This is a genomic window from Paenibacillus sp. Pae15 (assembly GCF_024519685.1).
GTDB lineage: Bacteria > Bacillota > Bacilli > Paenibacillales > NBRC-103111 > Paenibacillus_G > Paenibacillus_G naphthalenovorans.
On the sequence record NZ_JALJRM010000023.1, the window covers coordinates 1 to 57,671 of the forward strand.

Here is a 57,671-nt window from a genome sequence, read left to right on the forward strand (position 1 = left end):
CACGCAACCACTTCTGGATATATCTACTACGTTACACAAACTTCTTGACACTACCCATATCTGCGCCCATGCTTTTTTATTTTGCCAAGATGCTTTTTTATCTTATAAGTAGAGGATTTATAGACAACAAACTCTTTTTTATTGCTTCTGATCCCGCCCTTTGGTTTAGCAATCTTTATCACCGTGCCATTACCCAAATCATATACTAGTCGCCGTGCGCCTGATCCAATCTTTTTTTTTCCTTTAATTTTCTTCCTGATTTTATACCTAATTATCACGGCTGAATGACCTCCGTTTGTTAAAAAATTGTAAATATCACCATTATTATAATGCGAAAAAATGGAATGGCTTGGACGAAATCTCCCCATTTTTAGCAAGGGTTCAATTACCGCTTGGTATGATGGATACGAATAGAAATTTACCAATGGGCATAATAGGCTCAGAGGTGAGTCGATATGAAATGTGTCTATTGTGACAACGTGAGGAAATTCAAAAGCAAAAATCGATTGTGTTACATTTGCTCTATCATCAAACCCAGGTAAATTTTGTCTTTTATTGTGAAAGACTTGATGAGAAATACGGGCTAAAACAGCGACACGTAGGACAACTTACGAAAGTTCGAATGTTGAATATGAGCAGACTTGGCCCCGAGCCCATCGGGGTTATTTTTTTGAGGTGGGAGGTTCCGAGAGGGACTTTATTTTTTTATCGTAAAGTGCTATAATAAAAAACAGTTCAGGTCCGTAGCTCAATGGCAGAGCAACCGGCTCTTAACCGGTAGGTTGTGGGTTCGACCCCCACCGGGCCTATATCTGAATTTCCTCTTGCCGACCTCTCGTTAGGTCGGTTTTTATTTGTACAGAACAAATCGATATACCGGGGAACTTGCTGATCGTCATGATAAAAAAGGCAGCCTCGCTCTTCCTGGAATCGCAGGAGAAGCGAGGCTGATAATTACATACCGATATAACGGCTGTATAAGCTTTTGGCGGCTACAGGATCGTCTGTTCCTTGAACGATCATTCGGCCGTCCGGAAATAAAACAAGCGTGATGTCATTTTCCAAGTGAAGCTTGAGCAAAAACGGATTCAACTCCAGACGGCCGAGTGGACGGAGCTTGTCGGCCCATTCGCCCAGAGAAAGCGCGGATGGCCGTACAGGTTGAATTTGTACGGAATTTCGCCCGCATAACGTTTGAATGGTTTCTTCCTGAACGCTGGCGTTTAAATAATCAAACCGGCGTTCTCCACAGCAAGGGCAATCGGCCTTCCTCGCCTTGGAAACATCGACGGCGGCGTATTGATTATACCATAAGTCCCAATGAATCATCTTGCGGTTTCTCTGACTATCGGCGCCGATCAGCACTTTAAGCGCTTCTGCTCCCTGATGTGAAGCGACCGTATGAATGATCGGTCCGATGACGCCCGCCGTATCGCAGGTCTCCGTCGTTCCTTGTTCCGGAGGTTGTCCGAACAGGCAGCGCAGACAGGGGGTTTCTCCCGGTACGATGGTTAGACTGACGCCCCGTGAACTGACCGCCCCCCCGTATATCCACGGAATACCGTGCTTGACGCTTACGTCATTGATCAGGAAGCGAACGGCAAAATTGTCTGTTCCGTCAAGAATGAGGTCGACGTCCTTCAGCAGGTCTTCTGCATTCGACCAGTTGAGATCGGTCACTACGGGTTCGATCGTCACGGAGGAGTTGGCGGCGCGCAGCCGCGCAGCTCCGGCCTCGGCTTTAGGAGCCGAACCGGCGGCATCGGCCTCATCATAAAGCATCTGTCTCTGCAGGTTGCTTCTCTCAACGAAGTCCCGGTCGATCAACCGTACAAAGCCGACCCCGGCTCGTACCATATGGTTCGACAGCACGGTACCCAGCGCACCCATGCCGACAATGGCCACGCGGGCTTTTTGAAGCTTGGCTTGGCCTTCCTTGCCGATCGGTGCGAACAGGATCTGCCGGGAATAGCGTTCCGGGTCGGGAGCTGAAGCTTGTGCAGCAGCAGCCGAGGATTGTACGTCCTGTACGGTCACTTTGAGACACCTCCTTGACCCGGTATCTCTGCCGTAGGGTTCCAAGGCCCAAGCTGATGCCCTTTCCATTCGGAGCCGTCTTCCCATATTTCCTTTTTCCAGATCGGGACAATCTGCTTCAGCCGCTCAATGGCATAGCGGCTTGATTCATATGCGGCATCCCGGTGCGGAGAGGAGACGGCGATGACAACGCTGATTTCTCCAACCGGAACAGAGCCCAGACGATGAGTAATGGCGATAAGTGTTCCCGGGTATCTGGCGGCGATTTCGTCCCCGATCTGATGCATTGTGCGAAGCGCCATAGGCTCGTAGGCTTCGTATTCCAGCAGGGTCGTCCTTTTGCCGTGTGTAAACTCTCTGGTGGTTCCAATGAACGTCAGTGCAGCGCCGTGATGAGGATGCAGTACTTTAGCCGTTACTTGATCAATGGAAATGGGGGCCCGTGTAAGCTCCATGTTTTCCGGTTCGCCTCCGGATACGGGAGGAATAACCGCTACCTCGTCCTGTTCGCTTATGAATACGTTCTCATCGGCGTAGGCTTGATTCACGGCGATGAAGGAACCGGCGAGCGGTGCGGCGATTTCGGGATATAATTCAGCCAGCTTCGTTTTGAGCTGAGACGGGGTCAGCTTATCTTCTTCAACATCCAGCTCCAGCACGGGGGAGCCTATGCTTTCGGCCAAGCCGGCAAAAAGCAGAAGTTTGAGCTTCATGGTTGTCACTCCATTCTGGCAGCGCCGCCTATCGGCAGACTCTGTTTTTACTATTCAGCATACCATATTTTTAGGAATAAATGATATAATAGATAAGAAGTTCCGAGAAAGAAATCGGAGGTATATTGAGGGTGCTCCAAGTATATGATGATGTAAGGGGTGACGTCCGCTATTTGGCTGGCGAGCTTGCGGCCCTTTGTCCCGAATCGTTTTTGGCCCGCAACCGTGTGAAGGGCGTAAACGGCAAAACGATCGATTGGAGCACCCGATATACGGCATGAATCTCTCGGCCGTGCGGCCGATCCGGCCGCACGCCGATCCGTTTGCAGGCCGCGGCAGGTGTCTTCACGTGAAAAGTGTTGTGAAATTTTGTGTCTTATTACGATGAAAAGTTGGGGATGGAGGCAACCAGCGGTTTCAATAACACAATCACGCCTGGGCAGCTGCGAAACCCGCATCCGGAACATGGAATTCATATTCTAATTATCGCACTCGAAGGAAGGTGGCCTTGTGATTCCGGAGCGGATTAGGCTTCGTATCCTTCATACGAACGATATTCACAGCCATTTTGAACAATTGCCCCGCATCGCTTCGATCATCGCAAGCCTTCGGCAGGAAGCAGGGGCGGAACATACGCTTTCGCTTGATATTGGAGACCATATCGACCGGATGCGCCCCGAAACGGAGGGAACCGGAGGGCTTGCCAATATTGCGCTGCTGAATGCGATTGGCTACGATGCCGTTACATTGGGGAACAACGAGGGGTTAACTTGCACGCCTGAAGTGCTGAACGAATTGTATGGAAAGCATGCACGGAGCAAAGTAGTGATTGCCAACCTGCGGGACGCTGAAACAGGAAGCCTGCCTTTGTGGGCGAGTCCTTATGCAATTTTTAATAAATCGGGTATTCAAATCGGAGTTATCGGCGTTACAGCCCGCTTTACTGATTTTTACCGATTGTTGGGGTGGAATGTATCTGATCCGTTCGAGGCTGTCGCATCGCTGGCGGCAGAGCTTCGTCCGAAGGTGGACGTCCTTATCGTGATGTCCCATTTGGGGCTGAGCAACGATGAGAGAATGGCGGCCGAGATTCCGGGCATCGACCTCATTCTGGGCGGACATACCCATCATTTGCTGGAGGAACCGATTCGTTCAGGCCGTACGCTGATATGCGCCGCAGGTAAATTCGGCCAGTACGTCGGGGTAGTCGATTTGGAGCTGGATGCCGTCTCCAAGCGCTTACTTCACGCCGAAGGCGGTGTGAAGGCGGCTGCCGAATCCGAAGAGGAAGAAAGCATTCGATTACAGATTCAGCAATACGCTGTAAAGGCTAAAGCTTCTCTTGACCGGGAGGTTGCTCGGATCGATTGTGATTTGGACGTGGATTGGTACGGCGAGTCCAGATTAGGGAATCTGCTTGCTGCCGGCTTGCGCGATTGGGTTGGAGCCGAGATCGGGCTGGTGAACGCCGGTCAGCTGCTCGGAGGGCTGCCCCAAGGCCCGGTGTCGGCAGGCATGCTGCTCGAATTGTGCCCATCGCCGATCAATCCTTGCCGAATGAAGCTGAGCGGGGCACAACTGCTCACAGCGTTGGAGGAATCGCTGCTTCCCGAATTTATGAACAAGCCGCTCTATGGCTTCGGCTTCCGGGGCAAAGTGCTCGGTACACTCTGTGTGGACGGGATAACCATCGAGTATGATCCCGAGGCGGCTCCCTACTCGCGCATACTTTCCGTTCGTGTAGGGACGGAAGCTCTAGAACTGGAGCGTCTGTATACCGTAGGAACCATCGACATGTTTACATTTCGGATCGGTTACCTTTCGATCGCAGAAGGCTTGGAACCCGAATTTTTTATGCCTGAATTTTTGCGGGATGTACTCCTTAAGGAGCTGCATAACGCCAGAGCCATGAAGGACAGCAGCCGCAAGCGCTGGGTTCGCATGAATGGACAAGCGGCACCCCATTAATCCGTTTCAGAGGTGGGAAGCCTGTGTACGATTGGTGGGTAGCGGTAGTAATAGGTATTGTGGAAGGGGTAACGGAATTTTTGCCTGTCTCCTCTACAGGCCATATGATATTGGCGGGTACTCTGCTTGGGGTATCTGAAGCCGACGAGCGGATGAAATCTTTTGAAATCGTCATTCAGCTCGGCGCCATAGTGGCAGTGGCTATCGTGTATTGGAAACGGATTGCAGGACTATTCAGATTCGGAAATAAGAAACAAGCAGCACGTAAAGGCTTGAATTTGCTGCATATTCTGCTTGCGATCCTCCCGGCAATGACGGTCGCATATCTGCTGAGTGATTGGATCAAAGAGCGTCTGTTCTCGCCGGAAACGGTGCTGATTGGTCTTGTGCTTGGAGGCATACTGCTGATTATCGGAGAAAAACAGCAGTCCGCTGTCACGGCCGATGATGTGGATAAGCTGAGTTACTATCAGGCCTTTATGATCGGATTATGGCAGATTGTCGCGCTCTGGCCCGGTTTTTCCCGTTCGGGATCGACGATTGCAGGCGGTATGCTGGCCGGAGCAAGCCGGAGCGCCGCTGCCGATTTTTCGTTCATTATTGCCATTCCCGTGATGGTCGCGGCTACCGGGTATGAGATGTTAAAGAGCGCCGGAAGCTTTTCTTCCGCCGATTTCGGTTTTTTCGCCATCGGCTTTGCCGTTTCATTTGTCGTGGCACTGCTGGCGGTGGTGACGTTTATCAAGTTCGTGCAGAGGTTTAGCTTGACCTTTTTCGCTTATTACCGGTTTGTCCTTGCCGCACTGTTCTGGTTTTTTCTTCTATTGTAACTTTTTTGTCGATTTATGAAAAAAAATATTGCTCTTTTTCATTGAATCCGATACGCTAGGGGTATAGGGTATCAGATTTTTTGAATTATTTTAGAAAGAAGATGTGGTTAGTCCTATGCGCTTGCTCCCGATCGGCAAAGTAGAGTCCGGTATGAGGCTCGCAAAAAGAATTTATAATTCGGAAGGACTCCCGCTGCTGATGGAACAAGTCGAATTGACCCAAACCATGATTCGACGACTTATGGATCTCGGAGTCGATTTCGTCTACATCGATGACCCGAGAACCCGAGACATCACGGTTGAGGATACGATTTCCGAAGAGACACGGATTCGGGCCATCTCGCAAATACGCCGTTCCTTCCGACAGCTGATGGGGGATCAGATGAAGCGTACATCCATTACCGGACTCCAGCTTGGCAAGGAATTTCGCAGTGTCATGGACATGATCCTTAACGATTTGAGCAATCATAAAGAATCGATGATTATGCTGACCCATATCAGCGCAATGGATGACTATTTATACCATCATTCGATGAATGTTTGCGTCTATTCGACGATGCTCGGCATGGCTCATGGCTATTCCCGGGACGAATTGATGACACTTGGCATAGGGGCGCTGCTGCACGATATCGGCAAGACCCAAATTCCGTTAGAGCTGCTGCGCAAAAAGGAACCTTTATCGGAAAAAGAATACGATTTAATCAAGCAGCATGCCGTGTACGGTTTTCAATTTCTAAAGGACGAGCCCAACATCCCGCTGATTGCGGCGCACTGCGCTCTCCAGCATCATGAACGGATGGACGGCAGCGGATATCCCCGGGGGTTGAAGGGAGACGAAATTCACGAATATGCGCGTCTCATCGGCCTGGTTGATTCTTATGATGCCATGACGACACACCGCGTGTACCGGAATGCGCTGCTGCCTCATCAGGCGCTGGAAATCCTTTTTACAGGCTCCGGAACCTTATATGAGACGGAAAAAATTGAATTGTTCCGCGATAAAATCGCCATCTATCCGATCGGCATTACCGTTACTCTGAGTACGGGTGAAAAAGGGGTTGTCGTTGATTTGAATTCGAAGGTGCCGCATCGTCCGGTCATTCGGCTTCTGCAGGATGCCGAGGGTCAGGAACTGAAGGACACGCCGGAAATCGACTTGTCCAAAGCCTTGTCGGTAACGATCACCGGCGTGAATGATATGGATGTGCCTCCTCCTCGCGGCACTCAAGTCCGTGCATAAGAATAAAGCCCGAAACCCGGTAAAAGGTTCTCGGGCTTTGGTTTTCTTTTTAAACTTATTAAGATACAATAAAGAATAGATATTTTATCAAGAGGTTTATACTATTTTATATAGAATCAGGTGTAGAAATAATGTCCGAACGTTTCAACGTAATTTCAATGCCGAAGGCGGAACTGACGCCGCTTTCTCCTGAATACGATCCCTGGGATCCGCTTCGTTCGATCCAATTGTACGGAGAACACCGTCTTACGAGCATCGAGCTTACCGTAACCAATTTATGCAATATGCGCTGCGAGCACTGCGCGGTGGGCGAGACGCTGACGATGACCGAAGGACCGCGCATTCCGCTGAGCACGATTTTGAACCGGCTCGATGAGGTGGAGGATCTGCAGACGATCAGCATTACCGGCGGCGAGCCAAGCTATCATGAAAAGACCGTCAAGGAATACATCGTGCCGATTCTCCGTTATGCCCGCGAGCGCGGAGTCCGCTCACAGATCAATTCCAACATAACTTTGGAACTTTCGAGGTATGAGCTTCTTGCTCCTTATCTTGACGTGATGCATATCTCATTTAATTATTTAAGTGCGGACGACTTCTACGAAGTCGGTTTTGCGCGGACGGATCGCCGCGTATCCAAAGAAATGGCCGCCAAAATGTATGACCGTATGATGAACAATGCGGCCGAGCTTTCCAAAGGCGGCATGTTCGTATCCGCCGAGTCGATGATTAATTACCGTACACATGAGAAGCTGCCTGAAATTCACCAATTGATACGGCAAATGGGCTGCAAGCGCCACGAGGTGCACCCTATGTATCCGAGTGCGTTCGCTTCCGGACTGCCGGTCCTTCAATTGGATCAGACCCGCGAAGCGATCCACCGGCTTCTCGATCATAGGGACAAAGAGCTGTGGATGCTGTTCGGTACGCTTCCGTTTTACGCCTGCAGCAGCAATGAAGAGGATTGGAAGATCGTAAGCCGGCTTCGTTCCGAGCCGAATGTGACCGTGCGCAATGATCCTGACGGACGAAATCGGCTGAATGTGAATTTGTTCACGGGCGATGTGTTCGTCACGGACTTTTCCGATGTTCCTGCACTGGGCAATATTCACAAGGATAAGTTGAATCAAGTGTACGAAAGATGGAAACGGCACCCTTTGCGCGAATCCGTGAACTGTTATTGTGAAGCGGCAGCATGCTGCGGACCGAATCTTCTTGTCGCCGACACCTATTACAAAGACGTGGATTTTAAGGCGCGCCGTGCGGTAATGTAAGGGACTGCAATTTATAAAGCGGAGGAGTTTGAAGATTCTTGGAAATTCAAAGTTCAGGATTCGATTTCGGACGGATTGCTCTGAATCTTCTATTGGTCGCGTTTCTGGTATTCCTCAACGGTTTTTTCGTAGCCGCGGAGTTTGCCCTGGTCAAGGTCAGGCAATCTCGCCTCCAGCAGCTTGAGAGTGAGGGCAACAGCAGGGCGGCCTCCGCGCTGGCCGTAACCGGGAAGCTGGATGCTTACCTCTCCTCCACACAGCTTGGCATCACGCTGGCATCTCTTGGTCTGGGTTGGGTCGGAGAGCCCGCGATCGCTCATCTGATCGTAGAGCCTGCGTTCCAATGGCTTGGCCTGGGAAATGCGTGGTATAAAGATGCCCTTTCCTTCGGGATTGCCTTTGCTATCATTACCTTCCTGCATATCGTGCTGGGTGAATTGGCCCCCAAATCCATTGCCATTCAGAAATCGGAAGCGGCATCTCTCTGGCTGTCGGGTCCTTTGATGATATTTTATAAATTGTTTTATCCTGCCATCTGGCTTCTGAACGGTGCCGCGAACCGGCTGCTCAGGTTGATTGGGGTACAGCCTGCCGTGGAGCAGGAGGCCCATACGGAAGAAGAAATCCGTATTTTGATGGATCAAAGCGCCAAAAGCGGTCACATCGACAAAGACGAGATGGCTTTGTTCGATAACATCTTTGAATTCTCGGAGCGGGTTGCAAGGGAAGTCATGGTACCCCGGACGGATATGGAATGTTTGTTTACGGTACTGACGTTCGGGGAAAATCTGAACATCGTTTACGAAACCAAGCATACCCGCTATCCGGTGGCGACCGATGACAAGGATGACATCATCGGGTTCGTGCATATGTCGGATCTGCTTACGGCCGATCCCGATCAAACGCATGATCTGAAAGATTTTTTGCGGCCTGTTCTGATGGTTCCCGAAGCCATGGAAATCAGTCATGTGCTCAAGCTCATGCAAATGAAACGTTCGCAGATTGCCGTGGTGGTCGATGAGTACGGCGGAACAGCGGGACTGCTTACAGTTGAAGATATTCTGGAGGAAATCGTAGGGGAAATTCACGATGAATTTGATATCCGTGAACGTTCTGAAATCGAAAAGCAGGGAGACATCTATTCGGTTGACGGACGCGTTCTGATCGAGGAGCTTAACGATTTGCTGGCTCTCGGGATTGAGGACGATGAAGTCGATTCCATCGGCGGCTGGATGTTTAAACAGCTGGAGGGTTCAATCCATGTAGGCAAAAAGCTGGAGTACGGCTCATTCTTGTTCGAAATCACGGAAGCCGAGCGGCTTAGAATATTACGCGTATCCATTCAGCAGATAGCCAAACCAATGACCGAGGAAAGCCCGGGCGTTCAATCAAACCAGCATAACGTGTGAGGGAGGAAGGCCGATCCATGTCACTAAGAACGGCAGTATTTTGCGCCTTGGGCGCTATCCTTTTGTACGGTTAGAGCGTCCCGTTCAGATGATGATGAAATATTTTCGAATCGGACGCATGACGGCCTCGGCAGCCGCCTGTACATTATTTACAGCGGTCATACTCGGTTTTTTTTATATGGTTGGCATCAAAATCATTTCAGAGCTTATACAATTGTTGAAAAGAGCCCCGGGTTATTTGAATGATGCGATCCTGTTCTTTGAGAATACGATCTCAAGCTCCGGGCTGTTGTATCAAACGCTGCTGTCCGGGGTGGCTGAGCAAGTGGTGAAATGGATGGAATCCAACGTAGGCTCGATTGCGGAAGAACGGCATTTTGCTGGCCATTTACGGTTATTCGCTCGGGGTGGCGAAAGTGATTCCAAGCTTGTTTATTTTTTGTCGTGTTCATCATCGGACTTTATCTGATTTCATTTCATCTTCTGAAGCTGTATGAATCCTTATCGAGCCGAAAATCATTGGCGATGCCATCGGAATCAACGCATTGGCCGCGCTCGTCAGTATGTATGCAGGGTTTCAACTGATCGGCGTCGTCAGACTCGTTCTGGGCCCGGTCATGGTCATTGTATATCAAGCGATGCGCCGCGTCGGATTGCTTAAAATAAACATCAAGCTGGAGGGTTAACTTACAGCATGATCATTCAATCATAGTAAAGGTGGGAATTGTATGCAAGCGGACTTACAGCAAATCAAACAGCATTCAAAGCTGTCCGCAGCGAAGATTGTGCACCGCGCATTTTTTATCTTCCTGGGGGCAGCGCTCGTATCCGTCGGACTCGAAATTTTTCTCGTACCCAACAGGATCATCGACGGAGGCATTGTAGGCATTTCGATCATTTCATCTCATTTGACTGCCCTTCCAGTCGGTATATTCCTGTTGTTACTCAATTTGCCTTTTTTGCTTATCGGCTATAAACAAATCGGCAAAACCTTTGCCCTATCCACATTGTATGCGGTCATCCTGATGTCCCTCGGAACCTGGCTGCTTCATCCGGTAGCTCCGCTTACGATTGATCCTCTGCTCGCATCGGTGTTCGGCGGGGTTATTCTCGGAATCGGGGTCGGGATCGTAATCCGTTTTGGCGGTTCGCTGGACGGTACGGAAATTTTAGCGATTCTGTTCAGCAAAAAAACGCCATTCTCCGTAGGAGAAGTAGTCATGTTTTTTAACCTCTTCATTCTCAGCAGCGCAGGATTTGTCTTCGGTTGGGACCGGGCGATGTACTCGCTTATTGCCTATTTCATTGCTTACAAAATGATTGATATTACCATCGAAGGGTTTGACGAATCCAAATCGGTCTGGGTTATCAGCGACAACAGCCGTGAAATTGGCGATGCCATCATCAGCCGTTTGGGCCGCAGCGTCACTTATTTGCAAGGTGAAGGAGGCTACATGGGCGGCGACAAACTCGTGATTTTCTGTGTAATCAACCGTCTGGAGGAAGCAAAGCTGAAATCGATCGTCGAGGAACTGGATCAGGGCGCATTTCTTGCGATCGGCAACATTCACGACGTGAAGGGCGGACGCTTCAAGAAGAAGGACATTCATTAGTAAGACAAGCTGTCAACAGGGCCTTTTTAATCTCAGGTTACCCAGTATGTGCCGGGTAGCCTTTTTTTTTTCGTTATAGAATCGGAAATAAACATAATGGACAAACAGGAGCTGTATATATAGAGGTAGTATGAACAAGGAGGCACATCCGTTATGGAACAGGAGAAAGTATGGTATCCGTATCATAGTCCGTTCGACCCGTGTCCGCCGATTACAGTGAAGACTTACAGTACCCCGCCAAATCTTTATATTCACTATCAACCGATGCATCTTCCCCAATACCCGCCGATGGAAGCGCTGATGCGCGGCACGCTCTGGCCGGCGCTCTTTAGTCCGTACATTTCGAAAAATTGCTGAAGCGTGAAGGAAGGAGAATAGGTATGCAACAACCGCTTCCGGAACATTTTTACACCATGCTGCAGGAACTGCAGGCGATTGACTTCGTGCTGGTGGAACTCACGCTCTATCTGGATACGCATCCTTTAGACGTTCAAGCCATTCAGCAGTACAATCAGCACGCGCAGCAACGAATGCATCTGGCCAGGCGTTTTGAGACGGAATTTGGTCCGCTTATGGCCTATGGCCACAGCTATTCCAGGCATCCCTGGCAATGGATCGAGACGCCCTGGCCATGGCAGGTTTAACCAATGAACGCTGGAGGGGAGCAGTGGCATGTGGATCTATGAAAAGAAGCTGCAATATCCGGTAAAGGTAAGTAAATGCGATCCCAGAATGGCAAAGCTTTTACTGGAGCAATATGGCGGTGCGGACGGCGAGTTGGCCGCGGCGCTGCGGTATTTGAATCAACGCTATACGATTCCGGATAAAGTTATCGGTTTGCTGACGGATATCGGGACAGAGGAATTCGCTCATCTTGAGATGATTGCTACGATGGTATACAAACTGACAAAAGATGCTACGGTGGAGCAGCTGAAGGAGGCCGGATTGGACGCTTATTATGCCAGTCATGACCGAGCGCTGTTTTACAGCAATGCGGAGGGCGTTCCTTGGACTGCCGCTTATATTCAAGCCAAAGGAGATCCGATCGCCGATTTGTATGAAGATATAGCGGCGGAAGAGAAGGCCAGAGCTACATATCAATGGTTGATTGATTTGACGGACGATGTGGATTTGCAGGACGGGCTCAAATTTTTGCGGGAGCGGGAGATTGTCCACTCGCTGCGGTTTCGTGAAGCTGTAGAAATATTGAAAGCGGATCAGAGCGAGAAGAAGGTTTTCTGAACGAAAAAGCATTGGTAAGATAAGCGAATTTACTTGTCCAGGCGAAGTCAACGGATTTCGCCTGTTTTGTCGTTTCAGCAAGCCTTCGGGCAAAAAGTAAAAAAAATGCGCGTTAACTGGGAGGGCCGACCGAATTGTGATAAATTGGTAATGTTGCTTGAAAGAGATTTTGAAAATTACGGTCCGCCTTATAATCAAATTATGCGGGAGGGAACAAAAAGCCATGATGGACCCAAAACAGGCAAAAGAAACCGTTCGGGATCAGTTTTCCAGAAATGCGGAAAAATATGTGACTAGCAGCATCCATGCCAAAGGAGATGATCTTCCGCTTTTGGTGGAGTGGCTGGAGCCTGGAGCGGACTGGCAAGTGCTTGACGCAGCTACCGGAGGAGGACATGTTTCCAAAGCGCTCTCCCCATTTGTAGCGCAAATAGTTGCAACGGATTTGACAAAGGAGATGCTGGCTGCAGCTCGCAAGCATCTGATAGAGGAAGGCTGCGACAATGTTGGATTTGTGGTGGCTGATGCCGAGGATTTGCCGTTTCTGGACGACTCCTTCGATGCGGTCACCTGCCGGATTGCCGCGCATCATTTTCCTGACCCTGGGCGGTTTATTACGGAAGCGGCACGCGTCTTGAAGCCTGGAGGCAAGCTTCTGCTTATTGATAATGTGGTTCCGGAGGAAGCTCGTCTGGATTTGTTCATCAATACATTAGAAAAGTTAAGGGATGAGAGCCACGTGCGATGCTGCAGCCTAGCTCAGTGGACCGGATGGATGAAGGATGCAGGTCTGGAAGTACTGAAACAGCGGGTCCGCAAGAAGACATTCGAGTTTCCGACCTGGGTCCGGCGAACGGCCAGAACGGAGGAACAGGTAAAGCAGGTCGAATCCCATATCCTGAAGGCGGATAAGGATTTGCAGGAGTACTGCGGATTGGTGCTGAAAGATGGGGCCATTCGCTCCATTACAATTGACGAGTGGATGGTTGTTGCAGGAAAGGAATAAAAGCAGTGGACAATGCCTAATTGACATTCTTTGCAAATCATGGTTGTATAGAACTTGACGTTTTTGAAGGACAGGGGAGGAAAACGAATTGGCGATTGCAATCACAAAGCCGGAGGCTATGATCTTCGACCTGGACGGGACCTTGTTTCAAACGGAGACGTTGCTGTTGCCGGCTTATCGGGCGACGTTCGACAGACTGCGCGAGGAGGGACTGTATGAAGGCGAAACGCCGCCGGAAAAGTACGTTCTCAGCGGTCTGGGCATGTTGCTCGAGCATATTTGGCAGATGGTGATGCCCGAGGTGGACCAAGCAGTTCACCGCAGAGCGGACGAGCTCCTGTTAAAGCTGCAGATTGAAGGGATGGAGCGGGGCGACGGGAAGCTGTATGACGGTGTAGCCCATACTCTTCAAGGGCTCCGCAGCAGGGGAATACGGCTGTTTATCGCAAGCAACGGACTGGAGGATTATGTGAAGGGGGTCATCCGATACCAAGGTCTGGAGACGCTGTTTGAGCCGGGCGGACTTTACAGCGCAGGGGAGTACCGAACCCGGTCAAAGGCGGATCTGGTACGGATGCTCTTGGATCGGCACGGGGTAAGCTCCGCTTGGATGGTAGGTGACCGCTCCTCCGACGTGGAGGCGGGACATGCCAACGGATTGTTTGTCGTCGGCTGCGATTATGCCGGCTTCCGCAAGGAAGGAGAGCTGGATCAGGCAGACGTGAGGATTGCGGATTTCAGCGAACTGCTGAAGCTAGTAGACGAAACGTGAAGGAAGCGACTTGCATTATAACGGAAATCCCATTAGAAAATGGAAAAAATCAGCGGGTTACGCCGCTGATTTTTTGTTTGTTCAGCCAAAGTGCGAATTCGAGAGGACGTCTGACGGCTATCCGGTACGTTTCTAATTCTCCGATCCGGTAAAAGACTTCCCGCGAAGGCTTCGGATTGACTTCAAGCAGCCAGACATGTCCTTTGGGATCAACAGCCAGGTCAATCCCCGCCTCGCAAAGTCTGCCGAATTTATCCTCAAGGTGCTTCATTACGTTTAGACCGAGTTCGTATGCGCTCTTTTTAATGTTCTTCACGACGTCATCCGAATTGAAACGCTTCTTCAGCAAGGCATCCATCGAAATGGCGGTGCCTCCGCCGTGCAGATTGGAAGTAACGGACTGTGCGGGCCCGATCCGGCCGGCGCAGCCGGTGATCTGCCATTCTCCGTTGCCGTCTTTTTGCACCAGCATGCGAAAGTCGTGAACCCGGCCGTCTTTTAAGCGAAGTGGAATTCCTTGCTGAAGGATGTATTTCTCTTCCAGTTTCCAATCACGAAGCTTCACAGGTATTTGCGCTAAGGTCACTTTATGCATGGGAAGTATTCGCCGGTTCGGGTCGCGCCCCTGCATCAGATAGACTCCGCCTCGAAGCCGCTGCAGTCGGATGATGCCGCGGCCTCCAGTTCCGCTTTTTGGCTTCATGAAGATGACCGGATGCTTTTTGAGAAATTGGCCCAGTTCTTTTGCATCTTTATACTTGACGGTTGCCGGCAGGTGAGGTTTGATACTTGAATTCTCGGATAGAAGCTGATGCATGGACCACTTGTTGGTGAGGGGGCGGCTTAAATAGCGTAAGGAACTGTACTGCTTGCGGAATCTTGTCAGCTTGCGAAAATTTTCAAGTCCATGGTAACGGCAGCGGTCATAGATGATGGGCGGAAATCTGGTCCACTTTCGGACCCACTTCCCCATTGCAGGATTATATTTCAAAGCGTGAATCCGGGACCTGGTTTTATCTACATCATCTGGTGTGAAGACCAAAATTTCCAGTCCAAGCTTTCGTCCGCTAATGCTCAGCTTACGGAAAAAGGAAATTTCTTCTAGTCTTTGTCCCGCCAAATACATAGCCAATACCCCCACTGGATACCTCACGCGTTTTTCACCTGCTTTCATCGGCAATGCTCTTTATAGCGGACATGGTTGAATTTTTTTTGAAGAACCGTTTGGGCTTTCTTTTGCACAGGTAAATGGAATAGTCGATTAAATTTTCAAGCGATTTTTTTCGGATGGGGGGTTCGTCAAACTTCATCGGCTTGGAGTTGGCTTCGAAAAACCAAATATGTCCAATTTGGTCCACTCCGAGATCCATAGACATTTCGCCGAGGGAATATCCGTACGATTTCTCAATTTGTTTGGCTATGATCAAGGCTGTCTTCCGCGCCTCTCTAATGATGCGTTTGCTGCCAGCTGTTCCGAACGAGGAGTTAAGCAGCTTGACAGGATTGTCAATCGAACCGCCCCGCGGGACGTGGGTCGTAATACTGGACTTTCCCGCAAGTCGCGCGCCAATGCCCGTTATGGTCCACCGGCCTTTGCCGTTCTTCTGCACAAGAACCCGCAGATCGAAAGGTCTTTGCTTGTAGCTTGAAAGGACGATTCCCTGTTGCATGATATATTCTTTGGAGTTAATTTGGCGTTGGATCTCCGTCCACAGTTCCGAAACGGTCGAATACCGGGAGATATGGCTTTTGGTTTTGTTCTGGATACTGAGCTCGTATGAGTTGCCTTTTGAACGTCCGCCACTAATGCGGCTGACCCTCATGATGCCTTTGCCCGCTTTTCCGCGAATCGGTTTAAGGTAAAGGAACGGATAAGCCAGAAGCATCTTATGAAGTTCTGTGCTTGAAGACAAACGCTCCGTGACGGGAATAAAGGGCCTTGTTTTCTGCGATTTGTTAATCCATTCGAAGAGGTTCCATTTGTTAAAAAAGGCCGGATTAAAAAAATGGATCTGTCCGTGGCGCAGACAGGTCTGAATGACCTGCTGCACCTCGGGATAAAGCTCGAATTTTCGGTAAGGAATCCGGTTATAGACAACATGGGGAAGAGGCATCCGCTGTTTGGTCCACGATTTGGTTGAAGGGTGATATGAATAACCGGGGACATGCTTGCCGGACAGCTTGAAATCAGATGTGGTCATGACGTATACCTGCACTCCGCGTTCCTTACCGATTCGGATCAGATCTACAAAGTTATCCTGGTTCCCGCGGAATACTCTTTTTTTGTCGGCATAAGTGAGAATGGCCAGGGTGGGCCGCTTCTGTTTCCTTTGTATGATGGCACCCACTTAAGAATCCCTCCTTGACCGGAATCGGCTCAGGAAGAGACAATAGTCGAAAACATACTGAAGTGAACGTCTTCCCTGCTCCTTGAGGGCAGGGTGTTTAAATATGGACCGCCCTGGTTTGGAGTTGGCTTCGAACATCCAGATGTGTTCGTTTTGATCGATCCCGATATCAAAACCGAGCTCGCCAAGGGTGTGGCGGTCATTGCGTTCGATCGCCTCCGCCAGCTTGATGGCCGTCTCTTTGGCGTTGGCGAGAACAGCCTCCGCCCGCGTTCCTAATACTTCCTTCAACACCTGCTCCGGCGTCATCAATTGGCCGCCGGTACGCACGTGTGTCGTGACGCTGCCTCTGCCGGCCTTCTTGGCTCCGATCGCGGCAACGACCCATTGGTTATTGATGTTCTTGGTCATATGGAAGCGGAAATCGATCGGACAGCTGTCGATTTCAATCAGCCTAATGCCCTGTTGGGCGACATAACCGTTTAAGCCGCTGCTCTGGCGGTTTAACAGGGACATCAGCGATTCAAATTTTTTGAAACGCAGCAGCACATTGCGTTCTCCCCTGCGGAAACGTGCGTAATACCCCTGCCTCGGATTATACGTCAACCGGTAAATTCCGATGCCGAGGCTGCCGGCGGTCGGTTTGAGATAAATAAACCGGTGCTTCTCCAGCATTTCCTTCATCTGTGCCGGCGTAGGATTGATACGGGACTCCGGTACGTTTTTGAAGACATCGGTGTCTTCGAGCAGATTGTACACGTCCCATTTGTCAAAGAAGCTCCAGTTGAACAACGGAATGCCCTGCCGCACGAAGCGGTTCTTGAAGGCATTCATGGAAGCGAGCTTCTCCGCTTTGCGGCTTGGCAATCGGTTATAGACCACGTCCGGCAGCGGCAGCACTTTGCGGACCCATCCGCCGCCGCCGCTCGGAACGACTGCGTTTACCGTCTGTTGCGACCAGTTCACGTCACGGGGCGAGAAGCCGAAATAGAACGCTTTGTCTTTCCCGGCCTGCATGAATTGACGGATGAATTCCGTCCGCGAGCCGAAGGGAGCGGAGTTGCCTGGAGAAACGCTGGTCAAGATGCCGATCAGCGGGCCCAGGCGAAGTTCGGTATTGTCGCTAACAATCAGAGTGGTGCCGCTTCTGGGAATGCGTAACTGGGTGTACACATATGACGGTAAATAGACTTGGTTTCCGCTCTTCTTCAGCAGCTTGAGTTGCAAATAGAGGCTTTTGCTGCCGAGCTTTAAGGTCACATTTCTTGCTTTGGCCACCTTCAGGGTTTTGGCCAATTCACTTGTCAAGTAAACGACCCGTTCTTGCCGCTTAATGACATGAATCGTGCAAGTTGTCAAGCTCATGTTGAACCTCCTAAGAGTTTTGCCGGAGGCAAAACTGGCTTCGTATAGATGTGCTTTGCGTTTTGCCGGAGGCAAAACTGGCTTCGTAAGGAATGAGGCAAGAGGATATGAAAACTTTGCGACTGGCAAAGCAGTTCTGATTCGTAGGTACTGTTGGCTTCAGGAGAAGGAACGAGCCTGAGCGCCGATGCGTTCTTTTTTGACGGATGACGTGATTTCCGGCCTAATGGTTTTTTGGCATCCTTGCTCCTTCAACGACTTTCCCGGAGAGTCTTCTTCCCGTGCCTCCGAAATTTTTTCCACGCTTCCTTTCGTCCTGCTGCCGCAAGATATACCATGCATAATGAAGGGGATTGGCCAAAGCTGCACACTTTGCCTGATCGTCTTGCAAATAAGTAAAGATGGAACGGCCGGGCTTGGAATTCACTTCAAGAATCCATAAATTACCGTCCCGGTCGACGCCGTAATCTATCCCGAGCTCGACGAGCCGTCCGTGATATGATTCCAGAGCGATCGGCAGCTCCTCCGAGAGGCGAGTCAGCTTGCGAAGAAGCTCCTCGGCGGCTTCCCGCCCGAATTCCCGGGCGAGGAAGGGAGCGGCGGGCTCTGCCGTGCCTCCTCCATGCAGGTTTGAAGTCAGGCTGCCGTCCCGACCCCGGCGAACAGCCATGCCGGTTAACTGCCAGCGGCCGGTGTCGTTTTTTTGCGCCAGCACGCGCACGTCGTACGCTTCGCCATCTTGGGTCTGCAGCGGCAGATACTGCTGCAGCAGGTAGCTGCGCCGCGCGACAAAACGGCGCAGCCATTCCAGCAGCGCGGCCTTGTCCGCGAAATCCCGCTCAAAAGCGCGGTTTCGCTTATCGCGTCCGCGCACGGTAAATGCCGGTTCAGCGGTGTTTACCGTTCCGGCCGCGGGGAGCGGCCTGCTCCGCACGAGCAGCACGCCGCGGCCTTGCGAGCCGCTTTGCGGCTTCAGGATGACTTCCCGGCATTCCCGGAGCCAGTCTGCCACCGTCCGCATGCCGCGCAGTCGTTCGGTCCGGGGAAGATAAATGCCAAACCGTTCATCCTGCTCCAACAGCTGCTGAACGGTCCATTTGTCTTTAAGGCCGCACCCTAAAAGGCGGACGGACGGGTGTTCGTCCAGACGGCGCATTACCGCCCGATATGCTGCGTACTGATGCCGTTCGGTGAAAAAACACCGGTCATACACGACGGACGGCAGCGGGAATGTCCGGCACATCCATTGCTTATGATCAGGATCATAGGCATAACCTGTCACTTGCTTTCTGCTCCAATCGATGCCAGGCGGAGTAAACACGAATACCATCAAACCGCTTCGTCTACCGGCTATACACAAGCTGCGGTAGAAGCGGCGGTTTCGAAAAGGCGGATCCTCATCGGTATGCGTCGTCATGATGCCTACCGAACGATCAGCGATCCTCATGAAGCTGGAGATCATCATGCGCGTCACCCCATAAGTGCAGGGAGCTTCCCGAACGGGAAGCCGCCCGAAATGGTAAAACTTAAAAGCTTGCGGAATGTCTGGCGTATTGTACAAGCTTTTTCACCGAAGGCCGGATTTTATTGTCCGCTGCAAGCGGCGTGTTGTCTTCTTTCGACGGCTTCGAATTGACTTCGATCAGCCAAACGCGTCCATGGATATCGATAGCCAGATCGATGCCGAGCTCTGCAAAATGGCCAGGCACTTGTGCTTCGATTCCTTTGGCGATCTGCACCGCCGCCCGGCGCAGCTTCGGAAGTCCGCCGGATGCGGCGGCAGAGCCTGAGCGGGCCAGCGCTTCTTTTACGGTGCTCAAGCTTCCGCCCCGGGCGAGGTTGGAAACAAAATGATGATTTCCCGCAATCCGGGCTACGATGGAGGTAATGGCCCACTGCCCGGTTTCGCCGCGCTGCACTAAAGCGCGGAAATCGATCGGCCTTCCGCCCGCCGTCAGCAGATCCAGTCCCTGCTGGATTTGATAGCGATGTTTTTTCACTTTTCCGGATACGGCGGCAAACACGCCGGTTAACGAGGAAAACGATTGTTTACGTGCGCCGCTCAGATTGGTAAAATGACAAATGTACGATCCGTCCGGCTGTTTGCGTATCCGAATGATTCCTTTGCCCAGACTTCCCGTAACGGGCTTGAGAAATACGGTTTTATGCTTTGCGCACATGGACTTCAGCATTTGAAAATTCCGCAGCAGGTATGATTCCGGTAAATAAAGATGCAGACCGCTCTCCTTGCGGAGCGCGTCAAAGACTTCCGTTTTGTCCAGATATTTCTCGTTAAACATGATGGTGTTATGACGGGTTTTGACTTGGTTTATAAAATGCTGAACATTCGGCCGTTTTTCCAGCTTGCGCGAGGTGAGCCGATTGTAGAGGACATTCGGGATCGGGAGGTTGAGCTTTTCCCATTTCTCACCTCCGGCATAGCGCCACCCCTGAACCGTATCGCTCTGCCCGTGGAGGTCGTCCGGGGTGCAAAAGAACACCACGGCGCCATACAGCTTGCATGCATCGGATAACTCCCTGCAGAATGCCGTGTTCGCGCCAAACAATTTGTCGGGCGACGAAGGATGGACGCGACTGACCATCACGCCGATCAGCGGTCCGATTTGAATCGTACGTGTTCCGGATTTGTACTGCAAACACAACTGGTCACCCTGCGACAGCCCCCATGCGGCAGCAAGCGTTCTGCTTATGCGAAGCGTGCCGGTTTGCGAAACAGGCATGATCTTTACTTCCTGCTTGCTTGCTCCGAAGCGCAAATGCAGAGTAGTGTGAAGCGGGATTTTCCATTTCTTTGCGATCGCATCGCTGAGCATCAGAACGGAGCCGTCCGAGGAAATGCCGGGGTTTTGTATTTGAATCCTGACCTTTGTTCTTTTCATGCGGAACTCCTTCCCAGCAAGGGCTTGCCGTACGGCATGCCTCAGCATGCTTGGAACATTACCAAACGAACTACTTCATCATATGAGGGCGTTTTCCCCTTGGTGAATGGGAAAGAGCCTCTACTTGCAAAAGGATGTGAACTTCGCAGCATGCTGAATGTCTGGTTTATTTTAATGAATATAGCTGTGGCCGGTTTTGTGGGCGGGGTAACCAACCACCTGGCGATCAAAATGCTGTTTCATCCCCGCCGGGAATGGCGCCTCTTCGGAATAAGGGTACCTTTTACGCCGGGTCTTATCCCTAAACGCAAGGACGAAATCGGCCGCTCGCTTGGCAAAGTGGTAGGAGAATATCTGGTTACCGCTCACGGGCTCTCGCAAATGCTGCAAAAGCCTGAAATGAAAGCCCGTCTGGAACAGGCGCTTGGCCGGATTGTAACGGATTGGACGGGACGGGAGATCACGGTACGCGAACTGCTCGCCAAGTGGCTGACTCCCGAAAAGGCGGATGAATGGATTTCGCGGCTTGCCGGATGGCTGCGGGAGCGTACGGGGCGGGGAATCGAATGGCTTTGGCTGGAAAAGGGCTTGGGAGATATGAAGCTGTCGGAACTGCTTCCGGATTGGTCGGAAGAGAAGCGGGAGCGCTTCGTAGAATGGGGAGTCGACTTGTTGATTGAAGAAATCAGGAAGGAACTGATGTCACCGAACGGGGAACATATGCTGCGTCAAATGACGAACCAGTTCATGGGGCAGACAGGCGGTTTTCTGGGCGCGCTGGCCGGCATGTTTATGGATGAATCGAAGACGGTTGAAAAAATCCGGGCGGCTCTTCTTCAACAGCTGGAATCCGCAAATGTGCGGATCACCCTCGGTCATTTTATCCGCAAAAAAGTAGAGCAATTTGAAGACATGAGTTTGTCTGTTGTGCTTGAAGCGGCGGCCAAAGAGGAGAGTCTGCCTTTTCTTAAAGAAAAAGCGCAGTCGCTGCTCCGTTTTGAGGATTGGCTGCATAAGCTGGGAGAAGCCCGCCTGGATGAGGCACTCGGCCGTTACAGGGAGACGCTGCTGGAGTATACTCCCGAAGTGGCAGAGCGCCTGCTTGCTCTTCTTGCGAATCATATGGAACGGATCATAGAAGCGATCGAGCTGCCTAAAATCGTCGAAGGGCAGATTGCCCGCTTTCCGATTGAGCGCGTGGAGGAAATCATACTTGGCGTGTCGGGCAAAGAATTCCGGGCCATTACCTGGCTGGGAGTTTTGCTCGGCGGAATCATCGGGTTGATTCAGTCGCTGCTGCTGCCCTTGTTTAATTCCATGTGAAAGCTTTCCGGTCTGAACCACAGCACAAACTGAAGCAGAACGGCATCTTGAAATTGTTGGGGATCGTAGCCCGTTAACGCCTTGATTTGCTCCAAACGGTAAATCATCGTGTTCCGGTGAATATTCAGCATTTTTGCAGAGCTTGCAATACTCAGGCTGCAGTCGAAAAACGCCTGCAGCGTCTCGCGCATTTTGTCGTTCCAGTAAGGCTGAATTTTAGTCAGCAGCCGGTTGCGGTGCTCTGATGGAATTTCATGAACCAAAGCTTTGGCTTCCACGGTGTCAAAGCGGACCAGGGGGCGGTCCTCGGATTCGCCCATACGGAGGGCGAGATCCGCTTCCGTAAACCCGAGACGGATCGCTTCGCGGGTCATGACGGGAGATCCTACTCCAATGGTGTGCTTCAATGCCTCCCGCTCTAACAGCTCCGTCAGCTTGACAAGCTTATGCTCAACGCCTTCCGGGGGAATCTCATAAAAGAGAAAGAGCAGTTTTTGCGGCCGGTACTGACTGATCAGCGCCTTGTCCGATTGAAACATGCGTTGGACCTTGGCAAGAAGGCCTTCATTTCCTTTATTTTCCGAAGGCAGCTTGTAAGCGGCGGCAGCCACCTGATAGGGAGGGCTGAATCGGCAGTGAAGCGTCTCTAGTCTTTGATCGATCATCGGCAAATCCGGAGCGGAGGATTGGAGAAGCTCCTCTACAATCAAATCAACGGTCATTTGCTTCCATTCATCCTGCAGCTTCAGATGTTTCTGCTTGATCATGAGCTCGGTCGTCATCTTGACCAAATGGCCGAAAGGCTTGACCTCATTCGGGGTGCCCGTAATGCCGATCGCTCCTACCACCCGTCCATTATAATGAACGGGCAAATTTATCCCGATGTGAGCTCCGTTCCATTGCGGGACATGATGCTCCTCTACGATCAACTCCCGGTTTTGCCGCATGGCTTCTGCGGCAGCTTCATGGTATTGTCCGATACGGCCGGCATCACCGCTGGCGATAATCGTACCTGTCAAGTCCATGATATTGATGTTGCGGTCAAGCCGTTCCATCGTTTCCTGAACGATTTCGGCGGCCAATTCAGGGGTTAGCATCAGCAGTCCTCCTCTACTTGCATTCTGTTGTATATTATAACTGAATTTGAGTTGAAAATAACTTCAAAATTTAGTTAAAAGCAATAAAGAAAGCGATTACGTTTTCGTGTATGATAAGGATAACAGCAGATCAGATCAGACGGGAGAGAGGATGAATGATGAAAATTGTAGTCGCACCGGATTCCTTTAAAGGAAGCCTGACGGCCGTACAGGTAGGCAATATCATGGCCCGGGCCCTGCTTCAGGAAATTCCATCAGCTGAAGTGAACGTGATTCCTATGGCGGACGGAGGAGAAGGTACAGTCGACGCCTTGGTCAAAGCGACGGACGGCAGCATCGTTCGGCTTCAAGTCACAGGGCCTAGAGGAGAGCGTGTGGACACGTATTATGGCGTCATTACGGATCAAGGAGAGCCTGCTGCGGTTATCGAAGCGGCCAATGTCATCGGACTGCCTATGGTGCCCAAGGAGCACCGGAATCCTCTGCACACGACGACCAGAGGGTTGGGTGAAGTCATTCGCAGCGCTCTGGATCAAGGCTATCGGCGATTGATCATCGGGCTTGGGGGAAGCTCGACCAACGATGGAGGATTGGGGCTTCTTATTGCGCTTGGAGCCCGTTTTACCTGCAAGGACGGACGAGCTGCGGAAGGATACGGCCGTGAGCTCGGGCAGCTGGCCGAGACGGATTTGAAAGGCTTGGACCCGCGTCTTGCGGATTGCCGAATTACGATTGCCAGCGATGTGACGAATCCGCTGCTCGGGCCGGAGGGCGCTTCCCACATCTTCGGTCCGCAAAAGGGAGCTTCTCCCGAGATCGTACTTCAATTGGACAAAGGCATGAAGTCATATGCTGACCTGCTGGAGGCCCGAATGTCCCTTAGTCTGCGGGATCAGCCGGGAGCCGGTGCCGCAGGAGGGCTTGGCTTTGCGCTGTTGGCCCTGGGAGCGAATATGGTTCCCGGCGCTCGATTGGTGGAAGAAATGTCCGGTTTGAAGCAGCGGATCGATGAGGCGGATTGGGTGATGACCGGAGAAGGTCGAAGCGACGGGCAGACTTTGTTCGGCAAGCTTCCATATCATGTGGCGCAACTGGCCAAGGAAGCAGGAAAGGAAGCTATCCTGATCTCCGGCAGTCTCGGAGACGGCAGCGAACGGCTTACGCCCCATTTTGCCGGCTGCTTTTCTGTCGTACGCGGCCCCTCGACACTTGAGGAATGCATGGAGGATGCCGAGAACCATTTGTTTCAGTGCACGCTGAACGTGGCCCGTTTGTTGTATAAAGCTTCAATCAGATCATAAGGAGGAACCATGCGTACATGAAAATCGTTGTGTTGGACGGATATACCCTGAATCCGGGGGATTTGAATTGGAAGGGTCTGGAGGAACTCGGGGAAACGGTCATTTATGACCGTACCCCTTCAGACGAAATCATTCGTCGGGCCGCGGAGGCCGAGATTGTGCTTACAAACAAGACGCCGCTCTCGGCGGACACGCTTTCGCAGCTGCCGAAGCTGCGCTATATCGGTGTTCTGGCTACCGGATATAATGTGGTAGATATCCAGGCGGCCAAGGAGAGAGGAATTCCCGTTACGAATATACCGGCATACGGAACGAACTCCGTGGCGCAATTTGTATTCGCTCTGCTCCTGGAGCTGTGCCACCGGACACAGTGGCATAGCGATGCCGTTCACGGGGGGGAATGGTCGCGAAGCATTGACTTTTGCTTCACCAAGACGTCTCAAGTAGAGCTGGCCGGCAAGACGCTGGGCCTGATCGGGCTTGGGCGCATCGGTACCCAAACGGCCAGGATTGCCCGCGCTTTCGACATGCGGGTCATCGCAGTCGGCAGCGGCAGAAGCGTACCTCCGCAGGTGGAGGGAGTCGAATGGGTGGAGCTGAATGCGCTTTTGGAGCAGTCCGATGTGGTCAGCCTTCACTGCCCGTTGATACCTTCCACGGAAAAGTTCATCAACGCGGAGCGAATCTCGCGTATGAAGCCTTCGGCTTTTCTGATCAACACCTCGAGAGGTCCTTTAATTGAAGAGAAGGATTTGGCGGCAGCGCTCAATGAAGGGCGTTTGGCCGGAGCGGCTCTGGATGTGCTCTCCGTCGAACCGCCGACGCAGGACAATCCGTTGTTCGGAGCCCAAAACTGCATCATTACTCCCCATATGGCTTGGGCTACTAGAGACGCGAGAGCAAGATTATTGGATACAGCCGTAGGCAACGTGCGGGCTTTTCTTGAAGGCCGGACGGTTCATGTGGTAAATTCGTAAAAAACAATCCTTTTTTATCCAATTTGGAGGGGGAAAAATGACCATGAAACTGGCTTTTATCGGACTTGGCAATATGGGGCTCCCAATGGCTCGGAATTTGGTGAAGGCGAATTACGAAGTGTACGGCGTCAATCGAAGCAAGGCCAAAGAAGATGCTTTCGTGAATGCCGGAGGGAAAGCGGGACGATCCGCAGCTGAATTGGCTCAGGATGTGGATGTACTGATGACCTGCCTTCCCATGCCCGCTGATGTGGAAAAAGTGTTCCTCGGTGACGACGGAGTCATTCCAAACGGCCGGAAGGGATTGATCCTGATCGACTTCAGTACGGTATCTCCCGACCTGAACCGGAAGATCGCAGCCAGTGCGGAAGAAGCCGGCATGTTCTTCCTGGATGCTCCTGTCAGCGGGGGAACCGTAGGAGCCGAGCAGGGCACGCTGTCCGTTATGGTGGGCGGGGAGAAGGCTGTATTTGATCAGGTTCTTCCCATTTTAGAGGTCGTCGGAAAGAACATTTACCATGTTGGCGCGACAGGCAGCGGTAACGTGGTGAAGCTGATCAATCAGCTGATGGTCGGAATACATACCCAGGCCGCGAGCGAAGCGATGGTGCTCGGTGAAGCTATGGGCGTTTCCAAAGAGACGCTGCATCAAATATTAAGCGCCAGCTTCGCTCAGAGCCGGATTTATGACCGGCACTACACGCAATTTGTGCAGAAGAATGCATTCGAGCCGGGCTTCGCTTTAAATTTGCTGCACAAAGACATGACCTTGCTCGAGTCGATGGCTCAGGAAAGCGGCACCCCGATTCCGCTCGGTTCTTATGCCGGGACGATGCTCGCATCCGCGAAGGCCGGAGGATTCGGCGACAAAGATATGTCGTCCATGTACTTATACAACAAAGAACGCGCAAGCGTGAAGACAGAGCGGAAGTATTTTGCCGTGTTCCTTCCCATGAAGGATGCGGAAAAAAGTCAGATCTATCGTCCTCAGCATCTGGCCTTTCTGGAGGAGCAGCGCAATGCGGGCAGGCTCTTTGCGAACGGCCGCTTCGCGGACGGAGGCGGCGGCTTGGTCGTTTACATCGCACAAAACGAAGAAGAAGTGAAATCGTGGGTGGAACAGGATCCTTATATTGTTCAGGGGGCCAGAAGCTACGAAATTCACGAGTGGGATCTGGTGAAAGGCCACTTGTTTTAAGGCTTCATTGTCCTTAAGGCCGTCCGGTTTCCATACGGTTTCATTCGATAAAAAAAGCCTGCAGCTCCTTCCGTCAGGAAGGTTTGTCTGCAAGCAGGAGGATCCGCTTCGGCGGATCCTTATCATTTTATAAAAGATGATAAAAGCTGGATGTTACCGGTTAGTTCACGATGACATATACCGTCGTTTTCTTCTTGGCATAGCTTACCGTAACCGTCGCCTTCCCTTTCCCGGTAGCTTTGATGATCCCGTCCTTCACATCGGCAACGCGAATGTTGGACGAGGTCCATAGCGCCGGAACGCTAACATCTTCCTCCGACAGGTCAGCAAAGGTAGCGGTCGCTTTTACCTTTGCAGTGGCCCCCTGCTTCAACTCTACCTTAACAACGTCCGTTTTCAAATATTTCAGCTTGTCGACCTCTGTAGGAATCGCAATGCTTTTGCCGCCAAAAGATACGGAGATCGTCGCATTGCCTGCGGATACGCCCGTTACTAAACCATTGTTTACATTGGCGATTTTATAATTGCTTGATTTCCATTGAGCGCTGGCGGTTACGTCTTTTTTGCTTCCGTCCGAAAGCGTGGCGGTCAGCGTAATTTGTTCCGTAGACCCGGATTTCGTGGAAATGAACCGCTTATCCACCTCCAACGTCTGTACGACACCGATCTCTACAGATATCGAGACCGTTTTGCCGCCGTATTTTGCCGTAATCGTAGCTTTTCCGCGTGAGACTGGAGTCACCGTGCCCTTATCCACCGTGACGATCGCGGTATTGCTCGATGTCCAATCCGCTTCCGCCGTTACATCCTTGACCGTTCCGTTTGCATCGGTGGCATTTAACGTAATCGCCTTCGTTTCGTTCAAATCGAAATGAAGAAAAGCCGGATTTGCCGTCAGCTTGTCGGCCATATCCACTTGAACCGTAAAGGTCACCGTCTTGCTTTCAAATGACGCCGTAATGGTCGCTTCCCCGGAGCCAACAGCAGTAACCACACCCGCATCAACCGATGCCGCTTTGGCATTCGAGCTTGTCCATTCGGCTTCCGTGGAAACCTTCTTTGTCGTACCGTCCGTATACGTTGCAGTCAAGTCAAGAGCTTGAGCCGCTCCTTTTTTCAAGGACAGGATGGTCTGGCTTGTTGTAGTCAAGCTTTTCAGCACGCCGACGGATACTTGGACGGTTGTCGATCTTGTTCCGTACTTGGCCGTAATCGTAACAGCCCCGGTACCTACACCGGTAATCTGGCCTTTGCTTACTTCGGCGATGGCCGAAGAGCTTGTCGACCATTCCGCTTTATCGGTAATATCCACGGTTCTTCCGTCGCTGTAAATGGCGCTTAGTGTAACCTGTTCGTAGCCGCCGACTTGAAAGCTGACGGTTTTCAAGCTTGGCTTGATCGTAATCGGGATGTCCACGGATACTTTAATCGCAACGCTTTTACCGCCGTAATTGGCCGTCACGGTTGCTTCACCGGCTTTATAAGCGGTTACCTTGCCGCTCAAAACGGAAGCGACGGCATCATTGTCAATCGACCATTTGGCCTGGTCCGTTACATCTTCCTGCGTACCATCAGCATATGTGGCCCATAATACGATGGAATCGCTTTTGCCCGTTTGCAGATCCAGCGTATCCTTTTCCGGCTCCAGCCTTTTCGGCACATCGACGTCGACGGTCACGGCCGCTGTTTTCTGACCGTATTTTGCCGTAATGATCGCTTCGCCCGATGCATTGGCAAACAATTTGCCTTTGACGACGCTAACGACAGCTTCATTGCTCGAAGACCATTCCGCCCGGCCGGTAATTTCCTCTGTGTTTCCTTCGGCGTAGCTTGCCGTCAGCTTCAACTGCCGGGTGTCGTTCTTTTTCATTAATATGTTTTCCATTCCGAGATCGAGCTTGATGGCATGATCGACATCCACTTTAATCGTGGCCGATTTCGTTCCGTAAGATCCGGTGATCGTCGCCTGTCCCGGACCGTATCCGGTAATTTTTCCCTTCAGAACGTCGGCGATATCCGGGTTGTCCGATTCCCATTCAGCCTTGTCCGAGACGTCTTCCGAGGACCCGTCCGGATAAGTGGCCAGCAGCTGTACGGTATCCGAATCGTTTAATAATAAAGATACTTTCGATTTATCCGGATCGACGCGCTTCACAATTTCGATATTGACCGGGATCGATACGGACTGGTTGTTATATTTGGCCGAAACGATAGCCGTACCTGAATTTTGCCCCGTAACCAAGCCGTTGACCACCGTAGCGACCTGACCATTATCGATATTCCAATCGGCTTTCGAAGTCACGTCTTCCGAGGCACCGTCATCATAATAGGCGGTAAGGGTGACCTGTTCCGATTTGCCTTTGCGTAAATCGATGGTTTGCTTATCCTTGATCAGCGACCGGACACGCTTGTTCACGGTCACGTTTACGATCACGGTTTTTCCCAGGTAAGTCGCCGTGATGACGGCTTTTCCTTCTTTTTTTGCGGTGACCACTCCCGCGTATACCGATGCGATATCCGATGCTCCTGAATTCCAGTCCGTTTTAACCGTCACCTCTTCTGTCGTTCCGTTAGTATGCACGGCCGTAGCTGTTAAAGCTGCGGTGCTGCCAACCTCCAGCGTCAGCTCGTTTTTATTCAGCACCAGACTGGAAATTTCCGCAGCCATCGCGCTCATTGCGCCAAAGCTGCTTGATACGATCGTCAAAACAAGTAACCCCAGCAAAAGCTTTTTTGCCCGCAAGCCCATATAGTATCATCTCCTTAGTCATTTTTCTGATAGGTCAATCTTTGTCAAAAAAAAGACCTTCTCCAGTCTCCCGGCTGCAAGCCCAATTTGGGCATTCTTCGTGACTTTGAAACCGCAATCCTCCTTTTAGATGAAAAGTCTTTCGTCTGAATAGGGGCCTCCATGAGCTCGTCTTCCTGCTTTGATCGACGACATAATTTTGGAAACCTCACCCATCGTATATCGACGGGATTCTTCAAAAATTTTAGTTTTGGAAGCTGAAAGAATGCTGAAAATGTACTCTTCGGATAAAACACTTAAGAAATAACGCCATCAGCATAAATAGGAATCTGTAAACTACCTTCAAAAACAAAAACAGGGCCGTCCCATAAGTCAACCCTGGAGTAACTGGATGACTGAGGGACAGCCCTTGTGATTTTTAGCGTAACAGTGACAATCCGCCGCCGAAGGCGGTTCTGGCCCTTTCAGCTGCTCCGGTTCGAGCGTCCGTGAAGAGAGGCATTGTGTGAGAGGATCCGTTTAATGCCTTCCGCTACACCCGATACAGAGTGCGCCGCTTTTGCCTGAACGTCAGGGTGGCTGGCAGCCATCGCAAAGCTGTGCGGCGTGACTGCGAACATGGATAAATCATTAAACGAATCGCCAAAGCAGGCGGTCTCCTCCAGCTTCATGCCCAAATGTTCAAGAAGCGAGAGCAGTCCGGTGCCCTTGGAGGTGTGCCGCGGCATGACATCCATGCAGTCCACATCAGAGATATAGGCATCAATGGCTTCGCCATACTTGCCTTTCAACACCTTCTGGAACTGCAAAAGCTCGCCGACATCGCCCATGAAGGAGATTTTGCCGCATACTAGCTGCCGGCCCAGCTTTTCCTGCAGGTCGTTCATTTCCACAAGCGGAGCCATCAGACGGCTGCTCAGCTCTTCCGCCCGTTCGCTCCAGCGTTCTACGACATAGCTGTCGGGGGCGGCGATCAGGGTCAGGAAGGGTGTACCGGAAGCCGCCTGCGCAAGATCCGCGATCAGCTCGCGTTCAAATGCGCTTTGATGAATCAGCTTTCCTTCCGCGGTGTGCACGTAAGCGCCGTTTTGGGAGATCGCGTGACCGGTAATCCCCAACTCCTCCATGACGCTGACGATTTCAGGCCGCATTCTTCCGGAAGCGAATGCAACGGCAATCCCTTGTGCCTTTGCTTCTTGGAGCGCCTGTCTGTCTTCCGGACGAACGGCCTTATGGTTGTGCAGCAGAGTGCCGTCCAAATCGCTGACAATCAATCGGATCATGGTTCGTTCTCTCCTTTGGCAATCATGATATTGATATCGTGGCGCAGCAGCGCTTCTTTCATCCCGTCCTCCGGCTCGCGGTCGGTGATCAGAATGTCGATGCTTTCCAGCCCGTTTACCCGGTAAAATTGGCGAAGCCCGAATTTCGTATGGTCCGCCAGCACAATGACCTGATCGCTTCTGCGCATCATTTCTTTCATCACATACCCTTCTTCTTCAAAAGGGTTTGTCAGTCCGTCGGGGGTAATCCCGCTGGTGCCGATGATCAGCTTGTCGGCCTGATAATCACGCAGCATTTCGAGAGTCCGTGCACCAAAGATAAACCGGTGACGCGGATGCACGACGCCTCCGAGCAGATGGACGGTAATGCCCGGTCTTTGCGAGAGAAGTCCGGCGATGTCGATGGAATTGGTCACGATCACGTGCCCGTCCGTGCGCAGCTCTTCCGCCGCATTCATGACGGTGGTCGAGGCGTCCATGAACAAGTAGTCTCCTGTCTGCACCAGGGAGGCGGCCAGACGTCCGATGGCCCGTTTTACGGCGGGCTCCTCCTGAAGCCGGTCTCCGTAGCCCGAGACATCTTTATTGAGCCCGCGCCATATCGCGCCCCCGCGGGTACGCAGAATCTGGCCCTGCTCCTCAAGCTTGACGATATCCCGGCGAGCCGTATCCCTCGAAACCTGAAACAACTCGCAGATGTCTTCGACGGAGATTCGCTGATGCTGCCGAATATGCTCCAAAATGGCGATCAATCGCTCCTCTTGGTACATGGTCCGCTCCTTTCACCCCTTCGTTTTTATCAATTATAAGCATTATTACTTAAATTATGCAAGTATTTATAAGTGATTGTAAGTATTTTCTCGCGGATATGGCAAATCAGAGATTCGTTCCATGCTCCCGAATATGTTACAATGTCATGAGAAGTTGCAAAGTGATTATTTTCAAAGGAAGGAATAACCTGATCGTGGCTACTGCAAAACCGAAATCAAAACCGAAGCTGTTAGAGCTGGACGTCGTCCGGGCCATCGCCATACTGGCGGTGCTGATTATTCATTCGACGTCGGATGCTACCGTGGAGCTTCCGATTGGAAGTGGCTCACAGGCCATGTATTTGGCGCTGAACAAGCTGAGCAATTTTGCCGTTCCGGTCTTTATTATCGTGAGTGGAATCGTACTTTTTTACAAATATCAGGGCGAAAGCTTTGGCGGCAAGCAGGTGCTTCAATTTTACGTCAAGCGTGTGAAGCATGTGCTCTTTCCCTATGTGCTCTGGTCGTTGTTCTATTACTTGTACAACCAGTGGATTTTCGACAGGGAAAACTTGCATATGGATTGGTCCAGGTTCGCCGATTTGCTGCCATGGGCCGAGGCATCTTATCATTTGTACTTTATGGTGATTATCGTCCAGTTTTATTTGCTGTTTCCGCTGATGATGTGGCTCTGCCGGTTTGCCTGGTTCAGGAGAAGCCTGATATGGATCGGTCTTGTCATTCAGGCGGTCTTTTACTCCTACAACCATTGGGTGGAGCCGATCAACCACATGCCGTCGCTTTGCGTCAATTATTTCAGCATGTTCACGCTGGGCGGCTGGATCGGTCTTCATTATGAGACGTTTGCCGCCTGGCTGAGAAGACATGCCGCATGGGTGCTGCCGGCTGCCGTCGTCATAGGCTGCAGCTTCCTGGGACTGTTCATGCTGGAGGGTCGGACAAGCATTGTTCTTGACGGAGCCTGGTATCATGTGCTCTTCTTCGTTTATGCGGCGTTAGCAGGGCTGAGCTTGATCCGGCTGGGACAATTGCTGATTCGCTTCGCCATGCCTGCGGCCCGGGCGCTAATGGCGCTGGGGGCCGTTTCCTTCGGGATTTATTTGATTCATCCGGCGGTGCTGACTTACTACCGCACTCATTTTCCGAATGAAAGCGGAGCGATCGGGCAGTACCATCTGTATACCTTTACGGCGTTCGCTCTGAGTCTGATCATTCCATGGATTCTGACTTACGCATACGGATTGGCTGTCCGGCTGCTGCGCCGTCCCAAGCCGAAGTCGTCTGCACAAGGAGCCTGAACGGTGATATTCGGACCTCATCCTTCATACAATGGATTGTACAAGTCTTTTGAGAGGGAGGAGGGCATGCAATCATGAAAGGAATCAAAAATATCGTATTTATAGGGCTGACGCTGGGCATGCTGATTTACGCTGTACCGAAGCTTAAAACGACGGGGCTTGACTGGTCGCTTGAATCGGTATTCGGCATCGGCTGGATCGCTTTTGCTCTGCTTGTAGTGGCGGCCCATTTGCATCAGCTGCTGGGCGTGGAGGAAGAAACGAAACGGGAGCTTTTGAAGGTGAAGCGCATGAAGCGGTGGAAGATGGAGCAGGCGCTGCAGGGCAGACGCAAGCTGCTGCAGGTAAAAAAATAATGGATACGCAAAAAAGGCCTTTTTTTCCTGTGCAGGGTGAAAATGGCCTCTTTTTTGCGTACCGTTGTCCTTGTTCGGTTCTGCCGGATTAAATGAGCAGGGTGATGGCAAGCAGATCGAATAATACAAGAGGTAAAATGACATTGCTGTAGTACGAATAGTACGGAAAGTAAGGATAAGGACCAGGCAGTAAAGCCCGGCTGTGTCCCGGCAGCGTTTGCAGGTATAAGTGGTGGTTGTCGACATGCACGATGATGCCGTCGAAGGTCTGGCCGTGAACGGTTTGTACGCGCACGGGCTTGTGTATGTGTTGGGAGCACACGTGAAGAAGTTTTTCTTTGCACTTGCCTATGACTTCCAAGGCATTGGCTTCCAACTCGTAAATGGGCTGCTGCTGCCCTGCATGGGGAGCCTTCTCCATGATGATCGGACACCTCCTAAGGATGTAAGCTACTTCCATCCTATGCAGGCAAATCACGAAATATTAAGTATAAAATGTTGTAAAACGGTCATATGAAAAGCAATAACCGCCGGAAGCCCCGGACGGTTCGTATGGCTTTTAGCGCTTGAAGTGGAAGTAATTGCGAAGACCTGCGTAGAAATTAAACAATCCCAGAAGAAGGCACACCGTACCGAAAATTCGCCTGATAACCGAATCCTCAAAGAAGAACAACTGGGTGATGGAGATGATAATCAGCATGATCCCCATCGCAATATTCATCTTGGATGAGAGCAAGCCTCCGCGTTTCGGGTCCGTCTCTCTGCGGAAGCGATAGCTGTAAAAAACGGAAAAGCCAAGTGCGATGAAAATGAGTGTGCTGAGAGCGATCTGAATATTGGCAATCATGTTGGAAAGGCACATCCTTGTCGACAGGTTACATTCTTTAGTAATCACTTTACCGATTTCCGCCATGAAAATCAACCGGTTACCACCTGATGAATCGGGGGCGATTACGCCATCGGAATTCGTTTCCATTCCTTGACCGTGACCCAAACCTTGAGCTCCGTTTGCGTCAAGACGATCCATCTGACCGATTGGACGATGTAGTCCTTGTCCAGAACCCCCGTATAAGGTTTTTCTTTTAGAATCTGCTCGTACACATCCGGCATGGCTGCAAAATCCGAAATTTTGCGGCCGACGATAATTTTTTTGAGCTCACCGTGGATTCGGCGCTTCAGCTCGCTTTCCGTTATTTTATCCAATGGAGAATCGTCGGCCGATTCCACATAAATATTCAGCAGGTTGATCGTATTTTGTTGATTTTTGTTTTTTTTCAAGTCCTCCACTTCCCCCTCCAATCTGACATTTTCAGACACGAGTTCCCTGTTCTGAACAATCATCATATTAAGGCGCTGGTTATAGATACTTAGAAAAAGTGCGGCGCCGATGATCATGCCGGCAATCAGCAATCCTACCGCACGCAAAACATTTCCTGCCGATTCGTGAGGGGGAATTTTCAACCGCTGCTCCCTCCCTTGCAGATCCATTGAATAAGCGTCGTGCCCATATGGGCCCCGATAAATGCGCACACGATGTACATGATTTGTTGAATGGCAGGAGAAATGTGGCCGTCATGAAAATGAGTTTCGATCGCCCGGATCGGATCAATCGTTCCGCCGATGGCGGCTACCATAGCCCATATTTTGATCTGCTCCGACACATTCATCATTTTGTATACGGGAGGCTCCAATGTAATGACGGCGCTGATTCCCGCCAGCATGGTTCCCCCAAAAACAACCCCGAACGCCACGAAAAAATCCAGCAAGCATTTGGATAAAAATACCGCCATCATTTCCACCCTTTCCCGTTCTTTGACTGTTCGCTATAGGGCGGACCCATGCTGAAAGAGGTTGTCCCCCGCAAGCAGCCTGCCGGCCCCGACCCTCGAATGCTTCTTCATCTAAATATATGGCACACTTGTTCGCCTTATGCTAAAATAGGTACAAGATTTTTTTGAGGGATTCAGTAAGTATAGGAGGCGGCCCGGATGGGCGATATCGATTTTGTCCATTTGCATGTGCACAGCGAATACAGCTTGCTTGACGGCGCCGCACGCATTCAGGATCTGGTTCAGCAAGCGGCCGAGCTCGGCATGGAGGCTTTGGCGCTTACGGACCATGGCGTGATGTACGGTGTTATTCCTTTTTACCGCGCGTGCAAGGAACGGGGCATCAAGCCGATCATCGGCTGTGAAATGTACTTTACTGCGGGTTCATTACGTACAAAGGGCACCAGACAGGAGCAGCCCATCTATCATTTGATTCTGCTCGCCAAAAATCAGACCGGCTATCAAAACCTGATGAAGCTTTGTTCCATTGCGCATATGGAAGGCTATCATTACAAGCCGAGGATCGATCTCGAACATCTGGAGCGCTATTCGGAAGGACTGGTGTGCACGAGCTCCTGTCTGGGGAGCGAGGTATCCCAGCATTTGCTGCACGGACGCTATGAGGAAGCGAAGGAAGCGGCGCTCAGGTACCGGGCGATATTCGGAGACGATTTTTTTCTGGAGCTGCAGGATCACGGGCTTCCGGAGCAAAAAAAAGTGATGTACGAGATGATCAGGCTTGGCCGTGAGACAGGGATTCCGCTGATCGCCACCAATGACGTGCATTACGTACGGGAGCAGGATCATGCGGTGCAGGATATATTGCTGTGCATCGGCACGGGCAAAACCGTGGAGGACGAAGAGCGGCTCCGCTTTCATTCTTCACAGCTGTATCTCAAGAGTAAAGACGAGATGGCACGGATGTTCGCCCATGTACCGGAAGCGATAGCGAACACGGCGGCTGTTGCCGAACGCTGCAATCTGGAGCTTGAATTTGGGCGGTTCATCCTCCCGCAGTTCGATCCGATTCCGGAAGGGTTAACGGCCGGCGCGTATCTTGCGGAGCTTTGCGGGCAAGGGCTTAAAAGACGCTACTCCGCTCTCAAGGAATGGCAGGACGCGGCGTGGAGGGAAGCGGTGGAGCAGAGGCTTCAGTATGAGCTCGACGTCATCGAAAGGATGGGTTACTCCGATTATTTTCTGATCGTGTGGGATTTCATCCGTTTTGCGCATGAACGGGGCATCGCTACGGGACCGGGACGCGGCTCGTCCGCGGGCAGTCTGGTTGCCTACACGCTGAATATCACGAATGTGGATCCGATTCGCTACAACCTGCTGTTTGAGAGGTTTCTTAATCCCGAGCGGGTGTCGATGCCCGATATCGATATCGATTTCAGCGATCTTAGACGCGATGAAGTCATTGACTATGTGGTTCAAAAATACGGCAGGGATCGGGTCGCCCAGATCATCACCTTCGGTACGATGGCTGCTAAAGCGGCGGTAAGGGATGTGGGACGGGCGCTGAATGTGCCGTATAACGAAGTGGACCGCGCGGCGAAGCTGATTCCCAATCAGCTCGGCATGACGCTGGAGGAAGCGCTGCGCGTCAGTCCCGAGCTGAAAGCGCTGGCCGACAGGCAGCCCAAGACGGCGGAACTGCTGTCGCTTGCCATGAAGGTCGAGGGCATGCCGAGGCATGCGTCTACACACGCGGCGGGCGTCATCATTTCGCGTGAGCCGCTGACCCAGTACGTGCCTCTGCAGGAAGGAAACGAGCAGACAGCGCTGACGCAGTATCCGATGGAGCATTTGGAAGCGATAGGGCTGCTCAAAATGGATTTTCTCGGACTGCGTACGCTTTCCATCATTGAGCGTACAGTGGAGTGGATCCGCGAGCAGACCGGTACGCCTCCGGACTGGACACAGGTGCCGATGGACGATCCGGCGACCTACGAACTGTTGGGCCGCGGAGACACGACTGGCATATTTCAGCTCGAATCGCAAGGGGTTCGGCGCGTGCTCAAGGAGCTGAGGCCGTCGGATTTTGAAGATATTGTCTCGGTTCTCGCCCTGTACCGGCCGGGCCCGATGGAGTTTATTCCGAAGTATATCGGGGGCAAGCACGGACAACTGCAGGTGGAATATCCGCATGAAGCGCTGGAACCGATTCTTCGGGATACTTACGGCATTATTGTTTACCAGGAACAAATCATGCAAATCGCTTCGCTGATGGCCGGTTTCAGTCTGGGGGAAGCGGATTTGCTGCGCAGAGCGGTCAGCAAGAAGAAACGCGAGGTACTGGATCAGGAACGGTCCCACTTCGTTCAAGGCAGCTTGGGACAGGGCTACAGCGAAGCCGAAGCGAACCGGGTGTACGACATGATCGTCCGCTTCGCGGACTACGGATTTCCGCGGGCTCATGCGACGGCTTACGGCGTTTTGGCGTTCCAGACGGCTTATTTAAAGGCTCATTATCCTGTGCAGTTCATGGCTTCGATGCTTACCGCAGTCATGGGCAGCCACCATAAAGTGGCGGAATACGTGGATGAATGCAGGCGGATGGGCATAGCGGTTCTGCCGCCGGATGTGAACGAGAGCGGCTTTTTGTTTACCCCGGTCCAAACCCGGGAGGGCGGCGCCATTCGTTTCGGGCTGGCAGCCATCAAAAATGTCGGCACAACCGCGATCGAATCGATCCTGAAACAGAGGGAATCCGGTCCCTACCAAAGCTTGATCGACTTCTGCCGGCGCATCGATCTGCGGGTATGCAACAAGCGCGTGATGGAATCATTGATTCAAGGGGGCGCCTTCGATTCGCTGCCGGGACACCGCGCTCAGCTGCTGGCGATGCTGGAGGAGGCCATCGATGCGGCCGTCAAGTGGCGAAAGGACCGTGAGGATCTGCAACTCGTTCTGGAAGGATTTGGGTTTACGGAAGAGGTGAATTGGGAGGTAGAATATCCGGATATCCCTCCATTTACGTTGACGCAGCAGCTTGAGCTGGAAAGAGAACTGACCGGTCTTTATATCTCCGGCAGTCCGCTTGACGAGTTCGAGTCCAAACTGCATAAGCTTGAGCTTGATCCTTTGTCATCGCTGCAAGAATATCCTGACGGAAGCGATGTGATGGTAGCCGGGCTGGTCACGGCAAGCAAGACGATCGTGACCAAGAAAGGCCAGCCGATGGCGTTCATGGAACTGGAAGACCGTGTCGGCAAAACGGAGGTTGTCCTCTTCCCGGAGGTGTGGAAAAAATACGCTCCGCTCGTGCAGAAGGGAAAGCCGGTGCTCATCATGGCCAAGCTGCAGCTCGGAGACGAGGACTATAAGCTGTTTGCCAACCAGCTGCTGGCGCTGGACGACCCGCACCTGGAGCAGAAGGCGGTCAAACCCGCTGCTTCCGCGGCGGGAGGCAAGTTTTCCAGAAGCGAACGAGGGCCGTCCCCGCCAGCCCGCAGGCAGCCGGCTGCGCCGAAGGCCGCCGGGGCCTCGGCTGCTCCGGTATCCCAGCGGGTGTATATCCGAATCCCCGCGCAGCATGAGCAGCCCGGCGTTCTCTCCGAGCTGAAGCGGCTGATTGCGCAGCATACGGGGGCGCTGCCGGTTGTACTCTACTATGAGAAAAGCCAAAAAACGCTGGGCTTAAGCGATAAATACAAGGTAAGGCCCTCCCCGGAGCTTTTCCGGCGCATAGAAGAGCTGCTCGGTAAAGAATGTGTAAAAGTGAAATAATTCCGTCTTCCTCCGCATACATTTAATAACCCGTACGGCATCGGCGTGCTGCCGACCGATCTGTTGGAACTGGAGGAGGCGTTGTTTTTATGCCGCATCAATCAATTGTCGAATATCTGGAGAAGCGGGGCGTGAGTGTCGAAAGTATTGCCGATATCGTGTACAAGCTGCAGCATCCCTATAATCCGGCGCTTTCCAAGCAAGCTTGCGTGAACAGTGTAATGACCGTTTTAAAAAAAAGGGAAGTACAATATGTGTTGTACACCGGAATTGCGTTGGATGAGTTGGCGGAGAAAAAGCTGCTTCCCGAACCGCTGCAGGGATTGATGGAAACAGACGCCCCCCTGTACGGTGTGGACGAAACGCTCGCGCTTGGGATCGTTCATGTGTACGGAATGATCGGACTGACCAGCTTTGGATTCCTGGACAAGCAGAAAATAGGCATTATCCGGGACTTGAATAACCATAAAACGGGGATTCACGTGTTTCTGGATGACCTTGTTGCGGGACTTGCCGCAGCGGCTTCGGCGCGCATTGCCCACAAGCACCAGGATGAATTGGACGGCCTTCCTCCGGTTGAATGAAGTCTTTTTTTGGCGAAATGCCGATGATATTTAAGAAATCAGATCTCCCCGAAAAGCGCTAAGGTTCGGTTGCGGGCAAAAGAGCACTTATGATATCATTAATCCAATATGTCTGTGATTCAGAACGTGGGCCATAAGTTGTATCCACAATACTGAATCACCTTGACAAACGCTCGCGTCCTCAGCTTTCCTTATGAAAAAGGTTGATTTGCCAAGCTTTAGGACAGCGCTGCCGTTTTAACCTTGGGGAGGTCTTTTTTTTCATGTGGACGGTAATCTATATCGCTCCGACAGCCAAAATCGCTGAGAGAATCAAGCAAAGACTGACGGAAGAGGGCTTTCTTGTACAGGTGCGCGCGATCAACATGACAAAAAATCAATTTGAAATTTTAGTTCCCGAAGGCGAATTGGAAGAGGTTCAAGAGGTTCTAAACACCATTTTGCATAGATCATAGCCACAAGTACCGTTTGGGCACGGACAAGTCCATCATTCGCAAGTGAGGTGTAGACGTGCAGTTCAAAGATTTATTTCAGAAAAAAAGAAAATACGCCACTGTTCCATCGGCGGACAGGCCTGCGCCCAATGCTCCGGTTGATGGAGCGATCGACGTTCCCGAGGAGCGTCCGAAACGTGAAATTCCCGAAGGACTGATGAACAAGTGCCCGAGATGCGGGACCATCCAGTATAACAAGGAACTGGACAAGAACCTGAAGGTGTGTGCCGCGTGCGATTATCATTATAAACTCAACGCGGTTGAGCGCATCCAGATGACGATGGACGATGGCGAGTTCACGGAATTCGATAGTGAATTGGGCTCGGAAGATCCGCTGGGCTTTCCTGATTACGTGAACAAATATAACAAAGCTGTTGAAACTACGGGGATGCAGGATGCGGTGATTACCGGCGAGGGAACCATCGGCGGATACCCGGTTATTGTAGCGGTGATGAGCTTCGATTTTATGGGAGGCTCGCTTGGCTCGGTCGTAGGAGAAAAAGTGACAAGGGCTATTGAACAGGCCATTGCCAAACAGCGGCCGGTCATTATTTTCTCGACGTCGGGCGGAGCGCGGATGCAAGAGAGCATTCTCAGCTTGATGCAGATGGCCAAAACGAGCGCGGCCCTGGCCAAGCTGAATGAGCAGGGGGGACTGTACATCTCCGTTATTACAGACCCGACATTCGGAGGCGTGTCTGCGAGTTTCGCTACCTTGGGCGATTATATCATTGCTGAACCGGGAGCGGCTTTCGGCTTTACAGGACGCCGGGTGATCGAGCAGACGATTCGTCAGAAGCTGCCGGATAACTTTCAAACCGCCGAATTCAATCTCAAGCATGGACAGGTCGATTTCGTGGCGCACCGAAAAGAAATGCGGACCATGCTGACCAAGCTGCTTAGCATGCATACGGTAAAGGAGGAGACGGCCAGTGGCAAGTGAAATGCCTTTTGAGCTGCCGCTTGTCGAGCTTCGCGCGAAAATCGATGAGCTGCGCAAATTCGGAGAGGAAAAGAAAATTGATTTCTCGGACGAAATTGACCGGTTGGAGCAGCGATATCAGCAGTTGGAAGCCGAATTGTACTCAAGCATGACCACACAACAGAAGATGCAGGTGGCCCGCCATCCTCAACGTCCTACGACGCTCGATTACATTCAATACTTATTCACGGATTTTATTGAGCTTCATGGCGACCGTGTTTATGGGGACGACTTAGCCATCGTTGGCGGAATAGGCCGTTTTAACGGGATTCCCGTGACGGTCGTCGGACACCAGAAGGGCAAGGATACAAAGGATAATATCGCCCGCCATTTCGGCAGTCCTCACCCGGAAGGATTCCGTAAAGCGCTGCGTCTGATGAAGCAAGCCAATAAATTCAACCGGCCCATCATTACATTTATTGATACCAAAGGCGCTTATCCAGGGAATGCGGCAGAAGAACGGGGTCAAGGTGAAGCCATCGCGCGCAATCTGCTTGAGATGGCGTCCATGCGAGTGCCGATTTTATGCGTGGTGATCGGTGAAGGCGGCAGCGGAGGTGCGTTGGCGCTTGGCGTCGGCAATCGCGTGTTTATGCTTGAAAATTCGATCTATTCCGTGATCAGTCCGGAGGGTGCGGCCTCGATTCTATATAAAGACGCGTCGAAATCGATGGAAGCGGCCGAAGCGATGAAGATTACGGCTGATGAAATTTTAAAGCTCGGTGTGATTGACGCGATTATTCCGGAACCGAAGGGCGGGGCTCATCGGGATGTTGTCATGCAGGCTGAATCCATAAAACAAGTATTATGGGCGCACTTGCAGGAGTTAATGAAAATGACAGAGAAAGAATTAATGGAAGACCGTTATAAAAAATTTAGACAAATCGGTCGGTTCACAACCATTCAGGAGGGTAACCACAACCATGCGTAAAACCAAAATTGTTTGTACCATCGGACCGGTCAGCGAATCGCTGGACATGTTCAAGAAGTTGATCAACGCGGGAATGAACGTCGCGCGGCTCAACTTCTCCCACGGCGATTTCGAAGAACATGGCGCCCGGATCGCCAATGCCCGTAAAGCTTCTCAGGAGCTGGGAAAGAACCTTGCGATTTTGCTGGACACAAAGGGTCCGGAGATTCGCACAGGCAAGCTGAAGGACGATCAGAAGGTCGAACTGATTCAAGACCGGCTGATTACGCTCACGACTGAAGAAGTGCTCGGCGATGCTGATCGCGTGTCTATTACATACAGGGATTTGTACAAAGATGTAAGAATCGGTTCCACGATCCTGATCGATGACGGCTTAATCGGGTTGAGTGTTGAGGATATTCGCGGTACCGATATCGTTTGCCGGATTAAGAATGGCGGATTGCTTGGCAGCAAGAAAGGCGTAAACGTACCCGGCGTCAAAATTAATTTGCCGGGGATTACGGAAAAAGATGCGAACGATATTATTTTCGGTATTCAGCAGGGAGTTGATTTCATCGCTGCTTCTTTCGTGCGTAAAGCGAGCGATGTCATGGAAATTCGTGAAATTTTGGAGCGTCATAACGCTGCTCACATTCAGATCATCTCCAAAATTGAAAATCAGGAAGGCGTAGACAACCTCGATGAGATTCTGGAAGTATCCGACGGACTTATGGTGGCGCGGGGAGACCTCGGTGTGGAAATTCCGGCGGAGGATGTACCGATCGTACAAAAAGCCATGATCAAAAAATGTAACCAGGTGGGCAAGCCGGTCATTACGGCAACGATGATGCTGGATTCGATGCAGCGCAATCCGCGTCCGACCCGTGCGGAAGCAAGCGACGTAGCCAATGCGATTTTCGACGGATCCGATGCCGTGATGCTGTCCGGTGAAACGGCGGCGGGAAAATATCCGGTCGAGTCTGTGCTAACGATGGCCCGGATTGCGGAGCGTGCGGAGCAGGCATTGGAACACCGTGAAATTTTCATCCGCCAAAGCAATGCTCAGCAAACCACGGTGACGGAAGCGATTAGCCAGGCGGTTGCCAACTCCGCTTTGGACCTTGATGCGAAGGCGATTCTGACCGCTACCGAAAGCGGCTATACGGCACGTATGGTTTCCAAATACCGCCCGAAAGCACCGATTATTGCCGTTACCCCGGATGACCGGGTATTGCGCCGATTGTCTCTCGTTTGGGGCGTTATGCCGGTTAAGGGCGAATCTTGCTCCTCCACGGATCAATTGTTCGAGCATGCGGTTGACGCCAGTGTCAAAACCGGTTTAGTCAGCCTTGGCGATCTGGTTATCATCACGGCGGGCGTACCGGTAGGACGTTCCGGAACGACAAACCTGATCAAAGTGCATCAAATCGGCGAAATGATTGCCAAGGGACAAGGAATCGGTACTCAGATCGCTACCGGAAAAGTGATCACGGCTCGCAGTGCGGAAGAGGCGAACACCAAAGCAACCGAAGGGTGCATTCTTGTCACTCCTACGACAGATAAAGAATATATGCCGGCATTCGAAAAGGCCGCAGCCGTCATTACGGAAACGGGCGGGATTACTTCCCATGCAGCCGTGGTTGGTATCAGCCTTGGCAAGCCTGTGGTCGTTGGTGTAGTTAACGCGCTGGAGATTCTAAAGGACAATGAAGAAGTCTCCATATATCCCGAAGTGGGCGTCATCTACTCCGGACGGGCTCGGGTACTGTAAGAATGCCCCGGGCATACAAAAAGAGCGGACCCGCTTGCGGGTGCGCTCTTTTTTCTATAATATAAGACTTTACAAGTTGATCGGCAGGGTCACGATTCTGATAGTTGAAGAAAAGGTTCATTCAAAACACGGACCGTTCTTCATTGAATGGGCTTCGATCGGAGCATTTATCGAATGAGAGGTGAAAACATAAACTATGAAAACATTTCGTCATCACATACGTGTGCGGTATCAGGAAACAGACCAAATGGGAGTCGTGTATCACGCCAATTATTTAAACTGGTTTGAAATCGGCCGAACGGAGATGATCCGGGAGATGGGCATGCCGTATCGGACTTTAGAGGCCAAGGGGCTGCTGCTTCCTGTTATTGAAGCGGATCTGAAGTTTCATCAGCCGGCCCGTTATGACGATTCGATTACAATCCTTACCCGGATTGCAGAGTTTAGTCACCTGCGCATTCGTTTTGAGAGCGAAGTTCACAGGGAAAGTGAACTGCTGGTCAGCGGAGGCACCCGGCATGTGTGGCTGAACCGCGATTGGAAACCGGTCCGAATCGATAAAGAAGCGCCGGATGTATACGCGCTGATCAAGGAATGGAGCTGATCCGTCCATGTTACGTTATGTTGTCATCGCATTGATTGTGATTCCGGCTTTGGAGCTGATCGTTATCTTTCAAATGGGTAAGCTGATTGGCGGTTGGCCCACCTTCGGATTGATGATCGTGACCGGTTTTTTGGGCGCATGGCTTGCGCGCAGAGAGGGCCTCAAGGTGTGGCGGCAGGCACAGAATCAGCTTTCTCTGGGCCAGCCTCCCGGGGATTCGATTGTGGACGGAATATGTGTGTTTACCGGAGGAATACTGCTGTTAACTCCCGGCCTTTTGACGGATGTGCTTGGATTTCTTCTCGTGTTTCCGCTTAGCCGTCCAATGTTTAAAGGTTGGATATACGCGTTATTACGCAAAATGGCAGACCGGGGAAATACTTATTTTTTTTGGCGCAGATAGGTCCTGACTATTTTTTCAGACATTTACATAAAATTAACAAAGTCTGCATCATCTCTTAACAATATCGAATTATGATGAACAATGTAGAAAAGGACAAGCGAAAACGGTGGATTTTCATGGAGGTCATAATGCGAATATGAAAGATACAACGGTCCGTGAAACGTCGAACAACTATTTGAATCGTGATTTGAGCTGGATTGAATTCAACAGACGTGTGCTTGAAGAAGCGCAGGACGCGGGGACGCCGCTGCTGGAGCGGGTAAAATTTCTTTCCATCGTATCCTCCAATTTGGATGAGTTTATGAGTGTGCGGGTAGCGGGGATCATCGAGCAGATGAAAGCGGGTCATACCAAAAAAGATTTTACGGGCTACACTCCTGCCGGATTATTCAAGCGAATCATGAAACGGACGGCAAAGATGGTCGCGGATCAGTACAAGACTTATCGGGATCTCATGAGACAATTAGCCAAAGAAGGCATTATCTTTACGCGGTATGATGATTTGAATGCAACGCAGCGTAAAGCCATGGACGAATATTATCACGAGATCGTTTTTCCCGTGCTGACTCCGATGGCGGTGGACCAGGCGCGGCCGTTTCCGCTGGTGCACAGCCAAGCGCTTTATTTGGCGGTGGTCTTGATGAAAGAAGGAGATAGCGAGGAGGAGGAACCTTATTTTGCCATTGTTCAGGTACCTTCGATTTTGAGCCGTTACATTGCCGTTCCGGGGCGGACCAACAGGAAGAAGCATGAATTTATTCAAATGGAAGATTTGATCGAAAAGCACATCCAGACCTTGTTCAGCGGCTATATTCCGGTGTCGGTACACGGCTTTCGGGTGACGCGAAATGCAGATCTTACGCTCAATGAAGAAGACGCGGAGGACCTGCTGGAGGAAATTGAAAACCAGTTGCGTAAACGGCGTTGGGGGGATCCTGTTCGTTTGGAGGTTCAAAAAGGGATTCATCCTTACGCTCTGAACAAGCTGATTGACGAATTCGAAATCATTTCGGAATACATATTTGAAATCGACGGTCCGCTTGACTTGACCTATTTCATGAAGCTTGCAGCCTCGGTGCAGGGATACGATCATCTCCGCTATCCTCCGATTAAGCCGGTATATCCGCATGAGCTGGACGATGTCGAGGATTTGTTTGCCAAGCTTCGCGGGCAGGATGTGCTCGTCTATCATCCGTACGAGTCGTTCGATGCCGTTACCGACTTTATATGCGATGCAGCCTACGATCCTCAGGTCCTCGCGATCAAAATGACATTGTACAGGGTCAGCGGCAATTCCCAGCTTATTCAAGCGCTTGCACGCGCGGCTGAATCCGGCAAGCAGGTGACGGTCGTGGTGGAACTGAAGGCGCGCTTTGATGAAGAGCGGAATATCGCGTGGGCGAGAAAGCTGGAGCAGGCTGGTTGTCATGTGGTATACGGTCTGGTAGGGTTAAAGACGCACTGTAAAATCACCTTGGTCGTTCGTCAGGAAGCGGACGGACTTCGGAGGTACGTACACGTGGGTACAGGCAATTACAATGATAACACGGCTAAGCTTTATACGGACGTGGGATTATTTACTTCTCATAAAATCATAGGGGAGGATGCTTCCGCACTGTTTAACGAGGTAACCGGTTATTCCGCTCCCCATAATTGGAAAGCTTTCGGCGTGGCGCCGACCGATATGATGGAGAAGTTTTTCGAGAAAATCCGACGGGAGAAGAATAACGCCGCTGAGGGCAAGCCGGCTCACATTATTGCGAAGCTGAATTCGCTTTCGAACCAGCAAATGATCGATGAGCTGTATGCGGCGTCCCAGGCTGGCGTCCGCATCGATTTGATCGTTCGGGGAGTATGCTGCTTAAGACCGGGGGTTCCCGGCTTAAGCGAACATATTACGGTGCGCAGCATCGTTGACCGTTTTCTTGAGCATTCGCGTATTTATTACTTCGAGAACGCAGGCGACCCCGAGGTCTATATTGCCAGCGCGGATTGGATGACGCGGAATTTAACCCGCCGGATTGAATTGATGTGTCCTGTGTTCGATAAACAGAATGTGCAGTCGTTGATTAACGTTTTGCAGCTAAGCCTGCGGGACAATGTGAAGGCGAGACAGCTTCAATCGAACGGCATGTATGAGCCCGTTCGATTGAAGGATGCTCCCCCGAGGCGGAGTCAATTCGAAGCGATGCGCATCAGGTCGTGGAAAACGACGTTTCCTGACAATGAAGCTGAAGACCCCAAATCTTCTTGAACTCCTTTTGCAATCCCTCGACCTCTCTGTATTCGGCAGAGGGGTCGTGTTTTCTTTTTAGGCGCAAATTCAATGAAGGGCCTTCGATGGAGACGGATTCAAGTTCAAGGGCCTGCGTTTCACTGGCATCCAGAGCAATGGCGAGACGAACCAGGGTTCCCAGCTTGCATATGAGCTCGATATCTGAATCCGAGATAATATCCTTGTGTTGAAGAACCGCTTGCAGCGTTCTGTTTTTTGCTTTGTATGTGGCGATCAGAGCGCAGAAAAGCAGCTCACGGTGGGTAAGTCCGTCGATTCTCGTATAAGCGATCATGTGAAACGTGTGCTTGGGAAATTGGTAATATTGCACGGAGGCGCCGATTCGGTACAGCTTGGATGCAATGCTGAGGCAAAGCCTCATTTTTGAATCGTGAAGCTGCAGCAGCTTGGTTTGAGCCAAAACGTCAAAAAGCTTCAGCGCGTTTTCATTTACACGGGTAATATGCACTTGGGGAGCCGTAGAATGCAGGCTTAAGAATTGGTCCGCACTGCGTTCTGCGATATGCAAATGCCCCGTATCCGGAGGACAGAAGCTCTCGAAAAAGAGTCCGTCCCGGAGGCCGGCCCCGCTAACAACATATTGCAATGCGCCAGTTGCCTGAAAGACCGTTTGCAGGATAATGACACCCGGCACGATAATATCGTAACGGTCCTTGGAAAGACCATCGACTTTTTTTCTCCTCTCTCCGGGCAAGTTCGAGAGCCATAGAGCCAGCTCGTCCATATCCTCAGGAGATATGACGTAGTTATGCGGAATAGGCAGTGAATATTTACGCTTGCGTTGGTTGATTTTACTAAGCGTTCGAACCCCGCCCCCAAGCCCGACAAGCGGAAGTCCGGGGTTTTGGCTGATCCAGGAATGCGCAGAGAGCGCCCGCTGGACCATTTGCCGGATACCGTTCAGTTGTTCTGCCTGGAATTCACCGTCCGGTGCAAACTTGCGGGTCGTATTTACGGCGCCGAATGGAAAGGAGACGCTGCGGAGCAGCTTCCGGTCGCGAAATAGGCTGATTTCCGTGCTGCCGCCGCCGATATCGACGAGATAACCGTCCGATATGTCCATCGTCTGGATCATTCCCAGAAATCCGAGCCGGGCTTCGTCCTCTCCGGACAGGATTTCAATGTGAAAGCCGGTTTGCTTCGTTAGGGCATCGACAATTTCCCGCGCATTTGTAGCGTTCCGGATCGCAGCCGTGGCAGCAGCGCGGCAGTCTGTGACGCCATGGGCATCACAGATGCGTTTGAAATGCGACAGCATGCGTACGATGTTTTGTATTTCAGCAGGAGGCAGGCCCCCGTCAGGTCCGATCCGCTGACTCAGCCGGGCAGATTCCTTGAATTCACCGATAACCCGATAGGCCCCGGTTTCGTGAAGTTCGTAGATGGCCAAGCGGATGGAGTTGGAACCGATGTCGATGATGCCGATTCTTCGGCTGTTGTTCATGGCTTTCTCCTCCTAGAGTTTTGCCGGAGCAAGACTTGATGCGTAACGAAAAAGATAAACTTATTTTAACATCGTTTGTCCAGCCTGCAAAACTTTGAAGAATGTGTTTACATCGGTTAAGAAATGTTTTGTACAGGGCCGTTTTCTTCGTTATGAGAATATTGGAAAGACAAAAATAGCATAATATCAAGTGTTTGAGTCTATACGATTCATCAAGAAATGACCATGGGATAGCATATGTTTATTGTGCTGATAATGAACTTTTATGTCCAAATTTGTTCACATCGGTAGATAAATCCTTTATATTAGACTTATGTGAAATCGAACGCAAAAGGAGAGATTAACTTGACTGCTACCAAAGGATTGGAAGGAATTGTCGCTACTACCTCTTCCGTTAGCTCCATCATTGACGGTGTGCTCACCTATCGCGGTTATAATATCGACGACCTTGCGGAGAATGCAACATTTGAAGAAGTCGTATATTTATTATGGTATGGCAAGCTGCCTAATCGCTCAGAACTGGACCGGTTGCTAAAGGATTTAAGTGAAAACGCTGCGATTCCTGCAGAAATCATCGACCAAATCAAATTATATCCAAAAAATGTAAATTCTATGGCTGCTCTGCGCAGTGCTGTTTCCAGCCTGGCTCTTTACGACGAAGAAGCAAATGATATGAGCAAAGAAGCCAACCTGCGTAAAGCGATCAAGCTGCAGGCCCAAATTCCGACGATTATTGCTGCGTTTGCCCGTATTCGTGAAGGGAAAGAGCCGATCGCTCCGAAGGCCGGCGTTTCCATTGCCGAGAATTTCTTATATATGCTAACCGGCAAAAATCCTGAAAAAATTGCTGTTGAAGCGTTGGACAAAGCTCTTGTTCTCCACGCTGATCACGAGCTGAATGCCTCCACTTTTGCGGCTCGTGTTACCGTTGCCACGCTCTCCGATATTTATTCCGGCGTTACTTCTGCGATCGGAGCGCTCAAGGGACCTCTGCACGGCGGAGCAAACGAGGCGGTTATGGCGATGCTGGAGGAAATCGGTACGGTTGATAACGTTGCAAACTATATCAATGAGAAGCTGGCTAACAAGGAAAAGGTCATGGGCTTTGGCCACCGCGTATATAAAAATGGCGACCCGCGTGCGAAGCATCTTCAGAAGATGTCTCAGGAATTGGGTAAAATTACAGGCAATTTGAACTGGTATAACATGTCCATTCAAATCGAGGAATTGGTTACCGGTCAAAAAGGCCTGAAACCAAATGTGGACTTCTACTCCGCATCGGTGTATACTTCACTGGAAATCCCGCGCGACCTGTTTACCCCAATTTTTGCGATCAGCCGTACTTCCGGCTGGACAGCTCACATTCTGGAGCAGTATGATAATAATCGTCTGATCCGTCCACGTGCTGAATATACGGGTCCTTTGCATCAAGTCTTTGTTCCGATCGAGAAGCGCTAATGATCGGAGATTGAAATTTTTGCTTGTTACCTAAACGGGCTGCTGCGGCGTCTTTTTTACCTCGGCTTTCATAGTAAGGCTTGAGACAAGCGCCGCGGCTCCCGTATATTTTTGAGGGTATCCCTAATTCTCGGGTCAGTGCAAACTGGCTCCAATTTTACGAGGAGGTTTATATATCTATGGTACAATTTGAACAATATGCGCAACCGACAGAAGGCGAGCGTATCACGATCACGAACGGTCAATTGAACGTTCCGAACAATCCGATTATTCCTTTCATCGAAGGCGACGGTACCGGTCCGGACATCTGGGCGGCAGCCCAACGCGTGTTGGACGCAGCGGTAGAAAAAGCGTACAAAGGCGAGAAAAAAATCGCGTGGTATGAAGTGTTTGCCGGAGAGAAAGCTTTCAATAAATTTAACAACTGGCTGCCGGCCGATACACTTACTGCTATTCGCGAATACATTGTTGCCATCAAAGGGCCTTTGACTACTCCGATCGGCGGCGGTATCCGCTCCCTGAACGTAGCTCTTCGCCAAGAGTTGGATCTGTATGTATGTTCCCGCCCGGTTCGCTACTTCAACGGTGTACCTTCCCCTGTGAAACGTCCTGAGCTCGTGGACATGGTTATTTTCCGTGAGAACACAGAGGATATCTATGCAGGGATCGAATGGGCTTCGGGCTCGGAAGAAGTGAAAAAAGTCATTGCGTTCCTGCAAAACGAAATGGGCGTGAAAAAGATCCGCTTCCCGGAAACGTCCGGTATCGGTATCAAGCCTGTATCTTCCGAAGGTTCCAAGCGTCTGATTCGTGCGGCAATCGAATATGCGATCCGGCATAACCGCAAGAGCGTAACCTTAGTTCACAAAGGTAACATCATGAAATTTACGGAGGGTGCGTTCAAAAACTGGGGTTATGAGCTTGCTGAACAAGAGTTTGGCGACAAAACCTTCACATGGGCGCAGTACGATAAAATTAAAGAAGAGCAAGGCACAGAAGCAGCAAACAAAGCGCAAAAAGATGCGGAAGCCGCCGGTAAAATCATCATCAAAGATGCGATTGCGGATATCGCTCTGCAGCAAGTACTGACTCGTCCGACTGATTTTGACGTCATCGCCACACTGAACCTGAACGGCGATTACCTGTCCGATGCATTGGCGGCTCAAGTAGGCGGAATCGGTATCGCTCCTGGAGCGAACATCAACTATGTGACCGGCCATGCCATTTTCGAAGCAACTCACGGTACGGCTCCTAAATATGCAGGTCTCGATGTAGTTAATCCAGGCTCCGTTATTCTGTCCGGCGTTATGATGCTTGAGCATCTGGGTTGGCTGGAAGCGGCTGAACTGATCTACAAAGGTATGGAAACCGCGATCAATAATAAAACGGTAACTTACGACTTTGCACGTTTGATGGAAGGCGCAACCGAAGTGAAATGCTCGGCGTTTGCGGATGAGATCATCAAAAACTTCTAAATCGATTGCACCTTGATCCCTTTCTAAAGGAGTAAATTGGGTTTTATATCCTTTGAACGGCGAAAGCTTGTCCGAGGATATGAACCCATCAACAATATAATTTCGGGAGGCAACCAAATCATGGCGATTCAACGCAAAAAGATTACGGTTGTAGGCGCTGGTTTCACAGGTGCAACTACGGCGCTAATGCTGGCTCAAAAAGAACTTGGTGACGTGGTATTGTTGGACATTCCCCAGCTTGAGAACCCGACAAAAGGAAAAGCGCTGGACATGCTGGAGGCTTCTCCGGTACAAGGATTTGACGCTAACATCATCGGTACTTCCAACTATGACGATTCGAGCAACTCCGATATCGTCATCATTACTGCAGGAATTGCTCGTAAGCCGGGGATGAGCCGTGACGACCTCGTGACTACGAACGCCGGCATTGTAAAATCCGTTTGCGAAAACGTCAAAAGAACAAGCCCGGAATCGATCGTTATTATCCTCAGCAATCCGGTAGATGCAATGACTTATGTTGCTTTCGAGACACTCGGTTTCCCTAAAAACCGCGTTATCGGTCAATCCGGTGTTCTGGATACAGCACGTTACTGCACATTCATCGCACAAGAGCTGAACGTGTCGGTTGAAGATGTCCGCGGCTTTGTGCTTGGCGGTCACGGCGATGATATGGTACCTCTCATTCGTTACTCCAACGTTGGCGGTATTCCGATCGAGAAGCTGATTCCTGCTGACCGCATCGAAGCCATCGTGAAGCGTACGCGCACCGGCGGCGGCGAAATCGTCAATCTGCTTGGCAACGGTTCGGCTTACTATGCGCCTGCGGCCTCACTTGTGCAAATGACAGAAGCGATTCTTAAAGACAAGAAGCGCATTCTTCCTTCCATTGCTTTGCTCCAAGGCGAATACGGCTATGACAACCTGTTCATGGGTGTTCCGACGCTTCTTGGCGGCAACGGCATTGAGAAAGTATTTGAACTGGAACTGCTTCCCGAAGAAAAAGCGGCGCTGGACAAATCTGCCGAATCCGTACGTAATGTAATTAAAGTCGTAACCAGCTAATTAAAAAGATTATACTTCAAACCAGCCTTCCGGCCCTTGCCGGAGGCTGGTTTTTTAATTGAAGTTTGATGAGGAGGGGCAGAAAATTCTGCCCTTCACTCTAGATTTGTGAAGTCGCCTTGAGGCGCTTTTCTCTTTAGAGACTGCTGCAAAGCTGAAAATCAGCGCAGCAGCGAGCGGAGACGCAAAAAGCCTCTCTGTAAGGTCGATTTTCAGCGTAGCGGCCCGCGGCGCGGTTTTTCTTGTAAATCCCTTATTGAAATTAATGGTAAATCATGTTACCATCTGAAATGACTGACTAGTCAGTCATAATATTTCAATTGCAAAATGTTTTCACAACATGTTTTTGCTATTTTATTTTTTATAGGGGGAAATGGCGTGGCAGCAGACAAGAGAGACAGCATTATTGAATCAGCGCTTAAGCTTTTTGAAGAAAAAGGCTACCACAGCACGAAAATTTCGGATATTGTGCAGAACGCGGGAATGGCGCAGGGAACGTTTTATTTATATTTCAAGAGTAAAGAAGATATGTTCCGCCAAGTGGCCGAGGCTTGCCTGGATGAAATTGTGGGCGCTTTGGCACAAGGGCCTTCAGTAACGGAAGGTTTTGATTTAGATCGAATGCTGTACCGGATCATCCGTCAAACGCTTGTTATTTACTATGAGAACCGGACGATTTTAAATATTATAAACCAGCATGGTTCCGCGTCTCCTGAGATAGCCGATATTTACAAGCTATTTTATGATAGAATGGCAAGCGTTATCAAAGGTAAGCTTGTACAGCTTCAGGCGTATCCGGGCTACACGGATGAACAGCTGGAAATGACCGCATATGCCAAAATCGGTATGGTAGAGTTGGCTGCGTACCAGTGGTTTGTTGAGAGGAAATGCGGTCCGGAGCACATTGACTCGCTCACAGAGGTATTGGTCGGCGTAAATATCAATTGCAAGCCGGGAACGGATGTGAAGGGGGGATGATCGGCAAAATCCTGAAGTATCGAAAAGTGACGCTGCTTTTTTTTGTCATGGCGGTGCTGCTTGGCATATTCAATATATCCAAGATGAAGCAGAGGGAAAATCCGGAGATTGATCTGACCGTAGCGGTCGTCAAGACGATTTATCCCGGAGCTTCACCGGAAAAAGTGGAGCAGTTCATTACCCGGCCTTTAGAGGATAAAATCAAGGAGATGAGCGATATTTCCGTGGTCAGCTCCACTTCGTCGGCGAACGTCTCGGTCATTCAAGTGGAGGTCAAAGCGGATACGGACATCAAACGGGCATGGGACACGCTGCGGCAGAAGGTGCAGTCCGCGTCAAGCGAGCTGCCTCAGGACGCGCATCAACCAGAGGTGAATGACGATCTCGGTAAGATTGCAGAGCAAATCCTCCATTTCGTGGTGGAGACTCCCGAGGAGCTTGAACCGCTCAGGCCGGTCATGGAAATGTGGAAAGAACAGCTTGGCACGGTTCCTGGCGTCAGCAATGTAGAGATCGTCGGCTTGCAGGAACAGGAAGTGGCTGTAACGCTGGATACCGACAAGCTGAACACCTTCCGGCTGCCTTGGGGAGTCGTGGCGCAGGCGCTTCAAAACAAACAGAATCGTATTCCATTAGGAATGGTCGATAAAGGCACGAAGCAATATTTCGTGAACATGAGCGGAGAATGGAAATCGGCGGAGGATATCGCAAATACGGAAATTTACGGTCTGCCGGGCGGAAAAACGCTGAGAATCGGAGATATTGCCGACGTCAAGCTGCAGCCGAAGAAAAGGGAAGTCAGCATCATACATAACGGGAAACCTGCGCTGGACTTGGTTATCAATGCGGCAAAGGGCGCGGATATACCGGATCTGCAAAAGCGGATTGACCGGAAGGTGTCCGAGCTAAAGCCGAAGCTTCCGGAGAATGTCGAGCTGCAATCGCTTTTTACCCAGAAGGAAAGCCTGGATCATTTGTTTAAAGAGCTGATAAAAGAGCTGTTGATCGGCATCATGGCGGTTATCGTCGTTTGTTCGATGGGTCTTGCGTTCGGGACCGCTCTGATCGTTGCGCTGGCCATTCCGATTTCGATCACGGTCGGCTTTATTCCGGTGGAATTTATGGGGATCGATTTAAACCAAATCACCATTGTGGCGATAGTGATTGTGCTGGGAATTCTAGTGGATGACGCCATTGTCGTCAACGATAATATTCAGCGCCGGCTCCAACTGGGAGATGACCCTCGGACTGCATCGCTTGAAGGAAGCCGTGACGTCGCCATCTCCATCCTGACGGCGACGATCGCCACAGCCGCAGCTTTCCTGCCGCTGTTCTTTTTGAAAGGAAATATCGGCAGCTTTATCCGTCCGCTGCCTGTAGTGATCTCGTTCACGTTGGCCGCGTCGATGGCCATGTCGCTTACCATCATCCCCATTTTCCGTACATGGGCAGCCGAACGCAGGCTCCGGCGCCGGAGCCTACAATCGACAGATGCCGTCGACACTTCCCGTAAGGCGCATGCCGATCCGGAATTACAGCAGGCTCCCGGTCTGCTCGGCAAACAGATCCAGCGGTTGAGTATGGTGTACAGCAAGCAGATTCACCGCTTTTTGCAAAGACCGCTGCTTACAGGAATGGCCGCGCTTTTGGTGGGAACAAGCGCCTTTGGTCTGCTTCCGCTGCTGGGTGTGCAGTATTTCCCGCCTGCGGAGAAAGAAGAAATGCTGATCGACATTAAGCTTCCAAAGAACAGGTTGTTTGCGGAAACCGAGTATACGGTATCTAAAGCGGCAGCTTGGGTAGGGCAGCAGCCGGGTGTACGTTTCGTCTCGTCGTATGCAGGCCGTTCCACTCCAAAGTTTTATTATTCCGAAGCCGATGTATCGGGGACTCATGTGGGCCAGCTATTCGTAAAGATTGATCCTAAGGTCATTCAAACGAAGGAAGTGGTTTCTGTATGGAGGGAAGAGCTCAAGGCGATGTTCCCGCCTGATGTGGAGATTACGCCGCGTGAGCTGGAGCAAGGTCCGCCTGTAGGAGCGCCGATCGCTTTGCGCATCAGCGGAGGAGAGCTGTCACAGCTTCGGCAAATCTCGTCGGACATCCAAGGCATGCTTGAGGAAATCCCGGGCACGGTCAGCGTATCCGACGACGTTGGAGACGATATGAACACGGTCGAGATTGATCCCGATCCGGCCAAGCTGAGTCTATTTGGAGTAAACGAGAACGATCTCTCCATGACCCTTCGCATTGCCACAGAGGGTCTGGAGGTGGCGGAGATGCAGAAAGGTAAGGATTTAATTGATGTGACTCTGTATGCTAAGAAGAAGACCCATGATCCTGTGGAAACCATGAAAGACATGTACGTGCCTGCGCTGCAGGGCGGCACCGTTACCATTGGTGAACTGGGTGTGATCAAGGAAAGCCGGATGATCCAAACCATACATCACCGCAACTTGACCCGTACGATCACGGTTCGAAGCTTTGTACAGGATCGTCTTGCGGATGACATTGTAAAGGAGCTTCAAGTCAAGCTGCAGCAGTATTCTCTGCCTGCGGGCTATTCCATCGAATTCGGCGGAGAAAACGAGGAGCGCAACGATGCGTTCGCTTCCATCGGAATGCTCTCTTTGATCGTTCTTCTTTTGATTTATGTGATTATGGTCATGCAGTTTTATTCTCTTTCCATACCGCTGCTGATTCTGTCAACCGTTTATCTGGCTGCCGGAGGAGCGGTCATCGGTTTGTTTCTGACAGGGTCGCCTATAGGGTTTATGGCGCTGATGGGACTGGTCAGCCTGGCCGGTATCGTGGTGCGGAACGGGATTATTCTCATTGAATTCATAGAACAGGCGAGGGAGCGCGGACTTCCGCTGTACGAGGCTGTGGCGGAAGCAGGGAAATCCCGTCTGCGGCCCATATTGCTGACGACGGCAACGGCGATCGGCGGCTTGCTTCCGATGACCATCATGGGTGGGAACCTGTGGCGGCCGATGGGCATCACCATCATCTCCGGCTTGCTTTATTCGACTTTGCTGACCTTGATCGTTGTTCCATCCTTGTTCGTGATACTGGCCAAGCGGCGGGATCAGAGGGCAGCCAAAGCGGGCATAAGCGAGCATGCGTAGCGCTGCCGGTTCATTTGCTTCAAGGCATCGCATTCCGTTATACTAGGAATAATCAAAAATAATGGAAAATTGGGGAGGCAACACGAATTATGCTGGATTTTATATTGTACTTGCATGTGTTAAGTGCGGTTATGATGGGGATTTACCTGCTGCTCCCGTTTCTGGCCCAGCGCGTTCAGGCTCTGGACTCCACAACGGCGCAGTACGGTTTTTTGCATGTGCTGTTCGCGATGAACCGCGCTGCGCAGTTTGCGCTGATCATTGCATTCTTAACCGGAGGCTATATGGTGAGTAAAGCTCCCTATTCCATACTGTGGATGGTGCTTTCAATCGTGTTGTTCCTGGCTATTGCGGCGCTTTCGGGGATCATGGGCAAAAGGATGAGGCTGGCCTTGGCCGAACAATCTGGCAGCACGATCCCCAAACAAATCGGCTCGATCAAGACGCTCAGCCTCATCAACGGTATTCTATTTTTCGTCGTTCTTACATTGATGAATTTTCCGTTTATGCGGTAAGTGCTGAACTTTAAAAGACCGGGTGATCATCATCCCGGTCTTTTTTCTGCACACATAAGGCGGGATTCCCCGGCCTTGGGCCTTGCATTACAGTTCATCCAGCGTTTTTTCCAAACTGGGGGCCATGTGCTGTAAAAAATATTGGATTTCCTGCATATTCATAGCGTCCATCGAAGCTTTGATTTGCTTCTTCGCCGTCGCGAACTCCCGGTTGCCTGCAGACAGCTCGGTGACGCATTTCAGATAGGCATCCAGAAGATCTGCGGCTTTGACGTATTTTTTCAACTCCGCGTCGGCTTCCGTCTTCATACCGATAAGCGGGTCATAGACGCTTCGAAGCGGCTCCGGCACCATGTCAAGCAGCCGCTCGGCGGCCAAATGCTCGATCTCGCGGAAGTTGGACAAAATCTTCGGATTGTGATGTTTTACCGGAGTCGGTATATCGCCTGTAAACACCTCGGTGGCATCGTGAAACAGGGCCATGCTGACCACACGGTCCGTCGGCACCTGCCGCTCAAATACCTCGTTTGCGATCGTGCACAAAACATGGGTCAATATCGCAACATGAAACGAGTGCTCGGCAACATTCTCCTTGACGATGTTTCTCATCAGACTCCAGCGTCCGATATACCGAAGCCGGTACATATAGGCAAAAAAGTGGCTGTCCATTCTATCATCATCCTAATAGAGAATAGCTTTCTATACGATTGGTCAAGCAGGCCGTTATGCTTCCGTTCCTGCACCGGAAATATGATCCTGAGAAGCTCTGCTATAGTAGGATTATACACGATTTGTCCGCTGATTGCTCGTCCGGATTCTCAGTACACCGGGGATGCGGCCTGATGAAAACGATATTTTGGTACCGGCGGTAATATGCTATTATTAAGAGAGTTGTGCAGTTTTATAATAGAAAGTTTCTTTTTACGAATCGAAAGGA

The 57,671-nt window shown here is 51.1% G+C and carries 52 protein-coding genes and 1 tRNA gene; 36 read left to right on the forward strand and 17 right to left on the reverse strand.

The annotated features are described in order from the left end of the window. Nucleotides 1-737 precede the first annotated feature (737 nt). Nucleotides 738-809: transfer RNA gene (locus NR121_RS17870), tRNA-Lys, on the forward strand. Between the two features lie 145 nt (nucleotides 810-954). Here the strand turns inward: NR121_RS17870 and NR121_RS17875 are convergent. Together NR121_RS17875 and NR121_RS25190 are read right to left on the reverse strand one after the other, a co-directional pair. Next, nucleotides 955-1,959 carry a ThiF family adenylyltransferase gene (locus NR121_RS17875; protein WP_062410822.1) on the reverse strand — a complete coding sequence of 335 codons (1,005 nt, stop codon included), beginning with the start codon at nucleotides 1,957-1,959 and terminating at the stop codon, nucleotides 955-957. 74 nt (nucleotides 1,960-2,033) lie between these two features. Continuing rightward, nucleotides 2,034-2,750: a molybdenum cofactor biosynthesis protein gene (locus tag NR121_RS25190; protein ID WP_054819308.1), complete on the reverse strand. Its 717-nt coding sequence runs from the start codon at nucleotides 2,748-2,750 to the stop codon at nucleotides 2,034-2,036. A gap of 131 nt (nucleotides 2,751-2,881) precedes the next feature. Here NR121_RS25190 and NR121_RS17890 point away from each other — a divergent pair, with 131 nt between their 5' ends. From NR121_RS17890 to NR121_RS17955, 14 genes are all read left to right on the forward strand, one after another. After that, on the forward strand, nucleotides 2,882-3,031 hold the full coding sequence (locus NR121_RS17890; RefSeq protein WP_160327335.1) for a hypothetical protein: 150 nt from the start codon (nucleotides 2,882-2,884) through the stop codon (nucleotides 3,029-3,031). Between the two features lie 232 nt (nucleotides 3,032-3,263). Continuing rightward, on the forward strand, nucleotides 3,264-4,718 hold the full coding sequence (locus NR121_RS17895; protein ID WP_054819322.1) for a bifunctional metallophosphatase/5'-nucleotidase: 1,455 nt from the start codon (nucleotides 3,264-3,266) through the stop codon (nucleotides 4,716-4,718). A 23-nt stretch (nucleotides 4,719-4,741) separates the two neighbouring features. Continuing rightward, on the forward strand, nucleotides 4,742-5,548 hold the full coding sequence (locus NR121_RS17900) for an undecaprenyl-diphosphate phosphatase (RefSeq protein WP_256831620.1): 807 nt from the start codon (nucleotides 4,742-4,744) through the stop codon (nucleotides 5,546-5,548). A 115-nt stretch (nucleotides 5,549-5,663) separates the two neighbouring features. Then, complete coding sequence (locus tag NR121_RS17905) at nucleotides 5,664-6,788, forward strand: HD-GYP domain-containing protein (RefSeq protein ID WP_062406919.1); 1,125 nt, start codon at nucleotides 5,664-5,666, stop codon at nucleotides 6,786-6,788. Between the two features lie 131 nt (nucleotides 6,789-6,919). Continuing rightward, the gene (gene yfkAB, locus NR121_RS17910; protein ID WP_256831622.1) at nucleotides 6,920-8,062 is read left to right on the forward strand and encodes a radical SAM/CxCxxxxC motif protein YfkAB; all 1,143 of its coding nucleotides are present in this window, start codon (nucleotides 6,920-6,922) and stop codon (nucleotides 8,060-8,062) included. A 38-nt stretch (nucleotides 8,063-8,100) separates the two neighbouring features. Further along, complete coding sequence (locus tag NR121_RS17915; protein ID WP_054819309.1) at nucleotides 8,101-9,471, forward strand: hemolysin family protein; 1,371 nt, start codon at nucleotides 8,101-8,103, stop codon at nucleotides 9,469-9,471. A gap of 88 nt (nucleotides 9,472-9,559) precedes the next feature. Continuing rightward, nucleotides 9,560-9,940, forward strand: coding sequence for a hypothetical protein (locus NR121_RS17920; protein WP_256831623.1), 381 nt, complete (start codon nucleotides 9,560-9,562; stop codon nucleotides 9,938-9,940). A gap of 76 nt (nucleotides 9,941-10,016) precedes the next feature. Next, nucleotides 10,017-10,157, forward strand: coding sequence for a hypothetical protein (locus NR121_RS17925; RefSeq protein WP_256831625.1), 141 nt, complete (start codon nucleotides 10,017-10,019; stop codon nucleotides 10,155-10,157). A 42-nt stretch (nucleotides 10,158-10,199) separates the two neighbouring features. Then, nucleotides 10,200-11,084, forward strand: coding sequence for a YitT family protein (locus NR121_RS17930; protein ID WP_062406925.1), 885 nt, complete (start codon nucleotides 10,200-10,202; stop codon nucleotides 11,082-11,084). 153 nt (nucleotides 11,085-11,237) lie between these two features. Beyond that, nucleotides 11,238-11,441, forward strand: coding sequence for a spore coat associated protein CotJA (locus tag NR121_RS17935; protein WP_054819311.1), 204 nt, complete (start codon nucleotides 11,238-11,240; stop codon nucleotides 11,439-11,441). Between the two features lie 23 nt (nucleotides 11,442-11,464). Next, a complete protein-coding gene (locus NR121_RS17940) occupies nucleotides 11,465-11,728 on the forward strand; it encodes a spore coat protein CotJB (RefSeq protein ID WP_062406927.1) in 264 nt (87 codons plus the stop codon). Between the two features lie 28 nt (nucleotides 11,729-11,756). Beyond that, nucleotides 11,757-12,326: a manganese catalase family protein gene (locus tag NR121_RS17945; RefSeq protein WP_054819312.1), complete on the forward strand. Its 570-nt coding sequence runs from the start codon at nucleotides 11,757-11,759 to the stop codon at nucleotides 12,324-12,326. 223 nt (nucleotides 12,327-12,549) lie between these two features. Next, complete coding sequence (locus NR121_RS17950) at nucleotides 12,550-13,332, forward strand: class I SAM-dependent methyltransferase (protein ID WP_171005835.1); 783 nt, start codon at nucleotides 12,550-12,552, stop codon at nucleotides 13,330-13,332. 118 nt (nucleotides 13,333-13,450) lie between these two features. Next, nucleotides 13,451-14,104: an HAD family hydrolase gene (locus NR121_RS17955; RefSeq protein ID WP_062410824.1), complete on the forward strand. Its 654-nt coding sequence runs from the start codon at nucleotides 13,451-13,453 to the stop codon at nucleotides 14,102-14,104. A gap of 49 nt (nucleotides 14,105-14,153) precedes the next feature. On the opposite strand, the gene NR121_RS17960 is transcribed toward NR121_RS17955, so the two are convergent. From NR121_RS17960 to NR121_RS17980, 5 genes are all read right to left on the reverse strand, one after another. Next, on the reverse strand, nucleotides 14,154-15,257 hold the full coding sequence (locus tag NR121_RS17960; RefSeq protein WP_137669887.1) for a YheC/YheD family endospore coat-associated protein: 1,104 nt from the start codon (nucleotides 15,255-15,257) through the stop codon (nucleotides 14,154-14,156). 7 nt (nucleotides 15,258-15,264) lie between these two features. Further along, nucleotides 15,265-16,452 (reverse strand): YheC/YheD family endospore coat-associated protein, encoded by a 1,188-nt coding sequence (locus tag NR121_RS17965; protein WP_062406931.1) that lies wholly within the window; start codon nucleotides 16,450-16,452, stop codon nucleotides 15,265-15,267. Beyond that, entirely contained in the window at nucleotides 16,453-17,817 is a 1,365-nt protein-coding gene (locus NR121_RS17970; protein WP_062406933.1) for a YheC/YheD family endospore coat-associated protein, read from the reverse strand. Between the two features lie 223 nt (nucleotides 17,818-18,040). Then, nucleotides 18,041-19,282, reverse strand: a complete 1,242-nt coding sequence (locus tag NR121_RS17975; RefSeq protein WP_235594232.1) for a YheC/YheD family endospore coat-associated protein — start codon at nucleotides 19,280-19,282, stop codon at nucleotides 18,041-18,043. Between the two features lie 61 nt (nucleotides 19,283-19,343). Further along, nucleotides 19,344-20,717 (reverse strand): YheC/YheD family endospore coat-associated protein, encoded by a 1,374-nt coding sequence (locus NR121_RS17980; RefSeq protein WP_256831627.1) that lies wholly within the window; start codon nucleotides 20,715-20,717, stop codon nucleotides 19,344-19,346. A gap of 150 nt (nucleotides 20,718-20,867) precedes the next feature. Here NR121_RS17980 and NR121_RS17985 point away from each other — a divergent pair, with 150 nt between their 5' ends. After that, nucleotides 20,868-22,040, forward strand: a complete 1,173-nt coding sequence (locus tag NR121_RS17985; RefSeq protein WP_256831628.1) for a DUF445 domain-containing protein — start codon at nucleotides 20,868-20,870, stop codon at nucleotides 22,038-22,040. Here the strand turns inward: NR121_RS17985 and NR121_RS17990 are convergent. After that, nucleotides 22,004-23,137: a CdaR family transcriptional regulator gene (locus NR121_RS17990; protein WP_062406939.1), complete on the reverse strand. Its 1,134-nt coding sequence runs from the start codon at nucleotides 23,135-23,137 to the stop codon at nucleotides 22,004-22,006. The two genes, NR121_RS17985 and NR121_RS17990, sit on opposite strands and share 37 nt — an antisense overlap. A gap of 155 nt (nucleotides 23,138-23,292) precedes the next feature. Between NR121_RS17990 and NR121_RS17995 the strand changes: the two genes are divergently transcribed. Genes NR121_RS17995 through NR121_RS18005 form a run of 3 tightly spaced genes read left to right on the forward strand, consistent with a single transcriptional unit; the run spans nucleotide 23,293 to nucleotide 26,613 of the window. Next, nucleotides 23,293-24,438 carry a glycerate kinase gene (locus NR121_RS17995; protein ID WP_306274569.1) on the forward strand — a complete coding sequence of 382 codons (1,146 nt, stop codon included), beginning with the start codon at nucleotides 23,293-23,295 and terminating at the stop codon, nucleotides 24,436-24,438. A 17-nt stretch (nucleotides 24,439-24,455) separates the two neighbouring features. Next, on the forward strand, nucleotides 24,456-25,415 hold the full coding sequence (locus NR121_RS18000) for a D-2-hydroxyacid dehydrogenase (RefSeq protein ID WP_062406941.1): 960 nt from the start codon (nucleotides 24,456-24,458) through the stop codon (nucleotides 25,413-25,415). Between the two features lie 37 nt (nucleotides 25,416-25,452). Further along, a complete protein-coding gene (locus NR121_RS18005) occupies nucleotides 25,453-26,613 on the forward strand; it encodes an NAD(P)-binding domain-containing protein (RefSeq protein ID WP_235594233.1) in 1,161 nt (386 codons plus the stop codon). A gap of 160 nt (nucleotides 26,614-26,773) precedes the next feature. Here NR121_RS18005 and NR121_RS18010 read toward each other — a convergent pair whose 3' ends face one another. The 3 genes from NR121_RS18010 to NR121_RS18020 all read right to left on the reverse strand — a co-directional run bounded on the left by NR121_RS18010 (nucleotide 26,774) and on the right by NR121_RS18020 (nucleotide 31,415). Further along, complete coding sequence (locus tag NR121_RS18010) at nucleotides 26,774-29,362, reverse strand: Ig-like domain-containing protein (protein ID WP_062406943.1); 2,589 nt, start codon at nucleotides 29,360-29,362, stop codon at nucleotides 26,774-26,776. Between the two features lie 464 nt (nucleotides 29,363-29,826). After that, on the reverse strand, nucleotides 29,827-30,645 hold the full coding sequence (locus NR121_RS18015) for a Cof-type HAD-IIB family hydrolase (RefSeq protein WP_062406945.1): 819 nt from the start codon (nucleotides 30,643-30,645) through the stop codon (nucleotides 29,827-29,829). Then, the gene (locus NR121_RS18020) at nucleotides 30,642-31,415 is read right to left on the reverse strand and encodes a DeoR/GlpR family DNA-binding transcription regulator (RefSeq protein ID WP_054819317.1); all 774 of its coding nucleotides are present in this window, start codon (nucleotides 31,413-31,415) and stop codon (nucleotides 30,642-30,644) included. The genes NR121_RS18015 and NR121_RS18020 overlap by 4 nt, the downstream gene beginning before the upstream one ends. A gap of 194 nt (nucleotides 31,416-31,609) precedes the next feature. On the opposite strand from NR121_RS18020, the gene NR121_RS18025 reads away from it, so the two are divergent. Next, on the forward strand, nucleotides 31,610-32,713 hold the full coding sequence (locus NR121_RS18025) for an acyltransferase (RefSeq protein WP_235594234.1): 1,104 nt from the start codon (nucleotides 31,610-31,612) through the stop codon (nucleotides 32,711-32,713). A gap of 74 nt (nucleotides 32,714-32,787) precedes the next feature. Continuing rightward, nucleotides 32,788-33,069, forward strand: a complete 282-nt coding sequence (locus tag NR121_RS18030; protein WP_062406947.1) for a hypothetical protein — start codon at nucleotides 32,788-32,790, stop codon at nucleotides 33,067-33,069. An 88-nt stretch (nucleotides 33,070-33,157) separates the two neighbouring features. Here the strand turns inward: NR121_RS18030 and NR121_RS18035 are convergent, their stop codons facing one another. The 4 genes from NR121_RS18035 to NR121_RS18050 all read right to left on the reverse strand — a co-directional run bounded on the left by NR121_RS18035 (nucleotide 33,158) and on the right by NR121_RS18050 (nucleotide 34,859). Further along, nucleotides 33,158-33,490, reverse strand: a complete 333-nt coding sequence (locus NR121_RS18035) for a hypothetical protein (protein ID WP_054819319.1) — start codon at nucleotides 33,488-33,490, stop codon at nucleotides 33,158-33,160. Between the two features lie 138 nt (nucleotides 33,491-33,628). Further along, nucleotides 33,629-33,982 (reverse strand): YtpI family protein, encoded by a 354-nt coding sequence (locus NR121_RS18040; protein WP_235594323.1) that lies wholly within the window; start codon nucleotides 33,980-33,982, stop codon nucleotides 33,629-33,631. A 38-nt stretch (nucleotides 33,983-34,020) separates the two neighbouring features. Continuing rightward, nucleotides 34,021-34,530, reverse strand: a complete 510-nt coding sequence (locus NR121_RS18045) for a sporulation membrane protein YtrI (protein ID WP_062406949.1) — start codon at nucleotides 34,528-34,530, stop codon at nucleotides 34,021-34,023. Further along, a complete protein-coding gene (locus NR121_RS18050) occupies nucleotides 34,527-34,859 on the reverse strand; it encodes a YtrH family sporulation protein (RefSeq protein ID WP_062410828.1) in 333 nt (110 codons plus the stop codon). The genes NR121_RS18045 and NR121_RS18050 overlap by 4 nt, the downstream gene beginning before the upstream one ends. 198 nt (nucleotides 34,860-35,057) lie before the next feature. On the opposite strand from NR121_RS18050, the gene NR121_RS18055 reads away from it, so the two are divergent. The 9 genes from NR121_RS18055 (at nucleotide 35,058) to NR121_RS18095 (ending at nucleotide 46,632) form a co-directional block, all read left to right on the forward strand. After that, nucleotides 35,058-38,630 carry a DNA polymerase III subunit alpha gene (locus NR121_RS18055; RefSeq protein ID WP_062406951.1) on the forward strand — a complete coding sequence of 1,191 codons (3,573 nt, stop codon included), beginning with the start codon at nucleotides 35,058-35,060 and terminating at the stop codon, nucleotides 38,628-38,630. An 89-nt stretch (nucleotides 38,631-38,719) separates the two neighbouring features. Continuing rightward, on the forward strand, nucleotides 38,720-39,214 hold the full coding sequence (locus NR121_RS18060) for a phosphatidylglycerophosphatase A family protein (RefSeq protein WP_054819142.1): 495 nt from the start codon (nucleotides 38,720-38,722) through the stop codon (nucleotides 39,212-39,214). A gap of 263 nt (nucleotides 39,215-39,477) precedes the next feature. Next, nucleotides 39,478-39,669 carry a hypothetical protein gene (locus tag NR121_RS18065; protein ID WP_054819143.1) on the forward strand — a complete coding sequence of 64 codons (192 nt, stop codon included), beginning with the start codon at nucleotides 39,478-39,480 and terminating at the stop codon, nucleotides 39,667-39,669. 55 nt (nucleotides 39,670-39,724) lie between these two features. After that, nucleotides 39,725-40,651: an acetyl-CoA carboxylase, carboxyltransferase subunit beta gene (accD, locus tag NR121_RS18070; protein ID WP_062406953.1), complete on the forward strand. Its 927-nt coding sequence runs from the start codon at nucleotides 39,725-39,727 to the stop codon at nucleotides 40,649-40,651. After that, nucleotides 40,641-41,621 carry an acetyl-CoA carboxylase carboxyltransferase subunit alpha gene (locus tag NR121_RS18075; RefSeq protein ID WP_062406956.1) on the forward strand — a complete coding sequence of 327 codons (981 nt, stop codon included), beginning with the start codon at nucleotides 40,641-40,643 and terminating at the stop codon, nucleotides 41,619-41,621. The genes accD and NR121_RS18075 overlap by 11 nt, the downstream gene beginning before the upstream one ends. Beyond that, on the forward strand, nucleotides 41,614-43,371 hold the full coding sequence (pyk, locus tag NR121_RS18080) for a pyruvate kinase (protein ID WP_062406958.1): 1,758 nt from the start codon (nucleotides 41,614-41,616) through the stop codon (nucleotides 43,369-43,371). Before NR121_RS18075 ends, pyk begins: the two co-directional genes overlap by 8 nt. Before the next feature lie 196 nt (nucleotides 43,372-43,567). Continuing rightward, complete coding sequence (locus NR121_RS18085; protein WP_137669891.1) at nucleotides 43,568-43,975, forward strand: acyl-CoA thioesterase; 408 nt, start codon at nucleotides 43,568-43,570, stop codon at nucleotides 43,973-43,975. A 7-nt stretch (nucleotides 43,976-43,982) separates the two neighbouring features. Continuing rightward, nucleotides 43,983-44,378 carry an FxsA family protein gene (locus NR121_RS18090; RefSeq protein WP_137669892.1) on the forward strand — a complete coding sequence of 132 codons (396 nt, stop codon included), beginning with the start codon at nucleotides 43,983-43,985 and terminating at the stop codon, nucleotides 44,376-44,378. Nucleotides 44,379-44,514: 136 nt separating this feature from the next. Continuing rightward, entirely contained in the window at nucleotides 44,515-46,632 is a 2,118-nt protein-coding gene (locus NR121_RS18095) for an RNA degradosome polyphosphate kinase (RefSeq protein WP_062406963.1), read from the forward strand. Here NR121_RS18095 and NR121_RS18100 read toward each other — a convergent pair. Beyond that, complete coding sequence (locus tag NR121_RS18100; protein WP_062406965.1) at nucleotides 46,574-48,118, reverse strand: Ppx/GppA phosphatase family protein; 1,545 nt, start codon at nucleotides 48,116-48,118, stop codon at nucleotides 46,574-46,576. The genes NR121_RS18095 and NR121_RS18100 overlap by 59 nt on opposite strands. Before the next feature lie 345 nt (nucleotides 48,119-48,463). Here NR121_RS18100 and citZ point away from each other — a divergent pair, with 345 nt between their 5' ends. The 6 genes from citZ (at nucleotide 48,464) to NR121_RS18130 (ending at nucleotide 56,734) form a co-directional block, all read left to right on the forward strand. Continuing rightward, on the forward strand, nucleotides 48,464-49,576 hold the full coding sequence (gene citZ, locus NR121_RS18105) for a citrate synthase (RefSeq protein WP_062406967.1): 1,113 nt from the start codon (nucleotides 48,464-48,466) through the stop codon (nucleotides 49,574-49,576). A gap of 179 nt (nucleotides 49,577-49,755) precedes the next feature. Further along, the gene (gene icd, locus NR121_RS18110; RefSeq protein WP_062406969.1) at nucleotides 49,756-51,051 is read left to right on the forward strand and encodes an NADP-dependent isocitrate dehydrogenase; all 1,296 of its coding nucleotides are present in this window, start codon (nucleotides 49,756-49,758) and stop codon (nucleotides 51,049-51,051) included. 120 nt (nucleotides 51,052-51,171) lie between these two features. After that, nucleotides 51,172-52,113, forward strand: coding sequence for a malate dehydrogenase (gene mdh, locus NR121_RS18115; RefSeq protein WP_054819145.1), 942 nt, complete (start codon nucleotides 51,172-51,174; stop codon nucleotides 52,111-52,113). A 378-nt stretch (nucleotides 52,114-52,491) separates the two neighbouring features. After that, nucleotides 52,492-53,091, forward strand: a complete 600-nt coding sequence (locus NR121_RS18120) for a TetR/AcrR family transcriptional regulator (protein WP_137669893.1) — start codon at nucleotides 52,492-52,494, stop codon at nucleotides 53,089-53,091. Beyond that, nucleotides 53,088-56,219 (forward strand): efflux RND transporter permease subunit, encoded by a 3,132-nt coding sequence (locus NR121_RS18125; RefSeq protein ID WP_256831641.1) that lies wholly within the window; start codon nucleotides 53,088-53,090, stop codon nucleotides 56,217-56,219. The genes NR121_RS18120 and NR121_RS18125 overlap by 4 nt, the downstream gene beginning before the upstream one ends. Nucleotides 56,220-56,308: 89 nt before the next feature. Beyond that, nucleotides 56,309-56,734, forward strand: a complete 426-nt coding sequence (locus tag NR121_RS18130) for a hypothetical protein (protein ID WP_137669895.1) — start codon at nucleotides 56,309-56,311, stop codon at nucleotides 56,732-56,734. Nucleotides 56,735-56,821: 87 nt separating this feature from the next. On the opposite strand, the gene yfbR is transcribed toward NR121_RS18130, so the two are convergent. After that, entirely contained in the window at nucleotides 56,822-57,403 is a 582-nt protein-coding gene (gene yfbR, locus NR121_RS18135) for a 5'-deoxynucleotidase (RefSeq protein WP_256831642.1), read from the reverse strand. Nucleotides 57,404-57,671 lie beyond the last annotated feature (268 nt).

Bases quoted from the DNA above. Each gene is read 5' to 3' on its own strand.
- NR121_RS17950 (WP_171005835.1), top strand. From the start codon at position 12,550: ATGATGGACCCAAAACAGGCAAAAGAAACCGTTCGGGATCAGTTTTCC.
- NR121_RS18085 (WP_137669891.1), top strand. From the start codon at position 43,568: ATGAAAACATTTCGTCATCACATACGTGTGCGGTATCAGGAAACAGAC.
- NR121_RS18090 (WP_137669892.1), top strand. From the start codon at position 43,983: ATGTTACGTTATGTTGTCATCGCATTGATTGTGATTCCGGCTTTGGAG.
- yfbR (WP_256831642.1), bottom strand. From the start codon at position 57,403: ATGGACAGCCACTTTTTTGCCTATATGTACCGGCTTCGGTATATCGGA.
- NR121_RS17975 (WP_235594232.1), bottom strand. From the start codon at position 19,282: ATGATGATCTCCAGCTTCATGAGGATCGCTGATCGTTCGGTAGGCATC.
- icd (WP_062406969.1), top strand. From the start codon at position 49,756: ATGGTACAATTTGAACAATATGCGCAACCGACAGAAGGCGAGCGTATC.
- NR121_RS18035 (WP_054819319.1), bottom strand. From the start codon at position 33,490: ATGGAGAAGGCTCCCCATGCAGGGCAGCAGCAGCCCATTTACGAGTTG.
- NR121_RS17935 (WP_054819311.1), top strand. From the start codon at position 11,238: ATGGAACAGGAGAAAGTATGGTATCCGTATCATAGTCCGTTCGACCCG.
- NR121_RS17905 (WP_062406919.1), top strand. From the start codon at position 5,664: ATGCGCTTGCTCCCGATCGGCAAAGTAGAGTCCGGTATGAGGCTCGCA.
- NR121_RS18015 (WP_062406945.1), bottom strand. From the start codon at position 30,645: ATGATCCGATTGATTGTCAGCGATTTGGACGGCACTCTGCTGCACAAC.
- NR121_RS17985 (WP_256831628.1), top strand. From the start codon at position 20,868: ATGCTGAATGTCTGGTTTATTTTAATGAATATAGCTGTGGCCGGTTTT.
- mdh (WP_054819145.1), top strand. From the start codon at position 51,172: ATGGCGATTCAACGCAAAAAGATTACGGTTGTAGGCGCTGGTTTCACA.
- NR121_RS18050 (WP_062410828.1), bottom strand. From the start codon at position 34,859: ATGGCGGTATTTTTATCCAAATGCTTGCTGGATTTTTTCGTGGCGTTC.
- NR121_RS17930 (WP_062406925.1), top strand. From the start codon at position 10,200: ATGCAAGCGGACTTACAGCAAATCAAACAGCATTCAAAGCTGTCCGCA.
- NR121_RS18060 (WP_054819142.1), top strand. From the start codon at position 38,720: ATGCCGCATCAATCAATTGTCGAATATCTGGAGAAGCGGGGCGTGAGT.
- NR121_RS17970 (WP_062406933.1), bottom strand. From the start codon at position 17,817: ATGAGCTTGACAACTTGCACGATTCATGTCATTAAGCGGCAAGAACGG.
- NR121_RS17920 (WP_256831623.1), top strand. From the start codon at position 9,560: ATGATGATGAAATATTTTCGAATCGGACGCATGACGGCCTCGGCAGCC.
- NR121_RS18125 (WP_256831641.1), top strand. From the start codon at position 53,088: ATGATCGGCAAAATCCTGAAGTATCGAAAAGTGACGCTGCTTTTTTTT.
- NR121_RS17995 (WP_306274569.1), top strand. From the start codon at position 23,293: ATGATGAAAATTGTAGTCGCACCGGATTCCTTTAAAGGAAGCCTGACG.
- NR121_RS18005 (WP_235594233.1), top strand. From the start codon at position 25,453: ATGACCATGAAACTGGCTTTTATCGGACTTGGCAATATGGGGCTCCCA.
- pyk (WP_062406958.1), top strand. From the start codon at position 41,614: ATGCGTAAAACCAAAATTGTTTGTACCATCGGACCGGTCAGCGAATCG.
- NR121_RS18100 (WP_062406965.1), bottom strand. From the start codon at position 48,118: ATGAACAACAGCCGAAGAATCGGCATCATCGACATCGGTTCCAACTCC.
- NR121_RS25190 (WP_054819308.1), bottom strand. From the start codon at position 2,750: ATGAAGCTCAAACTTCTGCTTTTTGCCGGCTTGGCCGAAAGCATAGGC.
- NR121_RS18055 (WP_062406951.1), top strand. From the start codon at position 35,058: ATGGGCGATATCGATTTTGTCCATTTGCATGTGCACAGCGAATACAGC.
- NR121_RS18095 (WP_062406963.1), top strand. From the start codon at position 44,515: ATGAAAGATACAACGGTCCGTGAAACGTCGAACAACTATTTGAATCGT.
- NR121_RS18065 (WP_054819143.1), top strand. From the start codon at position 39,478: ATGTGGACGGTAATCTATATCGCTCCGACAGCCAAAATCGCTGAGAGA.
- NR121_RS17990 (WP_062406939.1), bottom strand. From the start codon at position 23,137: ATGCTAACCCCTGAATTGGCCGCCGAAATCGTTCAGGAAACGATGGAA.
- NR121_RS17940 (WP_062406927.1), top strand. From the start codon at position 11,465: ATGCAACAACCGCTTCCGGAACATTTTTACACCATGCTGCAGGAACTG.
- NR121_RS18020 (WP_054819317.1), bottom strand. From the start codon at position 31,415: ATGTACCAAGAGGAGCGATTGATCGCCATTTTGGAGCATATTCGGCAG.
- NR121_RS17955 (WP_062410824.1), top strand. From the start codon at position 13,451: ATGATCTTCGACCTGGACGGGACCTTGTTTCAAACGGAGACGTTGCTG.
- NR121_RS18030 (WP_062406947.1), top strand. From the start codon at position 32,788: ATGAAAGGAATCAAAAATATCGTATTTATAGGGCTGACGCTGGGCATG.
- NR121_RS18000 (WP_062406941.1), top strand. From the start codon at position 24,456: ATGAAAATCGTTGTGTTGGACGGATATACCCTGAATCCGGGGGATTTG.
- yfkAB (WP_256831622.1), top strand. From the start codon at position 6,920: ATGTCCGAACGTTTCAACGTAATTTCAATGCCGAAGGCGGAACTGACG.
- NR121_RS17945 (WP_054819312.1), top strand. From the start codon at position 11,757: ATGTGGATCTATGAAAAGAAGCTGCAATATCCGGTAAAGGTAAGTAAA.
- NR121_RS18040 (WP_235594323.1), bottom strand. From the start codon at position 33,982: ATGGCGGAAATCGGTAAAGTGATTACTAAAGAATGTAACCTGTCGACA.
- NR121_RS18010 (WP_062406943.1), bottom strand. From the start codon at position 29,362: ATGGGCTTGCGGGCAAAAAAGCTTTTGCTGGGGTTACTTGTTTTGACG.
- NR121_RS17980 (WP_256831627.1), bottom strand. From the start codon at position 20,717: ATGAAAAGAACAAAGGTCAGGATTCAAATACAAAACCCCGGCATTTCC.
- NR121_RS18130 (WP_137669895.1), top strand. From the start codon at position 56,309: ATGCTGGATTTTATATTGTACTTGCATGTGTTAAGTGCGGTTATGATG.